We start from the raw sequence: 54,788 nt of genomic DNA on the forward strand, positions 1-54,788 counted from the left end.
GAGTTGGCGTGGGCAGTGGCGGAGGTACTTGATGTGGACTCCGCCGAGACCTTGATCGTCGTCGAGTGGATTCGTGGGGATGGGTTTCACAGGATGGTCTCCGGCTCGGCGGGTGGGCGAAGGCCCAGGACGGGGTCGTACTGGCCGTCGATGAGGTGGATGCCGAGGGCGCGGTCGAAGGTGGCGTTGTAGGTCTTCAGTTGGCCGTAGCGCAGGGGGATGAGCAGGCCGGCGGCGAGGAGGGGGTCGGCGTTCTTGCCGACGGCGAGGCGGCGGTATTCGTCTTTGTCATCGTGGTGGAGGACTTCGACGGTGTCGAAGCGTTCGCCGAGGGTCTTGGCGTGTTCGGTGCGGTCGTGGAAGGGGTCGGTGAAGGTGAGGAACTCGGTGGTGAAGCCGTCGCGGGCCTGCCGGGCCCTGGTCTCCCAGTCGTGGCCCCAGTCGGTGTCGTAGGCGAGCTGGAGGAGGCGGTCGATGTCGTGTTCGCTGAGGGTGGTGATGCCTTCGGCGGTCAGGGTGGTGAGGGCGGACCAGGCGGCGTCGACGGCTCCGGGGTCGTAGGGGCGGTGGCTGTCGGTGCGGTGGACGCGGAACTCGACGGCGCCGTCGGGGTGCAGGCCTCGGCGGTTGACGCGTCCGGCGCGCTGGGCGACGGCCTCGATGGGGGCGTTGTCGACCGCGCCGCGGTCGAAGTCGAGTTGCAGGGAGACTTCGACCGTCTGGGTGGCGACGACGAGGCCGCCGCGGTGGCGCGGTTCGCCGGGCCGGCGTTCGGGGTGGCGGGCCAGGAGGCGGGTCTCGATGGTGTCGCGGTCCCGGTTCTTGAAGCGGGAGTGGAGCAGCAGCGCCGCATCGGGGTCGTCGGGCCGTGTGTGGCGGGCGTGGTCGGCGAGTGCGGTGAACAGGTTCTGAGCGGTGGCGACGGTGTTGGTGACGACCAGGACGCTGTGGCCCTCGGCGAGCCATGTTTCGAGGCGGTCGAGGCTGTCGGGGTCGGTGAGGGGCAGGTCGTCGACGACGAGGTGGTGGCGGATGGGGGCGGTGCCGGGTGCGGCGCGGTGGCGGGTGACGGGCTGGTGGAGGCTGTCGTCGATGATGGCGAGCAGGGGCGGGGCGAGGGTGGCGGACAGGACGGCGATGCTGCTGCCGAGTTGTTCCCACAGGCGCATGGCGGCGCACAGGCGGCCGAAGGTCTCGGGGTCGTAGGCGTGGAGTTCGTCGAGGACGAAGAGGGAGTTGGCCTGTTCGAGGAGGACGGACGAGTGGGTGGGGCCGGCGATGGCGGCGCCGAGGAGTTGGTGGGGGGTGGCGACGCGCAGGCGTTGGGTGAACAGGCGCATGGCGTTGGCGCGGGCGTGGGCTTTGCGGGCGTCGTCCTTGGTGGGGCCGCAGCAGTCGTCTTCGAGGGCTTCGGTGAGGAGGGTGCGGGCGAGGGCTCCGTGAAGGAGTCCGATGTCGGGCCGCTCCTGGCCGGCGGCCGGTTGGAGGGTGCGTTCGAAGCGGTTGCGGGCGGCATTGAGGGAGGCCCGGTAGGGCAGGGTCCACACGAGGCGGGGCAGCCCGGGCATGGTCGCCAGCTGGCGGGCGGCCCAGGCGAGTCCGGCTTCGGTCTTGCCGCTGCCTGTGGGGGCGATGAGGACCAGGTGCCCGGTGGTGTCGGCAGCCTGCTGCTGGTGGCGGTGCGGGGTGTACGGGAGCCGGGTCAGGTAGTCGAGGGGCAGGGGTATGTGGGTCTGCAGGTCCACGTGGGCGGAGCCGGCGTGGTCGGCGAGGGTGAGCGCGCCCTGGGCGAGGACGGCGAGCAGGCCCGTGTGGGCTTTGACGGGTTCTCTCCAGGTGGTGAGGACTTCGTCGAGGAGGAGGCGGGCCCGGTCGGCGGTCGTCGGGTCGCCGGGCGCGGGCGGCACCGGTTCGGTCTGGAGGAAGCCGGCCAGCCAGGCGAGGAGTTCCTGGTGCAGGCCGCGCGGCACCTGCGGCCGGCTGTCGAGGCCGGGCGGGCGGCCGAACGCCTGGTCCCAGCGGGTGCCGGCGTTGTAGAGGCGCGCCAGGGCGGGCTTGCCGCCGCCGAGGGAGGACGCGGCGTGGAGCGGGCGGTGGTGGCCGGCGACGAGGGTGGCGATCAGCAGCCGTTCCTGGGCGCTCCACGCCGCGGCCGGGGCCAGGAGGTCGACGTAGGCGAGGGAGAGGACTTCGTGACGCTCTCCCCATGGTTCGCCGCCGGGTTCGAGCTGTCGTTGGAAGCTCTCGGCGATCTTTCCCGCGTCGTGCAGGAGGGCTGCGGCGCGCACCTGGGCCCAGAAGAGGGGCTCGGTGGCGATGATGCCGGCGGTGGCGATGCGGGCCTCGAGCTGGGCCACGGCGTCGTGGACGGTGCGCAGGTGCGTGGTGAGGCGTTCCGGGTCGTCGCGGGGCAGGGACTTGGCGCGCAGGTCGGTGAGGGCGCGCCGTCGTGGTGGGGTCAGGGGGTCAGGAGCCATACGGCTTGGGTGTCCTCGTGCAGGGCCGGGTCGGTGGGTGCTTCGCGGTAGGCGTGACGTACGGATGCCGCGGTGGTGGTGGGTTCGTCGCACCACAGGTAGTCGGACCAGGTGGTGGTGAGGCGGTCGGTGGAGACGGTGTCGGCGAGGCGGTGGGTGTGGGCGGAGGGCAGGTCGTGCCCGTCGAGCGGGGCGAGCGCGTGGCCGACGACCGCCCGGTCGGCGGGCTCGAGGAGCACACGGTCGGTCGCGGTCAGGTGGACGAGGTCCTGGGAGCGGCCCAGGCGCAGGCCGTGGCGCGGGCGGCGCAGCGCCCGGGCGAGGCGGGTGGCGTCCGGTTCGGGGATCCACAGGGTCAGGTGGACGCCGGCGAGGAAGGGGCGGTCCTTGGCGGTCGTTCCTCCTTTCCCGGACCGGACCCTGCCGCCGGTGGCGGGGTTGCTGCCGTCGGCGGCGATGGGGTGGTAGGTCTCGGTGTCGACGCCGTGGCCGTCCGCCCGCGCGGCCATTCCCAGGGCGAGGGGTTCGGCGGGTACGCCGGTGGCGGCGGCGAGCATTCCGCGGACGGTGGAGGGCGGCGGCACCGGCAGGATGCGGGTGATTCCGGGGAACAGCGGGTCCCTGAACGAGGCGATAGGGGCGTAGAACGTGGCCCGCAGGGCCTCGACCGGCCCTCTCGCGGACGGTGGGGCCGTGTTCTGCGTCGGCGTCATGCCTGCGCCGGGTCGTCGAACCAGCCGTCCAGCCGTCCCTCGCGCAGGTCGGCCGCCAGCTGGAGCAGGACCGTGCGGGGGTGGTCGATGACGATGGTCCCGTCCGCCAGCTCCCGCGCGCACTGCTTCTCGAAGTCCTCGCGCGCCTGGTCTCGGAATCCCGGACGCCATCCGATGCGCACAGGCTTCTCCCACTCCCCTGTCCACGCTTCGAGTTCCTTGACGAGCACGTCCCCGCGCACCCGCACCCCGGTGTCAGGGTCGGCGTCGATGACGTTGCCCAACGGGTTGATGCCGCCCTTGAACGGGGCCAGGACCATCAGCGAGGGAACCCGGTCGCCGTAGTGCAGGGCCTGCTTCGCTCCGCCGCTCAGATGCGCGAGCGCCTCCGGCAGCAGCGCCGTACGCCTGCGCCGCTCCTCCAGCGGCAGCCGCACGGCCGGCTGGTCACGGAACTGGACGGTGGAAGCACCGAGGGCCGCGGCCTCGGCCACCTGAAGAGCCTGTTCCGGGGTGAGGTAGTTGGGCCGGCCCACGCCGTCGGCCCCGGGCAGGGTGAAGGTGCCGATCCTCGGGACGTCCAGCAGGAATGGGGCCGCCAGGTCGGCGGTGTAGAACTCGTGCCCGTGCAGGACGGGCTCGGTCACCCCGCGGGACATCACGCCGAAGTCCTCGGTCGGGAAGACCGGTTCCACGGACATCAGCGTGCCGAGCATGAACGGACTGTCACGCAATGTCGTCGCCGCGTCGTCCTTCTTCGCGCCGGTCCGCATGTAGCCGAACAGGTCGTCGTCCGCGTAACGGACGGGATCCGCCTGGGTGTTGGCCTTCTGGGCCTTGCCCTGGGCCTTGCCGACCCGGGTGACCGGGGACGGCACCGAACCGCGCTCGACCATCGTCTCCCGGATCCAGCGGCGCGCCGCCTGCGCGGACACGTAAGGGTGCTTGCGGCCCCTGACCCGCGCGAACTTCACGCGGGACATGGTCTCCTCGCCCCGCCCGTTGTTCGGTGCGCCCGCGTTCACCGAGAGCACCATCATGCCTGCCAGGAAAGCCATTTACGCCTGTCCCATCTCGTAGTCGTGGTAGCCGTCGTACTCGTCCTCGCCGTCACCGGCGAACGCCGGCCGCTCCGCGAGTTCCTCGATCTCGCGTTCCTGCTGCGGATCCGCCTCCTTGGCACCGATCGGGACGCCGCGCTGCTGCAGCAGCACCGACACCTGCGCGAACAGCAGCATCCGCTGCTCCCACGCGCGCGGCTGGCGCCTAATCAGCGGCTTCCACAGCTCCGGTCCCGCCAACGGCGTCTTGCTGCCGTCAAGTTGAAGACGCGTGTAGGCGTGGACCAGGAGCGTGCCGAGCTTGTAGTCGTTGAGCGCGGCGTTGCGGTACTCCGCCAGCCGCCCGCGCGGGCTGGTGCCCTGCTCGATCCAGTCGGCGATCAGCGTCGCCACCGGTTCCAGATCCGTTTCCATTCCGAAGACCTCCTCGGCATAGGTGAAAGCGAGCCGGACCAGCGCCTCCCGGTCGCCGATGCTCCAGGCATCGTCGGTGTCCGCGAGGAGGCGGTGCAGCTGTCCCAGCAGCGGTCGGCTCCGGCCGTCCTCGGCCTCGAACAACAGCCGCGCCGCCTCGCCCGCCCCACCCGCGACGATCCGGCCCTGGGCGTCGTAGCGGGTCAGGGAACGACGGAGCAGATGCCAGCCGCGGCGCAGCGGCGCGTTGCCGTCCACGGTGGCCAGGAAGGCGGGTACGGCGCGGCGGGTGCGGGTGACCCGCAGCCAGGGGTCCTGGTTGTCGTTCTTGAAGGTCCACAGCGTGGTCGCGCACAGGCCCTCGGTAGCGTCCCGCAGGGCCGCAAGGACCACCGTCTCGGGCCGGGCCGTCGCCGGCATGCCGGTGAAGCCGGCGTGCATCACGCGGCGGGCGCGCCGCACGTTGCGCCGGGCGAAGTCCCGCTGCGCGGTTTCGTTCTCGCAGGACAGCACGGTCGCCGAGCCGGCAGTGACCCAGGCGCCGTAGGGCAGGGCCCACATCGTGGTCCTGCATCCCCGGCACACCGGCCAGCCGGGGACGCCGGGCGGCAGGGTGTTCAGGGCCTTGCTGGTGTCGAACAGCGGGAGATTCGACTTCGCCCAGACGGCCGTCGTGCCGGTGTTGCAGAACGTGCAGGGCAGCGTCCGGCCGGCCTCCGGGACATCCGGGGCGAAGAGCCTTTCGATGTCCGGCCGCAGCACGTTCGGGTCGGAGGGCCGCTTGCTGTGCGTCGCCTTCGAGTTCGGGTACAACGCGAAGAGCACCTTCCACCAGTCGTAGCGGCTGGTGTCCTTGGGCGCGGTGGCCGCCGCGACCACGTCTGCCACCACGGCGGCCGACACGGCCTCCAGGTCGGCCTCGCTCACCCGGCCCGGGTCGTCGCGGCCGGCGAGGACGGCCACCGCCCACGCCCCGGCCCGCTGCAGCGGATGGCCCGTCACGGCGAGCGCGCTCACCTCACCCATCCGAACCCCTGGATCGTGTCCAGACCCAGCCCCCACGAACGGACCGCGTTCGCGAACCGGCCGTCGGCCTCCATCGCGACCCGCACCCGCGCGCCGATCCGCGGCGCCCCTCGAACGGTGAACCGCCGCCGCGGCCCCGCCTCCAGCACCCGTACACCACGCGGCGCCGGCAGACCCAGCAGATCCGCCTTGTGCGCCAGGTTGTGCTGCAACCGGTCCAGGTAATGCTCGTCGCCCGGCAGCAGGTTCCGGCTCTCGTGCTTCAGCACCACCGGCGTCACCGTCTCCAGCTCCACCAGCCCCTCCCCCGCCGGCACCACGGTGTCCACGTCTAGCGCCAGCCCCCGCACCCTCAACCGTGTTTTTCCCCAGGAGAGTTCCTCGCACGAGGCCAGCGCGCGCACCAGCAGCGACGCGATCTCCGGGACCGGCGACCCGAACCACACCGACCCATCAGGCGAGGTGGTGTAGACGCCCTTGCGGTGCGGCGCACCCACGAACAGCGGCCCCGCCACCCCCACCGGCTTCAACGACTTCCCCTGCCACCCGCCGTCGTGCAACGCCTGAGCGAAAGCCTCGTCCTGGCCACTGAGCAGCTGATACACCACACCACGCGCGGCCCCGTGCAGGTCCTCCCACCGCACGCTCGACGTATCCGGTGTGACATCCACCCTGACCCGCACCGCACCCTCCAGGAGTCCAAAATGATCACCGTGTTCGCTCAACGGATCGATGGCGAAGCGTAGTTGGTCATGGAAAGAAATCCTCTGGTTTCCCACTAATTGCACCGATAATTGTCTGCATGTGCTACAAGTTCGAGATTGACTGCAGTCATCGCAGTCCGGTCAACACAGGCCACGGACTGCACCAACACCCCCCGCGACACCGGGCCGGCGCCACAACAGTCTGCAATCACGGACAAGATCTCCGTAAAACGCCCTGACCTGCGACGATGCACTACCGGCCAGTCGCTGCAGAACAGCCACCACCCAGCCACTCGGTACACCCGGCGACCTGGTGCTTTACCCTCGGGTGGTCATCAGCCCTGGAGGGCTTGCAACCGGACGAGCCGGTAGCCGGTGGTGGTGGGTCGGAGGTGGTCATCAGCCCTGGAGGGCTTGCAACGGTCACTGCTGGCCGCCGTTCTGGCCGAGCACCGCGCGTGGTCATCAGCCCTGGAGGGCTTGCAACGCACCGCCGTGGCGTGGGCCCCGGCCTGCTCCCGCGTGGTCATCAGCCCTGGAGGGCTTGCAACTCGTCACGGCGGCCGCGGGTGCGCCCGCCCCAACGGTGGTCATCAGCCCTGGAGGGCTTGCAACGCGGGCGTTCTCCGCACGCTGGCGCAACTTCTCCAGTGGTCATCAGCCCTGGAGGGCTTGCAACATCGAGGAGAACTCGGGGGCGAGGACTCCGCCCCGGTGGTCATCAGTTCTGGAGGGCTTGCAACATCTCCTCGCCGTCCAGCGGCCCGCCGTACAGGGTCGTGGTCATCAGCCCTGGAGGGCTTGCAACGCCTTCGTCTGGGCGGGCACCGGGGAGGCTCCGGCAGGTGGTCATCAGCCCTGGAGGGCTTGCAACGACTGGGCTGACGACGTGTCCCACGCGTACGCGGCGGGTGGTCATCAGCCCTGGAGGGCTTGCAACCGCTCCTCCCGGATCTTGTGGCCGGTGAGGATCACGTGGTCATCAGCCCTGGAGGGCTTGCAACGTGGCCTGCCAGGACGGCCGGCTGTCGCGGGTGAGGGTGGTCATCAGCCCTGGAGGGCTTGCAACTCTGGCCCGCCTGACCGGCACCGCCCTGGTCCGCTGGTGGTCATCAGCCCTGGAGGGCTTGCAACGTCAGCAGTACTTCCAGGACCCCGCCCAGGCTGGAGGTGGTCATCAGCCCTGGAGGGCTTGCAACGCGACCTGGAGCGGGTGGTCGGCCTGCTGCAGCCGCGGTGGTCATCAGCCCTGGAGGGCTTGCAACGTCGCCGACAGCGTGATGCCGAGCCCACCTCTTCTCCCGGAACACCGGCTCAGCAGCGCACGCCCCCAGGTGGCAACCGCGCCGGCCCCGCATCTGGCCGGAGCCGGCCGGGCGTGGTTGTTACTTGTGCGGGCAGCCGGCAGCGGCCGTCTGCGTATCGACGCTGTGCTTCAGGTCGGCCACCTGGGCGGAGGTCAGGTCGGTGTTGGGGATATCGAGGCGGACGGGGTGGTCGACGCCCTGGGACCTGACGGTCAGCAGGGGGGTGATCGTGTGGGGGACGGGGTCGGTCCCGGCGGGGTAGCTCACGGTGATGGAGTACTGGAGACCGTCGGCGTGGTACTGGGCCAGGCAGCGGGTGACCGCGATCTCGAAGTACCTGTACGCGTTCCTGTTGACCTTCGGGCCCTGCATGGGTACGAGGTTCTCCCTGATGCTGGGCCCGTTGAGGGAGTCTGCGATCAGGTGACCGCCGTCGTAGTTGGGCAGCGGGTCGGCGTAGTGGCCGACGCGGGCGGTGCAGGCGCTGTCCCGGCCGGCCGCCTCCTCGACCAGCGTGCCGAACGGGGCCAGTGCCGTCAGGGGACGGCCCGCGCCGTCGGCCTGGAACTGGTACCCGTTGTGCACGCTGTAGGCGTTGGCGGGCAGGTACTTGACGGGGCAGTCGCGAAGGGCGGCGGGTGCGGCCGACGCCGCCGGGACCGCGGCTGCGCCCAGCAGCAGCCCCACGGCCCCCAGCAGTGCACCGAACCGCCACGCCGACCGCGACCGACGCCCCGGCCTGCGAGTCGGACGGGGGCTTGTCAAGAAGCCAGCGGGAGGTGAGATGCGGTCCGTAACAAGCGGCGATGAGGGGATCACGGAGGTCTCCATTCGAGGCAGGGCAGGCGGTCACTGCATAGACGCACTTGGCTACCACATGTGACTATCCATCAAATCTGCTGATGAACCCCGCCGAGACAAACGGCGACCCTCTGAAGAAGGTTCAGTGGCTCTGTTCACGAGAACGACAGCACCTGGGCTTGCTGGAGAGTCCCCGTTGCCCCGGACGCGAGGCCGGTAAGAGCCCTCGGCCGGGCTGGGTTGCGCAGTGCTGGGCTACGGTCGCCCCTGCCACGAACGGTCCTCCTCAGCGCGAGCCAATTCGGCGTCGTACTGACTCGCGTCAAAGTGGAACTCCGGCAGAGGGCAGGGATCGGGGTCGAGCGGAGACTCCCGCGGCATCTCCCAGTCCGACCACTGCACGATCTCCCCGAACCGCTGCACGACCACGGTCAGGAAGCCACAGCAGCCACCGGTGCACTCCGGTTCCCCCAGTTCCAGCCGGCGAGCCTCGTCGGTCGCCCGAAGAGGGCTGGGGTGGCCGACTGGCAGCACATCAGCCGCGTAAGGTCCGCGGTCGCCTTCGCGAACCGCCTCTGCGACCACGTCCTCGCCGCCGACCCGGAACCGCATCTGGGCAGCGAACCGGGGTTCCGGCGGCCACACCCCGATCTCCAGATGATCGAACATCAGACCACCCTGTGGGGACCGCTGACGTCGGCGCTCCCCAATTCGACCGGTGCTGGCGAGCCGTCCGAGTGCCTGGCTTTGGCGCATGAAGTCGGCGCGGGCCGGTCGAGAAGGCCTTCGTCGTGGTCTTCGGAGAGGCCTATGCCGGGAAGCTCTCGATGAATGCTTCCCGGCCTCCGGCGAGGTCGAGGGGTTGGAGGTCGGCGTCGTAGTCGATCCACCACACGACGGGCGTCTGGGGGGCGAGGTCGTGCAGCACGGTGTAGATGACGGTCAGCGGCGCGGAGTGCGGTTCCCTGTCCTCGAAGGAGAACGCGCCGTGCCGCAGGTTGTACGACAGCTCTGTCCACTGGCCGGTCTCGGTCTCGGCGTGGATCTCCAGGAAGTTCTCGAAGGCGTCACTGACCGTGGCGTCCGGCCAGTGCCTGCGGACGCAGTCCTTGACCTGTTCGCCGGTGAAGGTCCACGGGCCGGCGTGTTCGTGGTCGGCGCTGACGTAGAAGGTGGATCCCACGGGGGTGTTCTCGTTTCTGTGCGCGGGGGCGGTCGGGGTGCCCGGTCAGGGTTCGACGCGGACGCGTCCGGTGACGCCCTGGGCGGTCATCAGCCCCTGGAAGTAGGCAGAGGCCTTGGCGTCGTTCGTGATCAGTTCAAGGTGGTTGACCTTGTTGCGTGGGTCTTTGAGGGCGGACGCGTACTTCTCCAGCTTCTTCGACTCGCCGTCCATCGTGTTCTCGTACACGAAGTCGAAGACGCCGTCGGCGTTGTCGAGCCGGAACGGCGACTTGCAGCTCTTCTGCTGGCCGATGTACTTCGCGTCGATCGCCGCCCCGTCCGCCGCACGGACACCGTCGGCGTCCATGCCCAGTTCCCGGCCCGTCTCCGGGTCGGTCACGGCCGTGTACAGGCGGTACTCCGTCGACCCGGCGACCCTCACCTGGTAGGAGCGGCGTGCGTCGATCTTCGGGTCGCCCTTGACGGAGGGCCCCAGGGCCTGGAACGTGCGGCCGTCCTGTTCCATCTGCGTCATCCAGGTCCGGATGTCGGCCTGCTGCTGCGCGGGCAGCAGCGGGAACGGGCTGGCCGGGTCGTGGGGCAGTGGCGGCATCCCGGGGGTGACCGTGAACGGCGGGGGCTTGGGCCCGGGGGCCGCCGCGGCGTCCGCCGTGCCGGCCAGGACGACGGCCGTGGCCGCGGTGGCGGTGACAGCTGCTGCGCCGACGGGGATGAGGTTGGCGGCCGCCGTGTCGACGACGGCCGCCGCTTCGGCCAGCACGGCGAGTTCCGCGCTGCCCTCGACCGCTGCGGCCATGGCCACCGCCGCGGTGCCGGCCTCGGCGGCGATCGCGGCCTCCCCGCCCACAGCGGCCACGTCGGAGCCGCCGAGGGTGACGACCGTCAGGAGGATCCCGGCGCCGGCGACGAGGCCGGCGGCGATCGCGAGGTCCTCCAGCGTGTCCCGCAGGTCTTCGACCGACTTCGCGTAGGCCTCGCAGGCCTGCCCGAGTTTGTAGGCCGCGTTCGTCATGCTGTTCAGCAGCGGGCCGCTCGTCGCGCAGCCGTCGTGGACCTTCGCCCAGTTCTGCGAGAAGGAGGTGACGGCGCCGGAGGTGCTGGAGGCGGTGACGCGCTGGACGCGCTTGTCGCCCTCGGTTCCCAGGCGGCTGACGAGTTCGGCGAAGTGCTTCCAGTCCTTCGCGGCCTGGCGGAGCCTGGCGGGGTCGCCCTGCGGCCAGAACCGTTTGATGATCTCGTGGACGGCTCCGCTGTCGTTGTGCCCGGCTGCGGAGTTGAGCTTGGCCTTGGCGACTTGCTCGTCGCAGTCCGGGCTGGCGGACTCGGGAAGGTTCTGCGGGGACATCAGCGCGGAGGCGACGTCGGCGTCGGTCTGGAGGTAGCTGATCGCCATCGTGTACAGGCCGTTGGCGGTCGCTCCGAGCTGGCCGATGACCTGGGCCGTCGCGTCGACGAGCTTTTGCGCGGCGGGGTCGTACTTGGCGGCGAACTTCTTGCCGGCGTCGTCGTCGCCCGCCATGCCGGCCGCGTCGTCCAGGGAGAAGACCAGGCTGCGGTACAGCTGGGTGGCGGAGTTCTGCAGGTCGGTGAAGCCGGCGGAGGACACGATCATGTCCGCCGGTTTGACATGGAAACTTGTCATCAGGCCCCCGTTTGTCCATGTGCGTCCACCGTAGCAAGTGCTCCTGTCGCCGCGGCATGAACCGGTGACTCGTCTTGGGACGTGTCACCGACCTTGGACTGATCTGTTGAAGCCCGATGGGCCTTGACGGGCACTTCGGCCGAGCATCTGGCCGCTACGCTGCCAACCGGATACCCCTGTGACCCGTCGCCTGCGGATCCCCTTGGGCGTGGGCCGCCCGAAGGTGGTGGCGTCTGGTCGTGTCATGCGCTCGGCGATCACGACGCGGTGGCGCCTTCGAACCGGGACCGGTTGAAACTCGGATACCGGTGTGCCGAGTGCGGCCCCCACAGAGTGTTCTCAGGCTCGGGTGGGACGTTCGCGGGCCCTTGGGGCGAGCCTTGACCGCGGGGGGTCATGGGCGCGGCGCAGGCCCGGGCTTCGGTCGCGATGGCTGCGCTGAGACCGATCCGGGGTCCATAAACGGGCCGGGATATCGGTTCTGAATCTTTCGAGCGGTGGCCGCCGGAATCAGGGCATCAATACATAGCAAAGAATGCCAAACCTACCATCCGATAAGGCCTCCATCCTTCACCCGATCGGCGGCGGGCGTGTTCGATTTCACGCGGCCTAGGATTCACGCATCCCACGCAATTGCGCGGTGGGATTGCATTAGGCTTTTGACCTGCTATTTCCCGTGCAGGCAGGGGCTCTGCGGACACCTTTTTCCACGACAGGAAGGACGGCGGGAAATGATTGCCAATGGGGTTCAGGCGGACACGATCCCGGGCGTGAAGTGGCTCAAGGCGGCGGCGAGCAACGGCGTCGGACAGTGCGTCGAGGTTGCCGTCCTGACAGGGGGCGGCATCGCGATGCGGAACAGTCGACACAAGGACGGGCCCGCGCTCGTCTTCACGCCTGACGAGTTCAGGACGTTCCTTGGCGGGTCAAAGGTCGGAGAATTCGACCACATGTGCGCCCAAGTGGCGCGCTAGCCCGGGTAATTCGCGACACGACACGCGGGGCCGCGCTGTGCCACAATCGAGCGTCGATGCTCGCTATTGGGGGAGGTCCCGCGTGTCGGCCAGTAATCAGGGTCCAAATTTCTCCGAAAATGTGTTCGGGTTTGCGCGTATGGCGGCTTCCGGGGTGGACAGTCCAACCGCGTCCCGCATTCTGCTGGGCGCCGGCCTTCGTCTTCTGCGGGACAAGGCCACGCTGAAGGAGGTCGCGTCCAGGACCGCCGGGTTCTCGGCCTCGAAGCTCAGCCGCTTCGAGACGGGCAATAACCAGGTCACGCTCAAGGACGTGCGGGCGCTGATGCGTACGTACAAGGTGCCTCAGGAGATCCTGCGCGAGTTCGAACAGCTGGCACGTCATGCCATGCAGCCTGAGTGGACGGCCCCCTATCGGGACCTGCTGCCGCGCTTCGTCGAGCGGCTGATCGCCCTGGAGTCGAGGGCCTGGAAGCTGTACGGCTACGAACGTGTCGTGTTCCCCGGTCTCCTCCAGACCGAGGCGTACGCCCGTGCGCTCATCGCCGGCGACCTCCCCGGGTCCATGGACTCCGAGATCGACCGGCGGGTGGCGCTGCGGCTGCAACGCCAGCACCGGGTACGCGATGCCGAGGTCCGTACCGTGCACTACATCGACGAGGGGGTCCTCACCCGGACCGTGGGCTCACCGGAGGTGATGGTCGAACAGCTGGAACGGCTGATCCGCCTCACGCAGACTCCCGGCTACGGCATCCGCATCATCCCCCGTACCTGCACCGCCGCCTCCAGCGTCACCAGCATCACCCACCTCGACTTCCGCACCACAGGCCTGCCCGAACTCATCTACAACGAGGGCTTGATGGCTGCGGACTACCTGGCTCCGACCGACGACGAGGACGCGCAGTCCAAGGGGCCGTCGCAGTTCACCTACGCCAAGGAAATGCTGTGGCGCCTGATGGGGCACTCCCTCGGCCGGCTCGAAAGCCGGGAGTTGCTGCTGAGGGAAGCGGGCGGGTACCTGGTGCAGCTCTGACGGCGGTGTTCACCGCACGACGGCCAGTCCCCCGTAGGTGATCCACTCGTCGCTGCGCTGGCGTGGGAGCACTTCGGTGTCGGGGCGCCAGTGGCTGACGTCCACAAGCCCGGGTTCCTTGACGTCCAGGCCGTCGAAGAAGTCGGCGACCTCGTCACGGCTTCGCACCCGCCCCCACTTGCCGCCAGTGCATTCTCGCATGAAGCCGGTCACCTGTCGGCGGAAGTCGGCGCGATCGCTGACTAGTTGGCATAGGACGACGACGCTGCCCGGCCGCAGGTCACGGATGCTCTCGCGGACTACCTCGGCCGCCTGAAGATCGTCGGCCAGGCAGTGAAGGACCGACACGAACAGGGCCGCGACCGGCTTGTCGAAGTCGATGAAGCCCTCGGTGCCCTTGCGGACCGCTGCCGGATCGGTGATGTCGGCGCCGAGGATCCGCACGTTCTCGTTCTCGTCGAGCAGTGCCTGGCTGTGAAGGACCACGGTCGGGTCGTTGTCGATGTAGACGACCTTGCAGTCCCGGTCGGCGGCCTGGGCCACCTGATGGACATTGCGCTCGGCCGGGAAGCCCGAACCATGGTCCAGGATCTGGGTGATCCCGTGATCGCGCACAATGCTCTCGACCGCCCGCATCAGGAACGCTCTGTTCTGTAACACCAGTTCGCGGCTGCTGGGGGCGATGACGAGAAGGTCCTCGGCGCTCCGGCGGTCGGCGGGGAAGTTGTTGGTCCCGCCGCCCAGGAAGTCGTACATCCTCGCTGCGGCCGGGATCTCCACGTTCACCCGGCTCGTCAGATCGGACTCGCCCACGGTACCCCTCGGTGTCCGGCAACCCCGGTCTGGTCCCGGCGGCTTGATCCGCCCATCGTAGATGGGCAGCGCGAAGCACACCACCGCTGGATCGGGTGAAGTGGTGCGTGCATGACGGACCTTCGCGCGACCCGGGCGATCTCGCCCCGGAGCGCGCGCCGGTCCGTTCGGTATGCGATTAGAGCTTCGAGCAGTCCACCTCCCCACGCGGGGCCGCGTTCGCCCCCAGCAACCGCCGGGCCGCCAGCAGGCCAACACGCACGTCAGGCTCGTCGACTCCCATCAGCCGGGCGGCCTTGTCGACCGGCATGCCAAGCTCGTGGTGCAGGAGCGCGGCATCCGCCGGCGCCGGCGGCAGCGCGGCCTGCAGCCTGTCCCCTCCTGCCACCGGCGGGCAGGATCCGAGGACCGCGGCGACAGTGGCCCGCAGAATGCACCAGGCGTACGCCCCCGGGCGCTTTTCCGACAGCGCCCGGCCCCAGTGGACCTCCACGCACTCCAGGGCCACCTCGACCGTGGCCTGGCTCAACGCCCGGTCTCCGAGCCGGGCCTGCACATAGCGCAGGTAGCCCTCCTCCTGAAGGGCCACGAAGGCGGCGAAGCCGATGCCAGAGCGGCACTGGCACTGGCACCGGCACCGGGAGGGTCGGTTTCGGTCAGCAGTCATCTCGGCCTCCCCACGTCAACTCGGTTGCAGACACGGACAGGTGGCCCGGGCGGCGACCTCAAGAGGAAGCGGTGCGCGCCCTGTGCTGCCAGCCCCTTCGCGGGCATGCAGCACTGGCAACCTGGTCAGCGCCTCGAGGCCGAGCCGCCGCTTCCGCTCCTCGGGGCTCCAACCTGCATCAACAGCGTGACCAGCAGCACCTGCTCGGCGTCGACGCGCAGGCCCCGCAGTGCCATCCACGCGACGACGAGCACCGGCGTCACGTTGCCGCACAACGCCCCGGACGCGGCCAGGACAGCCGCGCGCAATCCCACGGGCTTCCGCGAGCCGCTGCTAGATTGAGGGGCCCGCGAGGGCGGGTAAGCCCGCCTTCGGGCAGTTTGGTCATGCATAGGTGCCAACCTTCTCGTGATCAAACGACTCACGCCCCGGACAGTGGTGACACACCGTCCGGGGCAGCTCCACATAGGAGCCACCGAAAACGCTACCGCCCGCGAACAGCTCCGATGCACCGCTAAGCACTCTCAACTCATGCCGTGGGAAACCATGTTGATTGCCGTGTCTTGCAGTGGTGGCAGAGTCCGCGAACGAAAGCAGGGCGGCCACACTCGATCGGCACTCGGACAACTTCGATCTGAGGAGACGGCGCGTTCACCGGCGCCACGCGCCCCAGGAAGCTCTGGAGCGCCGATGCGCACTCCCCCATGCGCCTGCCAACGGAGCGAACATGCCGTCGGCCCACGCACTGTGCGCTGAAGAATCAGTGCGGAATCAGATCACCGTCTGCACGACTTCTGCGCCTTGCTGCGGATCGCAGCCCGGCACGGCTTCTCGACCACCGGAGCGAAGAGGTCGGACGCCCTCGCCGTCTCCTCGCGCCGGCTCACAGTCACCCAGAGCGTGTCCGCGATCTCTCATGTCTCACCACTGAGAACAGCCCGCCGTAGGAGCATTGCGAAGATTCGAGAGCCTTCGGCCGGCTGACGCCGTGGGTCCACACTGGTTATGCGTCCATCTGCAATCTGGAAGGAGGACGTCATGCGTGGCACTGGAACGATCTACAAGCGGTGCGGTTGCCGGGACCTCCGCACCGGCCGGCAGCTCGGAAGGCTCTGCCCGGACCTCCGCCGCCGCGGCCACGGTTCCTGGTATCTCGCGTTGCCAAGGGCAGCGGCCGTCGACGATCGCCGGTCCCGGCTGCGTCGGGGCGGCTATCGAACCCAGGCCGATGCCGAGCGCGCTCTCAAACGCCTGCGAGACCGCGACCTCGTCGGCCAGGGCGGGCTACTCACAACCGGCCAGTGGCTTCAGCGCTGGTACAACATGGTCGAGCCGCACCTCCGGCCCTCGACCGCCCGCGGCTACCGGCAGCACTTGGAGCAGTACCTCGTGCCACTGCTCGGCCGCGAGCTGCTCTGTGAGCTGACCAGCAACTCGGTCCAGCAGGCTTTCAGCACCATCGTCCGTCGACACCAGAACACGGGCCGGCCGGTCAGCGCCGGCACGTTGCGCCGCGTGCAGGCGACCCTGCGTGCCGCTCTGAACCACGCGGTGCGCAGCGGCCTGCTGGCCACCAACCCTGCTCGCCACCTGGATCTACCGCGAGCACCTCGACCGCACCCGGTGGTCTGGACGGACAACCGGGTCGCGGAGTGGAGGCGGACCGGCGAGCGCCCGCCTGTTGCCGTGTGGACACCCGTGCAAACCGCCGCGTTCCTCGCGTTCGCGAGTGATCATCGGCTGTACGCCCTGTACCACCTGTACGCCCTACGCGGTCTTCGCCGCGGGGAAGGCGCGGGGCTCCGCTGGTCGGACTTCGACGCCTCGGGCCGCACACTCACGGTCGCCCGGCAACTACAGCAGCGGGAGAACGGACGGCTCGAGGTCTGCCCGGTCAAGACGCGGGCTGGCGAGCGAACGATCGCTCTCGACAGAAGCACCATCCATGCACTGAACACACACCGTAGCCGACAGAAGGAGGAAAGACTCGCAGCGGGAATTGACTGGAATGAGTCCGATTACATATTCACCGACGCCTACGGACGTCCGCTGCGCCCGGACTACATCGGCCACGTGTTCCAGAACATGGTGCGCGGGAGTGGTCTGGCGCCTGTCCGGTTGCATGACCTGCGTCATGGCGCGGCAAGTCTCGCCTTGACCGGCGGATCCGATCTCAAGGTCATACAGGCCCAGTTGGGGCACTCCACGATCATGACGACCGCCGACACGTACACGTCGGTCCTGCCCGAGACGGCCCACCTCAGCGCCGAGGCGACGGCCCGCGTGGTCATCGATGCGGCCCGAAAGCTCTCCCGGGGCATCCGGTACCAGTCCACGCCACGCAGGCAGCGCGCGAAGGCCCTGCCGGGAGCCTTGCCGAACCGAGGGATACATAGCTCAGCGTGACACTTTGACGGTCCGTCGCCAGACCCGGGCGCCCCACGAGCGGCCCACTCGCGCCCCATCAAGGACGAGCCGACCGCACGGCCGCATCCTCGTAGGCGCAAGAAAGACCAGGTCACAACGGGTGGCGGACCGAAAAACGGGCTCCGAACGAAATCGGCAGGCCTACGGATTAAAAGGATCGCCTGGCGGCCGGAGGAGCAATGAGGGGCACCAGCAGGTGCGTCGAGGGATTCCGCACCATCACCCTTGGGCTGGAAGAGGGAGATCGGCCGTGATCAAGAAGGTTCTGCGCGCCCTCACCAGGGCTACGTCACAGCCAGGCACGGCGTCCAACGGGCCCGGCGGTCGGCCGCTCTATCGCTGGCGCTGCGAGTGCGGCGCCCAGTCTCGCGACTCCGACATTAAGTTTGACACGGAGCACAACGCCTCGCGGCACCAGTGGCGCCATGGCGTGGATCATCCGATGCCTGAGGTCTACGGCACCGGAGAGACAGAGATCTGGGTCAACCCCTGAGCGCGGCATCGGCAACGGTAAATCACACCGGCCTGGGCCAACTTCCTGGCCGGGCGAGCAAGGTGGACCGCATCGCGCCTGCTCCCCTCGCCCGCCGCGGCTGACACAGGGCTCATCCCGAGCGCTCGCCTGCTCCTTCTCGGCCGGCGCTCCGGCGTCATACCCGAGGGGCTGATCCGCGATGGCCCGGATCACGTCGTCGTGCCACCCGGGCGGCAGCTCGCGGAGATCGGTGCCGAGCAGACCGAGGTACGCCGCCGCGTAGCCGTAGGGCAGCACGCCCGGTTGGGTGCGGCGCGCGGGCCCGTAGAAGGCCTTCTACGGGCCCGCGCAGGGTGTCAGGAGTCGGTGGGGCCGGTCAGGACCGGGATGGCGGGTAGAACGAGCCCCTGAAGGCCTTGGTTCCACATCAGGGAGCGGTGGCCTTGGGCCTGGAAGACGCGGGACCGGTGGTCGGGGTGCGCCCACAGGTGGCGGACCGCTCGGACGACGTGGCCCTTGTTGAGCCGCCACCACGTCTGGGCGGTTGGCGCTGCCCAGTCGTGTTCGTTGGGAATCGCGTGCAGGGAGGCGCCGTCGGGGCCGACGATGTTCGCGACTTGGACGGTGACGGCGCGCGGACGTGCGTCGAGGCTGAGCAGTAGCGCGGTTGCCTGCGGAAAGGCTCGGCGGATCCGGGAGGCGAGGGCGGCGGCCACGTCCGGGGCTGGAAGGTTGAGTAGGCGCCGGTGGCCGGCCAGCTTGGTGACGGGAAGGTGCGCCCCGAGCAGCACGGTGGGCAGCAGTCGGTCCGCCTTCTTGAGCCAGGGCGGTTCACAGGAGAGCGCGGGGGCGCGGCGCCACAGCAAGGGTGGGGTCGGGTAGCGGTGGTCGCGGGGGTTGGCCCACAGGGCATGGATGCGGTCGGAGTCGAGGGTTTCCTCGAACTCGATGGCGGCGGTCTCGGGAACGTGGGTACGGGCTTGGGCGGCGAGGAGTTCGTAGGCGGTGACGGCGAGGGCTTGTTGGGCTTCGGCCTCGCGGTGGAGCGCTTCTTGGTAGGCGCGGATCGGGTCGGTGCGCCGGTAGGGGGCAGGGCAGGTGGGCGCAAGGAGCGGCCGAGGGGTCGGCATAGTCGTCCTTGTAGGGGTTGAGGCCGGGCCGGTGTGCGGCCCGGCCCGGCGTCAGTTGGCGTCGTGCAAAACGCGGTTGGCGAGGTCGCCGATTCGATCGGCGAGTACCACCATGGCGCGCGCCTGGGCAGGTGTGTGGGGGTTGTCGGGCGAGCAGTGCTGGCTGAACCGAAGTCCGAGCTGGGTGAGCTCGTACATCGCCATGGGGTCGTGAGCCGGGATCTTCAGATTCCAGCTGGAGGCGTCAATGCGGTAGAGGGTGCCGGCGCGGTAGGCGAGCAGCAGTCGGTCGGCGGGTTCGTCGCCGGTGTAGTCGTTCGGCAGCAGGTTGTTCTCGGTCAGCCATTCGCAGAACGGGCCGGGGAGGATGAGCGTCTTCCGGGTGGTGGCGGGGGCGTGCTGGGCGGCTTGCTCGGCATAGGCGTGGGCGTAGCCGAGGTGGCGGCTGCCCGTCGGGGTGCCGAGGGTTTGGAGTGCCCAGTCGTAGGCGCAGGCGGCGTGCTGGTGGTAGCGGCGGGCGGTGGGTCCGAGGTCGGTGTCGGCGGCGGCCTGGCGGTGCCGGTCGCGGGCGGCGGTGACGGTTTCGGGGGTGGCGGGGCCCGGGGTGAGGGGCGGTTGTGTGGTCATGCTGGCCTCCGGAGTGTGTGCGCCGCTGTGCGCGACCTGGCGTTGGCGGGGTGCCCCGGCCGGTGTGACCGGGCCTGACCAGCCTCCCCAACTCATTAACTCCGGGGCACACCAAGTGCCGCTGAAATAAAGGAAGTTGTCGGGTGCGAGCAGTCAGTCCAAGCTGAGCAGTGCGGTGCGCTGGGCGAGGTCGGCGGCGCTGCGGCGTAGCGCGTGGGGTCAGTCGGTCGCCTTGGCCGGCGGCGGCACCTCGACGATGCGGCCGAAGGCGGCGGCGATGCGCAGCGCAAAGATCGCGTTGCCGTGGGCGTTGGCGAAGCCCCGGCAGATCGCGCCCTTGGTGCCGGGTGGGGCGAGGGCGGGCAGAGTCGAGTGGCAGACGATGTGCCCGTTGGCGTCGAGGGCTTCGGCGGCGAGTTGCCGCACGCGGCCGGGCGCGAGGTTCATCAGGTTGCCCGGCCGGTAGATGCAGGTGTCGCACAGGCGGGCGAGGACCCGGACCTCCCCTGTGTCGGGGTCCGCGACGGCCGGCGCCGCCTCATCGTCCGGTTCGAACTGCGCTTCGCTGTACTTCACGGTGCCCACCTGGTTGCGGTCGGACTGGCGGTGCGGGTCGAGGCCCGGGGGCGGGTGACTGGCACCCGCCCCCGGGCGGTCGGTCAGTTGTCTCGGCCGCGCAGGCGGTCTTCGCGCTGCTCCCGGACCACGTCGGCGAGGTCCTTCACGGAGCCCGTCATCACGATCTGCTCCATCAGGAGCTCGGCCAGAAGGTAGCGGGGGTCGACCGTCCTTGCCCGTTCGGTGGCGATGAGCGCGGCCGGGATCTCCCCGGCGACGGCGGCGGCGAACCCGGCGAGCGTCAGAGGGGGGGCGACGAAGGTGGTGCTGTCGCTGGCGCAGCGGCGGGCGAGCATCGCCCACAGCTCGCGGGCGCGCGCGAGCTCGTTCGGTGCGATGTAGCCGAGCGCGACGTCGCGCAGGGGCCGGTGGCGCAGTCCGACGATCAGCTCGGCGGTCTGCTCGGGGGTGAGGTCCGTCAAGGGGGTTCCGTCGCCGCCGTTCAGCAGCAGACGGTCGAGGATCGCTGTGAGCCGTTGCGTCTCGGCGTCGAAGCTGCTGTCCTGGACTCGCTCGGCTCGCAGGCTGACGGCTTCGCGGATCGCGGCCCGGTGGGTGTCGGCGTCGGTCCCGGTGACGGGTTCGAACGCGGCGGCGATTTTCGCCCCGCTGGGCGGGGTGGGGATGCCGAAGGCGAGGGCGTTCGCGGTGACGGGTCCGGGGTTGTCCGGGCCGTCCACAGGCATTCCCTCGCTCCGGTAGTGGGGGTTGCGGTCGTGGTAGGCCCACCAGTGTGTGGGGGTCACGAACGTGACGCCGAGGACGTCCACGCCGTGGGTCTCGGCCGAGAGGATCAGCGCGTCCGCGAGGCCTCGGTGCTGGCGCATCGCGTTGTGGCCGTCGCGGGCGTCTTCCGCGTTCGCGCACAGGTACAGCAGGATGCTGGTCGGTCCGGTGCTGAACTCCTCCAGCCGGTGCATCGTGGTGTGCAGCAGGTCGTTGGCGGTCTCCGTCGGGTCCTCCACGTCGCGGGGCAGTGTCAGCTTCTGGCTGAACAGCGGGCGCTCGCGCAAGGTGTCGTAGGTGAGGACGAACACCATGCCTTCGGGGCGGTCGGGCTGGAAGCCCAGCAGGTAGGGCAGTGCCTCGACGGCCTGTGCCGGGTTCCTGACGTCGAAGGCGGGCACCGGGTGGATGGTCAAGACTTCTCTCCGTTCGCGGGATGGGCTTGGGGTGGGTGCGGGGGCCGCCCGGGGGCGGCCCCCACGGCGGCTGGTTCAGCCCGTGACGGGGTCCTGCCGGGTGGCGCGGGCCTCACGCAGGTGCTTGCGCAGATCGTGGAAGCTCGATCCGCTGTTGAAGACGTTGAGGAGGAAGTCCGTCAGGTCCTGGCCCGGGAGGCACACTTCGGCAGCCTGGAGGGCGAGTCGGGACGTGGCGTCGTTGCCGAGTGCCCATGCGGTGAACGCGTGGAGGGCGAGCGGTGCGGCGGCGTGGTCGGTGTAGGCGGCGGGGCAGCGGTGGGCCAGGGCGAGCCACAGCTCGTTCGCGGCCGTCAGCTCGTGGTCCTCGCAGTGCATGAGCCCGGTGTTGAGCACGTCGCGGTACTGGAGGACGAGCAGCAGTCGGGCCGTGAGGTCGTCAGGGGTGTCCTTGGCCTGCCGGGCGCCGGTGACCAGTTCGGCGATGGTGGCGGTCACGAGGTCGATCGCGTCGTCCACGACGCTCTGGTGCCCGCCGGAGCGGATGTCGGCGTGCATGGTGCGCACGGCGGTGTCGAGGGTCGCGGTCATGGCGGCGGCCCGGGCCCCGGTGGCGGGGGCGAGGGACTTCAGGACGTCGCTGCTGCGCGGCAGGCGGGTCGAGTCGAGTGCTGCGGGCGGTTCGGGGATGGGGTGCCCGTCGTTGGGGCCGGTCGTCAGCATCGACCAGTAGCGGGACCGGGTCACGTACACCGCTTCGCTCAGGACCAGTCCCCGGCGGTGGCAGGCTTCGCGCAGGTGGTCGGCGATGGGCTGGTGGGTGAGGCGGGACTGCGGCCCGTAGTCCGGGTCGGCCGGGTCGGGGCAGACGTAGGCGACGAGCCGGTGGATCGGGAACAGGAACGACGCGGAGTCGTCCTGCTGGTGGCCGACGAGTTCGTCGGCCAGGGACGGCCAGTGGGCGGGGTCGGCGGGCAGACCGGTGCGGAGGACTCCGAGCGGCGTACCGGTCGGGGTGATACCGGCGAGAACCACGCTGTTCTCGGGGTGGTAGTCGAACAGGTGCGGCAGCAGGTGAACCAGGCCTTCAGCGCCGTTGAGCACGAGCAGCTTGTCGTTCATGGGTCCCTATCAGGTTTAGTCCGGATTCGCGGTCCGGAGCGGCAACAGGAGAGGACTTCCGTCTTCTTTCTTGACTTAAGTCTATTTGAGGGCGTGCCTGTTGGGCACACCCCAACTCCTCCGAGATTCACGGCGGCCGGGGCGCCGCCCGGGTGGCATCCCGTCGGAACGGGCACCCGGGCGGCGCCGGCCAGCAGTGCGACTACCCCTCGCGCTGCTCGCGAAGGACGGCCCGCAGCGAGTCCGGGACACCGACCGGCGCGCCGATCACCTGGTCGACCTCGGCCAGGGCCACCAGACCCAGCAGTGCCTGCGCGTCCTCATCCCCGGGCTTGGCCTCCAACGCCTGAACCGCTGCCCCTTCGGCCGCCGCCAGGTCGCCGTCGAGCATCAGCGCGGTACCGAGCAGGGTGAGCGGCGCGGCGGCCAGGCGGCGGTGGCGGCCGGTGCACAGGCGTGCGATACGCGCCCACAGCCACCTCGCCCGCTTCACCTCGCCGGGCTCGCAGTACGTCGAGGCCAGGTGCAAGACCTCCCCGTTCTGGACCGCGAGGAGCAGCCGCGCCGCCTCCGGTTCCGTCAGCGTGTCGACACCGCGGCGGCCGGTCAGCACGGCGTCGAGCACCGGCTCGAGATCCCGTATGACCGCCTCGCCGCCGGCCTCCAGTTCCTCCGCGAAGAACCGCAGGGCGTCGGCCACCACGCCACCGCCGTCTTGGTCGTCGCCGCCTACGACGTGGGGGTCCACGGTCGGCCGGTCGGCATCATCGACGGTGCGGGGTGTTCCCGGGCCGGGGTTGCCGCAGGAGGTGTCCGCGGGCAGGGGCCACCAGTGGGTGGGGGTGATGAACTGGCTCTCGATCACGGCCAGGCCGTACCGGGCGCACGCGGCGGCGAGGTGGCGCCACAGCGCGGTGTACCACTCGATGGCCTCGGGGCCGTGGCCGGCGCGGGCGTAGACGAGCAGTGCGATGCCGCGCTGTCCCGTGCTGGTGGGGGGCAGCTCGGCAACGTCGCCGATGAACGCCCGGGCGAAGGACGGCCAGTGGTGCGGGTCCTGCGGGATGTCCGCGACGATCATGCGCAGGGGCTCGCCGAACTCGACGAAGACGATCTGCCTGGCCGGTTCCCGGCCGAACGCACCGGCGGCGAAGTCGGCCAGATCGGCCGCCTCGATGGTGAAAGGGGTGTTCTCGGACATGGCGGTTCCTCGTTCCAGGTGGGGCCGCGCCGCCGGGCGGCGCGGCCAGGGTGACGTGGAGCGGCTCGCGGCCGGCCGGGGGCCCGTGAGCCCCCGGCCGCCGGGTCACGCCGCGAGCAGCAGGGCCTTCGCCGCGTCCTTGAGCGGGCTCTTCTGGTCGTGCAGCAGGGTGGTCATCGCGAGGTTGGCGCGGTGCTCCTGCTCGGTCAGGGCCTCGGGGGTCTTGACGGTCCGGAAGTAGTCCTCGAACTCCACGACGGCCTGGAGGGCGGCCCAGCGGGTGCCCCGGATGTTCTCCTGGGTCGTCGCCTCGGCGAAGAGGTGGTGCAGCCGGTCGCGGCGCTCCTCGTAGGCGGCGACGATGTGCTTGCGCGCGTCCTTGCTCGGGGCCCCGAACAGCCGGGTGATCAGCTTGTCGAACTCCTGGTTGGTCATCGCCTGCTGGTAGAGGGCTGCGGCCTCGGCCTCCAGGGCTGCGGCGTAGCGCTCGGTGAAGCCGAGGGTGCGGCGGGCCTCTTCCAGGTCACTGAGGGCGCTCTTCGTGTGGCGGATCTTCCAGACGCGGTCGGCCTTGCTGACGGCGAGGTCGAGGGTGTTGGTGCACACCGCCCGCACCGGGGTCTCGACGGCGACGGCGGCCGAGCGGCCGTCGTGGCTGTTGGCGAACAGGGTGTAGAGGTCGATGCGGTCGGCCGCGCCCTCGGGGTCGATGGTGATGCTCGGCGACATGACCGACATGAAGACGACCCGGCCGCCGTCGAGCGCACCGGCGGTCTCGTAGGTGACGTGGCCGCCGCCGACCAGCTCGTCCAGGAAGGCGAACGCGTCGCGGTTCTGGATGGGGGTCCAGGTCTTGCCGACAAGGCCGCCGACCCAGTCGCCGGTGTCGTCGCGGAAGGTGCCGAAGCGGCCGGGGATCTTCTTGCCGAGCTTCCCCCTGTTCATCGGCAGGATCGGCAGCTTCTCGACCTGCCAGTCCAGCTTGGCGAGGTGCAGGACCTCGTCACTGGTCTTCGCCTCCTCGGTGACGATCCCGAGGCCGTGCCAGGCGGGCTGACGGTGGGAGTAGAAGGCCGCCTCGCCGGTGGTGTTGTCGATCGCGCCGAGGTCGGCCCGGCCGGTGATGACGTCGCTGTCGCGCATGGGTGTCTCCTGTGAGGTCTGCCCGGATTCGCGGTCCGGACGGGCAACGAAGCTGACTTCCGTCTGCTTTCTTGACCTAAGTCTATTCTCGGGCGGGCGCCCTTGGGCACACCCTTCGAGGGGCGAAGTTCGGGGACTTCCCACCGGCCGACGGACGCCCGACAGCCCTTCCCCGGCGGGCGCCGAGCCCGAGTTCGGAGGGGGCCTGAGCGGCCGAGGCCGCTGGACGCCAACGAATCAAAGTCGCAGGAAGCAGCAGTTCAGCGCACTCGCCTGGATCTCGCGGCAGTCCGACGTCGATCGACCTCGGGACACGAACGGAGTAGCGGGGCGGGTCGCTATAGAGGTTGGATCGGCACGCAACCGGCCGCCATCTGTGCCGAGTTGATCCATCACCTCGACAACGCCGCCGACCCGCGCAGCGCGCCCGCTACGTCCCTCAGGAGATTCGCATGAAGTTCCTGCCCTCGCCGGCCAACGTTCTCGCCCAGAGCCGCCTGTCCGGCCCCGAGGCCGCGTTCCTGGCCACCCTGGTGCTGGTGCTCGCCGTGCTAACGCTGACCGGCAAGCCCGTTCCGGAGCCGCTGATCGTGCTGGCGACCGCGTCGAGCGGCTTGATCACCCGCGGGCACCCTGGCGGCCGCCGGCTCGACGGACGGGCGCGCTGATCGTGGGGCGCCACACCAACCCCGTCCCGGCGGGCACCGGCCCGCGCCTGCGGGCGCTCGCCCTCGCCCTGCGCCGGTTGAAGGAGGCTGGCGGACTCACCTACGCCGAACTCGCAGAACACACCGAGGCCCTCGGGATGCCCAAGGGCGCCGCGACCCTGAGCCAGGCCGCCGGCGGCCACCGGCTTCCCCGGCTCGGCACCATCGTCGCGTTCGCCCGCGCGGCCGCGGACCCTGCGGACGCGAAGGCACAGCGCGAGGCGGCGGTGCAGGGCATCCGCGACTTGTGGAAGGCGGCGGCCATCGAGCGGGCCGCCCCTCTGGCCTCCGAGCAGGCCCCGACTGCTCAGCGATACCGCCGAGTGCGTGAGGTTGGCGGACCGGTGGTCGTGCGGATCAGGAACCCCCATCCCAGGCGGACCTTGGCGAATCTGGCGCTGGGGTTGAGGAAGATGCGGGCCCGGGCGGGTCAGCCGTCGCTCAAGGCCATCCAGGACCTATCGGATGCCGCCGGGAACCGGGTAGCGAAGAGCACCATCCAGCTGATCCTAGCCGGGCGCGTTCTTCCGACTCACAATCAGCTGGTAGCCGTCCTCGACGCCTTCGACCATGCTGCGGGGCCCGGCCGAGCTGCATCCCACAGTCGGCGTAGTCGATGGATCGCGGTGCGCGACTCCATCGAGCGGCGGAGGCGAAGGGCTACCGTCAGCCCTCAACTCGCCTTCGGGTGCCTCGACTCGTTCGTCCTGGAGGTCCGCGAACGCCGCGAGCGCGAGGAGGAGATCCTGCGCAAGGTCGGGAAGCTCAGCAAGGACGGCGAGGCCATCAGCGACGACGTGGACGACGAGTACCGCCTTGGCGTGCCCGATCAGTCCCCGACCTCATTGTGGCTGCTGAACGATGAGGAGGTGGCCGCTTGGGCGCATGAAGCCCTGGAGTCCGGCCGATACGAGGACGACCGGGACCTGCGCGCCGAGCTGCGCGCCCTGGCCGACGGTTAGCTGCTCGCGCGGCGGTTGCGCAGCTCCAGCCCTGCCTGCTTGGCGTACCGGGTCACCAGGGCGGGGGCCAGCCCGGAGGCGTCGGAGATCCGGTACACGGGCACGGACCGGTCGGGGTAGGCGGCGACGACACCTTCAAGGCGCATCTCGCGCATCCTGGTGGCGGTGTTGTCGATCACCTCGAGCGGGTCGCGCAGCTGGTCGAGCAGGTCCATCGGCTCCGGTTCGGCTTCCTCGACGGCCGCGAGCGCGGCTCGCAACTCCTCAACGGCGGCGGCGAGCCGCGCTCCGGGGCTCGCAGTGCGGCGCGGCTTGCTGCGCTTCGGCGTCGCGGCCGGCTCCTTGCCGCTCATCGGTGCTCTCCTTCGGGCTGTGGTCCGACCGGGGCCGGGGGTCGTCTATGTCTATCAGGGGGTGCGGGGGCTGGCGAACAGCGCGGCGTGCCCGCGTCCTGCCGGGCAGGGCGCGGGCACGCCGAACGGGTTCTACAGCAGGGGGCCGATCGCCTCGATGGTCAGCTCGATCATCAGGTGGGGGCTCTGGCCGGGTGGGCGGCGTACGCGTTGGGTGAGGTGGCCGAGCACGATGACCTGGTCGTCGGCGTGCAGTGTCTCGGCGATCTTGTGCGCGAGGTCCCGCCAGGCGATGCAGCGCAGGGTCAGGTCCCGGGCCTCCGGGTCGCGCGGGCGGCCGGGGACGGCCAGCAGTGGGCGCTGCTGGAGGGTGAAGGTCGTCTTGGCGAGCCCGCCGCCGGGGGGCTCGTACAGCTCGGGGTCGCGCAGGATCCTGCCGATCAGGGTGGTGTGGTTGGGGAGGTTCACCGGCCACCGGCCAAGCGTGCGGTGTCCAGGTCGAGGGGGTCGGTGGCGGCCGCCGCGTCGAGGCACCGGGCGATGTGCAGGAAGTGGCGGGCCATCGCCATCGGGTGCGCGCCGGTACGGGGCCACGGGGGCAGGTCCGTGATGGGCAGGGCAAGGCGGTGGGCCTCCTGGCGCAGGCTGCCGACCCAGTCCGGCACTCCCGGGGGCAGCGCCCCGGCGCGGTGGCACATCCGCGAGAGGACGGTGTAGTCGGTGTCCCCGCGCCACGACCACAGTTGGGGGCTCGGGGTGTCCTCGAGGAACCACCGGAGCTCGCAGGCCAGCCGGTCGCGGCCGCGCACGTGCGGGTCGCGGCGGTCGAGGCGGCCGTCTCGCAGGGGCAGGTGGGCGACGCCGGGCCCGATCGCCTGGGCGGGGTCGATGCGGGCGCGCCCCATGGATCCGTCGATGGCGTAGTACGAGGTGCCATCCTCGCGCAGGAGGGCGACGCTCACCGAGGTGATGGCATGGCCGTCGTCCAGGCAGGTAATGCTGGTGAAGACACGCATGGGGTACTCCAGTCAGTGGGTTAGCGCGAGGTGGCCGGCGCGCGGCGCGGCGGGCGTGCCGAGTTCGAGTTCCTGCATGCGCCGTTCCAGGAGGTCGGCGCAGCGCTCGTAGGCGTCGTGGACGGCGTGGTCGCGGTCGGCGGCGAGGTCGTCCAGGGCGACGCGGATGCGCCAGGCGAGTACGTTGTGTGGGGAGGTGTAGCGGGTGCGCTTGGCGGTGTGGTCGTCGCGGCTCACGCGCTCGGACAGGATCATCCAGCGGCCGCTGTAGGCGTAGTAGTGGATCCGCAGGGTCCAGGGGCTGGAGGTGGGTTCGGCGTAGGCGAAGCGGACTTCGCCGATGCCGGGCACCCACGTCCAGTCGCCGTCCTGGGCGTCGCGGTGGAGCGGGTCGCCGTCGGGGGCGAGGACGGTGAAGCTGCGCGGGTGGACGTGCTGGAGGCCGCTGCCGTCGGGGGCGCGGAGAACGATGCACTCGTCCAGCTCGCCGAAGGGCCCGCCGGGGTGGCCGGCGCAGTCCTCGTTGGCGGTGACAGTGAAGGTCCGGCCGTGCAGTTCGGTCTTGCTGCCGTGATAGACGGCCCTGATCGGCTCCACAGGGGGCGCTCCTGGTCTGGTGACGGGTCGGAACCGGATGCGGGGCCCGGCGGCAGGAAGGCCTGCCGCCGGACCACTCAGCTAGCCGTGCTCCGGGGCGAAGGGGTCGAGTAGCTGCCCGTTCTCGTCCGTCGCCGGGGTCCAGTCCATGAGGTCCTCGGGGTGCACGTGGCTGAGCACCAGCTCGTCGTCGCGCAGGAGGTTGTACAGGTGCTGCTGCTCGCCGTTCTCGTCCGCGTACGTGTCGCAGGGGAGCGTGCCGGGGCGGGCGGTGAGCATCTGGTGTCGCAGGGACTCCACTCGCCCGAGGTACTCCACGGTCGATCCGTCGTTCAGGGGCGGGTGGGTCCCGTTGCTGAAGGCCATCGGTTCTCCTAGGTCGGGCCGGGGGTTCGCGGCCCCCGGCTGGCGGTACCAGCCTCCCGCAGAAATAGACCTAGGTCAATAAAGAAAACTTCAGTACATCTAACTGGGCTTGGTGCGCTCCTCAGCGGCCGCCAGGTGCGACGCCAGGGCGCGCTCGACCAGTCCATGGACCGCGCGCAGCGCCTCGTTCCAGCCCCGCGCCCACTCGTCACCTCCTCGCTGCTGCCCGAGTTCGGCGATGGAGGTGAGCGCGTGGATCATGGCCGGCAGCGGCAGGAGGACGACGCTCGTCGCCCCGTCGTGGCCGTGGATCGGCTCGACGTCGACGGCGTGGTCCCAGACGACGGTGGAACCGCGCTCGCCTCGCCAGCGGGTGACGCCCCTGGACCCGGCGGCGGCCGAGAAAACGCAGCCCTCCGCCACCACGCCCACACCGGAGACGCCGGAGACGTCGATGTCGCGGCGCAGGACGTACGGGGTGGGGGGCTCGGGCTGGAACTCGGCGAACAGCGCCGCCAGCTGTGCCACGAGGCCGCTCACGCCGCACCCCCGGTCGAGGTGTGGGTGCCCTTGGGGTCCTTGCGGATCGCGCTGCCGTCCTGCGGCAGGTCGCGGCGGCCGTCGGCGAGGTCGCGGAACCGCGAGTGGGGGCGGAAGCGGGGGACTCGACGCGCGGGCACGACGATCCTGCCGCCGGTCTTGGGGTTGCGGGCGTTGCGGCTCGCGGTCTCGACGGCTTCGAAGGTTCCGAAGCCGGTGACGGCCACCGGCTCGCCCTCGACGACGGCACGCACGATTGCGTCGAGGACGGCCTCGATGGCGCGGGCGGCGGGCTGCCGGCCTCCGAGCACGGGGGCGATGCGGTCGATGAGGACGCGCTTGTTGATGGTCACGGGTCTGCTCCTGCGGTGGGCTAGGGGGTGGTTCCGGGCCGGGCGACGGTGTGTGGTCACGTCGCCCGGCCCGGGTTCGGGGACGCCTACGCCGCGCGCGGCGCGGGCGCCGGGGACGGGCCCGGGGAGGGATTCGGCGGGCCGACGGCGGGCTTGGCCGGGGCCGCCGGGACGGTGCAGCCCGGGTCGGCGGACTGGGAGGTGGTGACGGCGGGGGCCGGGGAGGGGCCGTCGGCGCTGCGGGCCATGGCGGCACCGCTGATACTTCCGAGCACCAGTCCGGCGAGGAGGGAGCCGACGAGCAGTGCGGTGCCACGCATGGCGGTGGGCGTCCTTTCAGAGGGGGCCTGACCGGCCCCGCCGGGGCGGGGCCGGTCAGGCGCGGGGTCAGCGGCTGGAGGTCGGGCGGCCGGGGGTGACCGGCACGCTGGTCGGGGTCGGGTCGGTGCTCGGGTTCGGGCTGGGGGCCGGGCTGGCCGCCCCCGTCGGGGACGGGGACGGGGCCGGGACGCAGGCGCTCGGGCCGCCGGTCGGGGACGGTGCTCCGACGGTCGGGGCCGTCTGCACGTGAGTGACGGTGACGGTCACGGCCGGGAGCGGGGCCGGGGCCGAGGCCGGGCCGTTCTGCTCACCGGTCTGCGCCGGGAGGGTCGGGGCCGGGCTCAGGGCGGGAACGGTCGGGATCGGACTCAGGGCGGGAACGGTCGGGGCCGGGGCGGTCGGGGTGCTTGTCAGGACCGGGGCCAGGGTCGGCAGGGCGGGGGCCGTCGGAGTCTCGGTGCCCAGGTGCACGGGGGTGGCCGTCAGGCTCGGCACGATCGGGGTCTGAGCGGGCTGGGCGCCGGGGGCCGGGGCGGCCGCCGGGTGGCTCATCACCAGGGAGCCGGTGATGAACCCGGTTCCGGCCAGGCCCAGTGCCACGAGGGTCCGCACGTCGAGGCGCAGGGTGAGGGTGCGGCGGGGGCGGGTGCCGTCCTCGGTGCGGGTCTCGTCGGCGGGGGTGGTTTCAGTCATCGGGCTATCTCCTTCGTCGGGCCGGGGGTTCGCGGTCCCCGGCTGGCAGGACCAGCCTCGCATAAAACAGACCCGAGTCAAATAAGATGACTCCAGTAACTTTCAGTGCGGGGCAGGCACTCAAAGCGCCTGCCCCGCAGCTGAGTTGACCCCTAGCGGGACCGCAGTCCGTGAGCGGTCTGGTAGGCGTACAGCCACGTCAACGGCCCGGTCAGCCCGTCCGCAGGCCCGAGGTCGCCGACGTAGTACTCCTGGAGCGCCTGCACCTTCCGAAGGTCCAGCGCCTCCATGTCCTCGCTCGGCCCCACCCGGTACGGCGGACCCCAGTCGCCCGCCTGGAGCCAGGTCTGCAACTGCTGGGCGTAGGAACTGTGCGCGCCCAGCACGAAGTGCTCGCGCCCCGGGAACGGCGGGGCCGGAACCTGGAGCTGCTGGCCGGCCTGGATCCGGTCCGGGTCGGCGATGCCGTTGAGCGCGACCAGCTGCGCCACCCCGGTCTCGAAGCGCCCGGCGATGGCGCTGAGGGTGTCGCCCGACTGCACGGTGTAGACGCCAGCGCTGTCGCCCGACGGCTGGGGGTCGGGCGTCCCGCCGTCGCCCCCACCACCGCCGGGCCGGGGCGCGCCGCGCTGCACCCAGGAGTACAGCTCGTCCCCCGGGCACGACGTCGGATAGCCGTCCTTGTGGCCACGGACCTCGCCGCCGGCGCCACCCTGCGCCCGGCAGTACTCGACGGCGTCCACCAGACCGTCGAGCATCGCGTCGGTCGGCGAGGTGATCCCCGCGGTGCCGACCATCGCGCAGACCGCGTAGTGGCCCGCGTTCAGTGCCGGGTTGCCGTTCGCGCCGTTCTTCCTGTTCAGGCCACGCCCCTCGAACACGTACCCGTGCGGGCAGACGACGAAGGAGTAGGCGATGTCGATCCAGTTCTCGCTCCGGTTGTCGAGGTGGGAGCGCTGGATGTCGCGCACGTGGCCGGCGCATCGGCCGTGGTCGCCCAGCAGGCCGCCGGGCACGGACGAGCCCTCATAGTGGATCTTGACGCCGCGCGTGGAGCTGATGCGGGTGTAGGCGCCGGTGGGCGCTGCCGCGCCCCACTCGGAGCGGGAGACGAGCTTCATCGGCTCGCCTCCCGCCCGCGGTCGGCCCGATTGCTGATCGGCACGATTTCCTCCCCTGGTCGGGTGGTTGGTGTGCCGGGACGCTAGGCCGGGCCAGCCGTTAAGGTCGCGCTGTCAGGCGGCGGCCGTCTCGGTCAACACGCCGTCCTGGTATCCGAATCGACGCTCGCACAGCCGCTCACGCACGACGAACAGCGGGACCAAGCCGCCGCCCTCGGCGGGCGTGGAGCCGACGAGGTAGCCGGACGCGACGACCATCACCCACTCCTCGGGCTTCTCCAGGGTGAACCCGACCGCCACGGCAGAGTCCTCCGCGACGCGGCGCTCGCCAGCGCGGCGGGCATTCGGCCGGGCAATGTGCGGACACAGCATGAGCGCCGCCTGCGCGCAGGCCTCGTGCATCGGCGGGTCCGAGTAGCAGCCCGTCTGCGCCGACATCGGGCCGCCAAGGAACGCGGCCGGCCCCTCAAGCGGTGTGCCGCACAGCGAGCACCAGTCCGCGAGGGCCAGCCGCAGGGCGGCCTCGCCGTTGATGACCACGAAGTCGACGCCATCATCGTGCACGTTGACGGCGGGGATCGGCAGGCCTCGCTTCTCGTCTCGCGGCCGGGCCGCCAGAGCGGGGGGCAGGTCGGTCAGGTCCTTGTTGGTCATCTGGTCCTCCGGGAGGGCCCGTTCGCGGCGGGGCTCGGCAACAGGGGGTCCGCCAATTGGCGGACCCCACCACCCTCCCCACCCCACGCAGAGGCGGACAACAGCCTTACCTCACAGGCCGGATGATGCCTTCGGGGGCCTGCCCGTCCTCGTCGAGCAGGTCCTCCGACACCCAGTACGGCTCTATCAACCGCGAGTCGGAGAGCGTCTTCCCCGGCCCGTACCAGACAGTCTTGAGGTGCCCGCCCCGTTGGTGGGTGTACTGCCTCCAGCCCCCCGCCGAGCCGTTGCCGCCGGTGCTCGGGGCGGCGCTGCGCCGCGCTTCCTGGACGCGCACCCGGGCGGCCCTCAGGCGTGGGCCGAGCCGCCAGCCCAGGCGCAGGAAGCTTTCCGGCTTGTTCCAGCGCCGCTGCTTGCCGGGTTTGGCGGCCTTGCCTCGCGGCGCGGGCGGAGCCGCGATGTCCGCCTTCGAGGAGCACAGGTAGACGGCGACCTGCAGCGCCCTCGTCACGATCGCGCGCTGGGCGTCGGTCGGCTTCTCCTGGCCGCTCTTGCGGGCGATCCTCAGCGCGAGTTCCTCGGCGGTGAACTTGTCCCCAGTCCGAGCGGGGATCGACAGGTGGCAGAACTCCAGTACCGGTGTCGTCCCGCCGGGCGGAGGGGGCAGCGGGGTGCCGTCCTCGGCTAGCGGCTCGCAGATCACGGCGACGGCGATCTCATCCATCCGGTGGTCGCTGGTCAGGCACAGCAGCTTGTCCGGGGTGCGACGCCCGCTGAAGAGGATCGCCAACAGCCGCCCCTTGCCACCGTCTCCCACACTGAGCTCCATCGCGGGCGGCTCAGCGAAGACCACCATCAGGTTGGGGTGGCGGGCCAGGTTGCGGAACAACTGCCCCGGCAGCGTGCCGAGCCGGTACGTCGCCAGCTCCGACGCCATGTCGGGGTGCATCGCGGCGACGTTCTTCCCCTTCGCCCACAGCCGCCACAGCGCGGCCAGGGTGACCATCTGCCGCACCTCGGACAGGCTCAGGATCTCCTGCGGCACAGTGCTGAGCAGCACGCCCCCGTTGATCGCGTAGTCCGGCACTTCACCGAGACCGACGCTGTGCAGCACGCGGTTGGCGGATGCCAGCTCGGCACCGACCTGCTCAGCCACCACCGCAGTCGCCCGGCCCAGTTCAACGTCTTTGCTCGCCATGTGTGTTACTCCCTGCCCCCTTGGGCCCGTCGGGCCCGACTAAGCCCACACTCACCAAGGGCACAGAACCGGACAACAGCCTTAGAGCGCACAAGAGTTGAGCATTCTGACCGAAGGGGACACTCCTGGACGACGCCGCCCAGCCACAGCCGGCCGCGACGACGGACCAGCCCCTACAGCTCCGAGCCCTCCACCAGCTCCGCATCGACCACCGCGGCTTCCTCCTCCAGCTCCGCGGCGAACTCCTCGCGAATCTGCGCCAGACGCACGGCCAGCCGCTCGACACCCCCTCCCCGCTCCCCCGGGGCCGCCGGAAGCTCGCCACCGGCCGCCGGCGCCACCTCGATACGGGTCTGCGCCGCCCGGCCGAAGCTGTCCGGGTCCAGGCACGCGAGGAGGAACTGCGCCGCCCGCCAGTCCGGCTGGGCGAAGTCCCGCTCGACCTGCACCACCCGCTCGCCCGTCTCCGGATCGCGCACCGTCCGCGTGCGCTCCCGCACCACGTGACCGCCGCTCGCCGCCTTCCGCACGAGCAGCACCAGCTGCGCCTTGCCCTCGCTGCGCGCGCGCATGAACCTGTCGCGGAACTCGCAGAACGACTGCTCACCAGCCCTGGCCCGCAGGCCGGCCTCCCGCCGCTGCTGCTCCTGCTCCGCCCGCTCCAGCCACCGGTACACGGTGCTGGGGTGAATGCCGGCCATCGGCGCCGCGTCGCTCACTGGAACGCCCGCCCGGACCGCGTCCAACAAGCGCTTCTCCACCTCCGGATCGAGGGCGGGACGGCGACCGCGGCGGCTACTCACGGAACCGAACGTACGACTACACACAGGTCAACGGCTTCTTGAGCCGTTGCGGGAGCAGGAGCCCACTACGGCGACCGGACCCGGGCTCGGCACCGAGGCGACTCCCCCGGCGGCCGCGCTCCCATAAGTGGGTTGCAATATCTGGTATCGACCCCCCATTAAGCAGTATTGAGACCCCTATTCTGCCCCGAGCGACAGGCACCTCCATAAGATCCGGTTGCTTAATTCTATGAATTTGACTCCGCAGAAGCCTTCGGGCACTGCCCGCAGCGCCGGAGATCCGAACCAACGGATCGCCCGAACGGAATCGAAAACGTGCAACCTTGCACGCCTGGCCTGGAGTTTGCGCATCCCGCAGGGGTACGCAGGACATGACCGCAGGCTGCTTCTGGCATCCCGGAAGGTCTGCTCGGCTCGATATCGAGACGGCGCATAGGGGCCGCACGCTGGGGTGATTCACGAACGCGGGAAGGTGATTTTGCCTGAGCCCTGCGGAGCACTAGTCTTCAGTGCACGCAGAACGGGCCACCCGGTGCAAGGGTGACCCGTTTATCCCGCTATTCAGCCAGAGATTGAGCAGAAAGGGAACGATGCCCATCATGGCACAGTTCAAAGGCTCTGCGCCGCCGTCTGCGGTGGACCGGCCGGTGACCTGGCGGGACCTCGCGGTCTGCGGCCACGGAGCACTGACCACGGCGAGCCTGCACAACCAGGTCGGGTGGCCGACGGCCACCTCGGCGGTCATCGGGCTCACCGGCCCGGTCCTGTGGTCGCTGCTCCGCCACCGGTAGCAGACCTGCGGCCGCACGCCGGCTGCGGCAGCCCGCCCGCGCGGCGGAGCAAACAGGCGACCTACTCGCGTGAGTAGGTCGACGTCGAGCCCGGGCGGGCACTCCGTAAATTTACGGAGTGCCCGCCCGGGCTGTTGTGCCTTCGGACTACTCCCAGCCGAGGCTGTTGACGATCTCGTCGTAGGCGAAGCCGGTGGCGTCGCTGAGCTCATACGGCAGGATCGCTGCGGGCATCGTCACTCCGGAGGACTCGCTCACGTAGACGCCCCGGAACGGGGCGCTGACGGTGCTTTGGCGAATGCCGTCGAAGTCCTCCCAGGCGGCCACCACAAGCGCGTCGTCCGGCATCTCGCCCAACCGGCTGCGTAGGAAGGCTACCCGGACGACCCTGGTGTCCGTGACCGGCACCTGCGGAAGGGCGACCACAGGAACCCGTCGGCCGGATTCGTCGCTCACCGCAGCCATCACGGGCCAGCCGAGCAGAGAGCCCGCCATCCCGTCGAGGCCGGCGAAATCTACGGCGACCAGGTGCTCGTCCGGCATGAGTGAAAGGTGCTTACGCAGGTCCCGGACACGCAGGACCTCATCAGGAATCTCAAGGGGAACGTTCGGCAACATCATGGCGGGTCTCCTCAACTATCGGCGACCGGGGTTCGCGGTCCCGGTCTGGCTCTGCCATCCTCCAGCCCCTTCGACAACGTTGGGCACAACTCGACTGCTAGATAAATGAGTTGTTGGCAGATGGGCGAGGGCATCGGCACGGCGCGCTGGGTCTGCGCCGAGCGCGCCAGTCAGGTGGGTGGCGGTCACCGCGGTGTGGTGCGTGCGGGAACCCCGGCCCTGCGCATTCGGATCGGCTGGCCGGCCACCCTGGTCCTCATCGGCTCACCGGCCCGCCCATGTCGCTGCGGCGGCCTACATGGAGACCACCGCCTCACGCGAGGCGGTGGTCTCCAACGGTCAGCACGCGGGGGTGCATCCTAGGAACGGTTCCTAGGATGCACCCCCGCGTGTTGGAGCCTCGGGCTACTCCCAGCCGAGGTTGTAGGCGATCTCGTCGTACGCGGTGCCGGTCGCGCCGCTGAGCACGGCCGGGAGGACAACCACCCGAACCGTCAGCCCGGAGGCCTCGTTGATGAGGTCGCCGACCTCAGGAGCGCCGACCGTCGTCTGAAGGGGGCCGTCCTCGGTCTCCCAGACCGCCACCACGGGCGCACCCTCGGGCAAGTCAGCGAGGAGCCCGCACAGGAGCGACACCGTCATCGCGTCCTCGTCGTCACCGTCCACCTCCGGGAGCGCGACCACGGGGACCCGTCGGCCGGACTCGTCGCGTACTGGGGCTTTCACCGGCCATCCCACCCGAGTGCGACCGGGACCGTCCTGCCCGGGGCAGTCGGCGACGACCAGTAGATCAGCGGGCAGCACCCCCAGGAGGGCACGGAGGTCTCCGATCCGGATCGCGGTCGCGGGGAGCTCCAGGGGAACGTTGAGCATCATCGTTGGTCTCCTTGTTCAGGCGGCCGGGATTCGCGGTCCCGGTCTGGCCCTGCCATCCTCCAGCAGCGTCGGCCGCCTTGAGAACAACTCCCGTGCTAGATAAGGGCGGTGATGAGATAGAGGCGAGTAGATCGGCGCGGCGCACTGGGTCGGCATGGAGAGCATCGGGGTGACCCTCACGGGGTCGTGCGCACTGACCACCGCGAGCCTGCACGCCCAGGCCGGGTGGCCGGCGGCCACCTCATCTCTCATCGGGCCCAGGGGCGTCAACGCCCAGCTGGGCACCAGTGACGTCACTGGCGCCCGGCTGGCCTGCTGGGCCTTCGGGTCAGTCCAAGCCGAAGCCGTAGACGATGGCTTCGTACGCCCGGCCGGTCGCGCCGGTGAGCACGCCGGGCAGGACCACCACCCTGGCCGTCGCCCCGGTGGTCACGTTGGTGATCAGGTCGCCGAATTCAGGCGTTCCGACGGTCGTCTGACGGGGACCCTCCGGCGTCCTCCAGGCCGTCACCACCGGCGCTTCCTCCGGCAGGTCGGCGACGAGCCGGAGGAGGCGCGACACGGTCATTCCGAACTTGTCGGCGGTGTGGACCTGCGCCAGCGCAATCACCGGCACATGGCGGCCGGACTCGTCCAGCACTGACACCTTCATCGGCCACCCCAGCCTGGTCAGGCACGTGCCCTTCGGTCCGGCGCAGTCGCCGACGACCATCAGGTCATCGGGCAGTACCCCGAGGAAGGCGCGGAGGTCGCCCAGCCGCAACGCGGTCGGGGGAAGGTCCAGCGGAACCCTGAGATTCATCGGTCGTCTCCTTGGTGGTGGGTGGCCAGGGTTCGCGGCCCCGGCCTGGCCCCGCCATCCTCCCGCGTGGACGGCCTCCTTGGGCACAACTCCCGCACCCGGTCAGGAGGGTGAGGGCATAAGTGCGAGAACTTCGGAACGACGGGCGGGGTCTGCGTGGAGCGCGCCGGTCAGGTGGGTGGTCACCATCGCCGCGCCGTGCGCGCGGGCACCGCGCAGCGTCATGCAGGCGTGCTGGGACCGAATCAGGCACGCCGCGCCCTGGATGTCGAGGTGCGCGCCGAGGGCGTCCACGACCTGCCGGCCCAGCCGTTCCTGAACCTGCGGCCGGGCGGCGAACTCCTGCACGAGACGGGCCAGCTTGGACAGGCCCACGATCCGGGCCCCCGGGGTCGGCAGGTAGGCGACGGTGGCGTGGCCGGGGAAGGGCAGCACGTGGTGTTCGCACATCGCCACGAAGGGCACGCCGACGGCGGCGATCAGCCCGGCCCGTTCCCCCTCCGACGGGAAGGTGACAGCAAGGTGCCGGGCCGGGTCCAGGCGCACGCCAGCTGTCAGCTCGGCAAGGGCCTTGGCCATCCGCCGGGGGGTGGCGGCCGTGGATTCGGTGTCGCATGGGATGCCAAGGGCGGCGAGCAGGCCGGCGGCGTGCTCGGTCGCACCGGTCAGGTCGATGGTGTTGGTGGGGTTGGTCATCGGTTGCGTTCTCCAGGCCACAGCAGCACGTGCTGCCGCATCGTCAGGTTCCAGTTGCGGCCGATCACGTCGTCGGCCAGGGACCGGGCGACATCGAGGGTGCGCTCGGCCGTCGTCCCTTCGGGCATCACCCAGGTCGCGTGCGGGGGGATGTGGAAGCGGTCGACCAGGTCGGCGATCTCCTCAAGGTCGTCCGGGCCGGAGGCGACGAACTTGAACCGGGCGCGGCCCCGGTGGGCGAGGTCGGCGAAGACCTCCAGGGCATCCGGCTTGATCCGCCGCTCCTCCGGCATGCCGGAGTTCGTCAGCTTGGGACTGACGTTGAAGGCCAGCCTCGGCACGCCGAGGCTGACGGGCTGCGGCGCGAAGGTGCCGTTGGTCTCGATCTCGACGCGGCGGGTGGTGTACCGCAGGACGGCTATCAGCGAGCGCCAGGCGTCGGTACGCTGGTGCAGCAGCGGTTCGCCGCCGGTAATGACGACGATCGCGTGCGGGTGCGCGGCGGCCCACTCCGCGAGTTCGACCACCGGGACGCGGCGGATCTCCTGGCGCAGGTCGTACCGCTTGGCGTCCCAGGTGTACGGGGTGTCGCACCAGTCGCAGGCCAAGTTGCAGCCGCCCAGGCGCAGGAACAGGGCCGACTGGCCCGCCGTCGGCCCTTCTCCCTGAATGGTGGGCCCGAAGGTCTCGGCGACGGGCAGGCCGGCGTCCGGCAGGACGAGGACGCTCACGGGGCCGCCGTCCAGGAGGCCGCGTTGACGGCGGTCTCGGACACCCCGACATGGGAGACGTACGCCCCGGCGGCGCGGGGCAGAGTGTGCAGGGCCTCGGTCGCGACGCGGCCCAGCAGTTCGGCGACGGCCTCCACGCTCGGCCAGCCGAGGCCGGCGGCGTGCTGCTCCTGCTCGGTCGGGTCGTCGGCGCCGAAGCGGAACAGCTTGCTGCCCTGCCCGGCGAGGACCGGGGCGAGCGGGTCGGTGGCCCCGAGCATGGTGCCGTGGTCGAGGAAGGTGTCGATCCACTCCCGCAGGACGCGCTTGAACGCGCCGAACTCCACGACGGTGCCGGCCGCCAGCACCGGCGCAGACACGGTGACTTCGACCAGCCAGGAATGCCCGTGCAAGTTCTCGCACTTCCCCGCAAGGTGCGGCAACCGGTGCGCCGTCTCGAAGTTGTGGCGGACGGTGACGGCGTGGCTCACAGCTGCTCCCCCGCGTCGGCCAGGTGCACGACCGCGCCGGCCTCGCCGTCCTCAGACACCGCGGTCATCGTCACCCGCAGGCCGACGCTGCTCAGGTGCTCGGCGAGGGTACGGGCCAGGGTCTCGCACGAGGCCGCCCCGCACTCGCGGGCGCCCGGGCCCCACCAGCCGCGGATCAGGTCACCGAGGTCGTGGAACTCGGTGTCGCGGTCGTCGTGGGCGACGGCGACGCTGACCGTGATGTGGAACAGGTGGCGGTGCCGGGCCCGCAGGTAGGAGCGGTGTTCGGGCGCGGCGGGCCAGTGGTGGAATCCGGGCAGCTGGACCTTGGCCCAGACGTTGACGGGCTGCTTCACGAGGATCGTGTCTCCGGTTCGGTGAGGGGCGGGTAGGACGGCTGGCCGAGCAGCTCGTCGCGGGCGGTGCGAGCGAGGCGCCACACGGTGGTGGTGGCGTCGACGGTCTGCGCGCACATCAGGCAGCAGGCGGTGCGGCCGCGGGTGGGGTGGGCCGGCTGGTCGAGGTCGTACGCGAAGCCGCGGTCGATCACGCCGACCTTGCGCAGCAGCGCGGAGTCGACCCGTACGTCGGGCCACCGCAGCGGGCCGAGCCAGGTGGAGGAGTCGCAGGAGTCCGGCGGGACAGCCAGGCACCACTCGTTGACCGTCAGGCCGAGGACGTGCACCCACAGACCGGGGTACTGTCGGTGCCGTTCCCACAGGGTGTGCAGCAGGCGCAGCCGTACCGGGGCAGGCGCCTGGACGACGTTGCCGAAGCAGATCCGGTCGTACTGCTGGGCGAGCTCGTCGAAGTAGTCCCAGCCGTCCACCAGCGGGTGGTAGACGGGGATCGGTGTGAGGCCTTCGCCCTCGAGGCGGGCGCGGGTGCGGATCTTGTTGTCCCGGCCGCCCTGGTCCAGCTCGATGTAGCCCCACAGCCGGTCGCCGTGGCGCTGCACCAGTTCGACGTAGCGGGCGTACAGGTCATCGAAGCCGTCGATCTCCTCCGGGGCCAGGCGCAGGGCCTCGTCCATGGAGACGCCGGGGTGGGCCCGCTTGTACTGGTTGGTCAGCCAGAAGATCCCCGAGTCGAGCAGGACGCGGTGCCCGGCGTCCAGCAGGGCGACCAGCCGCCGTTCGTGGCCGGCGGTGAGCAGGTCGTTGGTGGCGAGCAGCACGTGGTGCGGGTAGTGCTCGGAGTCGCCGGCGGCGAAGTACAGGTGCCGGTCGGCCGGGTCGAACGCGCCGCCGCCGGTGCGCTTCGCCGGGCTCATCGCTGCGCCCCTTCCAGCGCGGTGCCGCCGGGAGCGCCGGTCAGCTCCTGGACACGGTGGGCGGCGTGCCTCCAGCAGGTACCCAGCGCCGTCGCGGCGTCCGCGCACAGCCGGGCGGCGGCCTGGTAGGAGTCGCTGTCGCCCGGGGCGTAGCGGAAGCCGGCGGGCAGGTTGCCAACGCGGCGCAGCATCGCCGTCTCGATCCGCTGGTGGTTCCAGCGCAGCGGCGCCAGCCAGGACGAGGAGTCGCAGGAGTCCGGGGCCAGCGGCAGGCACCACTCGTTGGCGGTCAGGCCGAGCGCGTGAATCCACAGGTGCGGGTACCTCTGGCGGCGCTCCCAGATCGTGTGCAGCAGCCGCAGCCGCACCGGGGCCGACGCCTGGACGATGTTGCCCACGCAGATCCGGTCGTACCGCTCGGCCAGCTCATCGAAGTAGTCCCAGCCGTCCACCAGCGGGTGGTACACCGGGATCGGCGACAGGCCGAGGTCGTGAAGGGCCGCGCGCTGCGCCCGCTTGTGCAGCAGGCCGCCCTGGTCCAGCTCGATGTAGCCCCACAGCCAGTCGCCGTACGTGCGGGCCAGGTGGATGTACCGCTCGCGCAGTTCCTCGAATCCGTCGATCTGCTCCGGGGCGAGCGCCAGGGCCTCGTCCATGGAGACGCCGTGGGCCCGGCTGTGCCGGTTGGTGAGCCAGAAGATTCCGGAGTCGAGCAGCACCCGGCAGCCGGCGTCCAGCAGGTCGCGCAGCCGCCGTTCCTCGGCGTCGCCCATCAGCTCGTTGACGGCCGTCAGCACATGCGGGCCGGCGTTGAACTCCCCTCCGCCTGCGGTGAAGTAGATGGGCCGCTCCGACTGGTCGAAGGTGCCGCCTGCGGTCGGCAGGATGGCCGTCACGACTCGTCCCGGAGCGTGGGCGCCTCGCCGCTGATCCGCTCCCACTTGTCCAGGAGGTGACCGGCCAGGTACCGCTCGGGCTGCACCATCACCAGGCGCCGACCGGCGGCCCGGTCCGCGAACGGGGCGAGCGGGGTGGGGTAGGGCAGGAAGAGGCTGCCCTCGATGAGCAGCGGGGTCCACTGCGGCCAGCCGTCGAAGACCTCGGCGACGACGAGGCGGTGGTCGCCGAGCTCCCACACTTGCCCCGTCTCCACCTGGTGCTCGGGCTCCCCGACAGTGACGCCGGCCAGGGCCAGAAGGTCGCCGCGGGTGGGCTGCTCGGACTCGGCGGCGCCGTCGTCGTCCGCGTCGTCGTCCGGGCCGCCCGGGGTGACCTCGGCGAGCATGGCGTCGATCTGGGCGTGGTCGAAGCCGGTGGCGGCGAACAGGGCCGGGTCAACCTGCTCCAGGTCGGACAGCATCGCGGCCAGTCCCTCGCCGTCCCAGCCGCCTTGCGTGGTCAAGTGGTTGGAGGCAATCAGGTACGCCTCGGCATGGGCGTCGTCACGGGAGGCCCAGCCGCGCACGACCGGGACAGTCCATGTGCCGTCGTCGGTGACGACCACGCCCTCCGGGGCCGCCTTGCCCGCGTCGCGACGGCGCGCGAGGGTCTCGTAGCGGCCGTGGCCAGCCACCAGCCGGTCGGTGCGTTCGTCCAGCAGGCCGGGCTCGGTGAAGTCGAACTGCTCGACGGAACGGTCCAGCCCGTCGTCGTCGTGCCCCTTCGGGTTTCGGGCGGCGGGCCGGATCTCGTCCAGCGGCATGTAGTCGATGTAGCGGGGGGCTGCCATGAGCGGGGAACCTAGGCCGCCGCCCGGGGTTAGGTCGCGCCGAGCAACTTCCCGCGCTGAGGTGGGGGTTCAGTCCCTGGCCGTGCCAGCGAGAGGCCGGCGCGGGTACCGGGAGTGGATCGGGCCGATCAGGCTGAACGGGTCGCCGAACTCGGCGACCAACTGCTCGTAGATCGGTGTGCCTGCGTCCCCGGCGGGCCGCGCTGGTGCCAGGTGCACGGCAGGCTGGAGGGCGGGCGGCCGCTCGGTGAACCAGGGCGAGCGAGGCGCATCGGGCGCGGGGTCGTACGGGCTGGTCACGGTGTTCCTCTCAACATGCCTGCGATGGGCGGACGTTAGATCAGCCGACGGACAGTGGGGACGCTGTGCTGGCCTTCTCTCCCCGGCCAGGCGCGCGCGGGGGAGCGCCTGGCCGGGGAGATTGATGCGCGCAGCGTTTGGCGTTCTTACTGGCTTCCGCGTACCGGCGGGGCTCCGCGCTTGGCCGCGCGCACCCGGCGGACCTGGGTGTTGCCGGACGTGCGGGACCGCTTGGTCGGGTAGTCGAGTTCGTGGAGTGCCGGCCGCTCGCTGGGCGGGTTGTCCCAGAACGCTTCGAGCTGCCGGACGCGTCCCTGATGGTCCGGTTCGGGGTCCTTGAGGCGCCCCGCGGTGCGCACGTACTCCCACTCGCCGTAGGTGTCGGGCGGAACCCCGTCGAGCAGCGCCCGGGCGACGTTCTGCGCCTTCTCGGCGGTGGACTTCTCGGCGCGGTGCCGGTCGTACTCGCCGAGGGCCCATTCGATGTCGGCTCTGTCGGTGACGAGGGTGTACGACTCCGGGGAGCGGCCAGCGGCCTCGGCCTGCGGCATGTTCCAGCAGTCGATGCGGGCTGGGCAGAAGCGCTTGCAGATCACATCGGTGCTCGGCCCGGACCGGTCCCGGGGCAGCGCGGTGCCCAAGTCGAGAGCCGTGGCGATCGCGGTCAGCCGGCCGAGCGCCCGCCGGGCGGCCCGCTCGTCGAACGGGCGGGTGAACTCCTCGTCGTTGCCGCTCTTGCGCTCGAAGTAGATGATCCTCACCTCGGTCACCACCTCGCCAGCGAGGCGCAGGGCGAGGGCGTACAGCTGCGTCTGGTCCCACTCCGTCTCCGGCGGGCCGTCGCCGCCGACGAGTGCCCACTTCCAGTCCCCGGCGGTCTTGTAGTCGTACAGGACGCCGGTGACCGGGTCGTACTCGTCGTAGCGACTCGGCCGGTCCAGGCCCGGCAGGGTGACGGACTGCTCGTACAGCCGCCAGGGGTAAAGGGCGCGCCGGCGGCGGGACACCGAGTCGTGGATCAGGGTCCCGGCCCGGGCCGCGCGCCGGTCCACAGGGGCCGGGACGTAGCCGGGTGGCGGGTTCTCCCGGTACCAGATCGCGCGGCGGCAGGAACTGGTGTCGGAGGCGCCGATCGACCACTGACCCGGCTTCTTGGGACGGCGGGAACGTCGGCGGCGGCCGGTGTGCTCGGACGCCGCGAGGTCCTCGTCGAGCCGGGCGTGGGCCGCCGCCTGGGCCCGTTCGAGGAGCACGTCGGCGGGGTCGCGGCGGTAGCGGGCGCAGCTGGTGGAGGGGTGGCCGCCGGAGCGTTTCTGTCCCCGGTGCGCGTGACGGGGCGCGCCGCACTGGCAGGGAAGCGGGCTGGGCCCGATGAGACGGGCGGCGGCGAGCGTACGGGCTCGCTCGATGGGGAGCTTCATGAGGTGTCCGTGTGGGAAGGCCGCAGGGCCGCGCAGACAGGACGCGGCCCTGCGGGCGGGGTGGGCAAGGAGGAACGGGCTAGCCCTCTCGGGCGTCCTCTCTGCTCCACACGGTGGTGTCGGGGTCGAGCCTGACCAGCAGGCCGCCGGCCTCGACGTGCTCAGCCGCCTCGGGGTGGGACCCCAGCGCCGACACGACGTAGGGGCGCAGTTCGTCGAGCAGGACTGCGAGCTGCGGGGCCTCCGTCTTCTCAAGGTCGGTCCCGGTCGCCTGCCGCCACCGTGCGGTGATCTTGGCGACGGTGGTGCCCATCGCGGCGGCGTAGGCCTCCAGCTCGCGGCGCAGTTCGTCTGCGGTGGGCGGCTGGTCGATCGGTTCCGCCTGCGGTGGTCCCGCTTCCTTCTCCGGCGGGCCCTGCTCGGTGGCGCCCTCGACCGTGTCGGCGGTGGATGCGCTGACCACCGTGCCGGGGATGACCGCACCGGGTTGTCCCTGGGAACGAGCCTCGCGGCGGCGCGCTGCTCCGGCCTCGCGCTCCATTTCGCGCTGAGCGGCGTCGGCCTGCTCCATCTCGGCGTGCTCGTAGATGTTCACCAGCTCGCGGGGAAAGGCAATGCGCCAGGCCTGCGCCTCGGCGACCTTGCCGATCATGTGGGCGCCCATCGTCGGCCACTGCCCGGTCAGGACTCGCTTGCCGGTCTTGTATCCGTCGCCCGTGACCGGGTCGTTGCGCCACTCGTCCTTGCCGACGGCGAATTCGGAGAAAACGGCGACGGCTTGGGTGACTGTCTCGTCCCCGGCGATGCTGCGGTGCTCGATGCGGCACATCGCGGCGGCGGGCGGGTGATCGTGGAGCCACACGTCCACCCAGCGGCGACGGTTGATCCCGTCCTCGCCCACGACCCACCACTTCGGATCGTCCTCGGGTCCGGTCCAGAACGGGCCGACGCGCCGGATGAAACGGCCGGTGCGCTGCCCGGTGTGCCGGAAGCCGTCGATCCCGGTCTGCGCGGTGTAGTACAGCTCGTCCTGCTTGTTCACCTTGCGCTTGCGCTGGATGTAGTAGATCTCGCGGCGGAACGGGTCCAGGCCGGTGCTCTTGCAGATGTGGAAGAACGCGACGAGGTCGTGCGTCGGGGCGTGGGCGAGGCCGATCGTGGCCATGGCCGCCCGCTGGGCCTTCGTCCAGAAACGCTGCTCCTGGGTAATCTCCAGGACCTGGTCGGCCGTCTCTATGGCCATCTCCGCGCGGTTGTCCGTCAGCGGGGTGACCGGCTCGGCCTTGGGCGGTGGTTGCTGAGTTGGTGCTGTCACAGGTGCCTTCCTTGTCTCCGTGGCGGCACCGGGGTTCGCAGGCCCCGGTGTGGCTGCCTGCCTCCACCCTCCCGCTGGCCCGGCCTACGTGGGAACACTCACCACGTGGCCAAATGGGCTGCGGAGAAGGGAGATTAGGAAGTGTGGCCGCCGGGCCCGCGGGTTGCGAAGCCGCCCGGGTCCGCGTGCTCCCCTTGATAGGAGACAGCCCCGAAGGGCGTGTTGCCAGAGCACGCGGCCGGTTGGCCCGGCGGCCACATCATCACTCTAAGGCAGTGCCGGCCGCAGACACAGGGCCGGTGACCATGAGGATGTTCGCGGTCGTCTCCCGGTGCTGGCGGGTGCGGGGCCGAGTTGCGCTCAGAGCGGCCAGGTAGCGGCGAGCGCGACGCTGGCGGCGGCCAGGTAGCCGGTGGTGACCCGGTAGCGGGTCACCAGGCCGGCGCGCGCTGCTACTCGCGTGGCGGCGGCCGTTCGTCCCTTGACAGCGCGGCGGGCAGTCCCGCGAGGGTCAGCCCCGTGACGATCACGCTCGGGTCCATCGGCGGCGTCCACACCTCCCGCACGATCATCGCCGTTCCGAGCAGGAACAGGATCAGGTCCCTGATCGTCTTCCAGCCGGTGATCTCGGTCCATCTGGTCCTCCGTCGGTGTCGTCGTCCAGCGGGAGGCTGCTGGTCGTCCGGGTCCCGGTCCACAGCGGGGGACGGTAGGGCGCGGAGGGGGCTACCGTCGCGTCGAGGTGGCTTGCAGCTCGGCGACGGTGGATTCGAGCTCTGCGATCCGCCGGGCCAGTTCGACTTCCCGCGCGGTGCGCACGGCGATCTCCTCGCGGGCGAGGGCCAGTTCCGCCTGCGTTTGGCCCCAGGCCTCGGCCATCTGGGTGCGCAGCCGGGCGATGTACTGCTCGGCGTCCACGCTGACAGGCTCGGCGGTCTGCGTCATGGTGGCGGGTTCTCCGTTCACTTCGTCGCCTTGGCGGTGCCGTCGACGGGCGGCCGGGTGCATGCGCTGGCGGCCGTCTTCCGCAGGTGCTGAACGCCTGCCCTCAGCAGGGCGGCTTCGGCGAGGGTGAGCCGGCGGCGGTCGGCGGTGCCGAGCAGGTGGTCGAGCTGGTCGGGGGTGGGGCGGTTGGTCATGCTGTCTCGTCTCCGCTGTCGCGCTGGTGCGCGTCGTCGCGTCGGGGCACGGCAGCGTCCCACATCGGCGTGGTGAAGGTCTCCGGGTGGCGGGGAGCGGCATCGGCGGGAGGCGGGGGTTGCGGCAGGGCGAGCTGCTGGCGGGCCTGCTCCACGACTTCGACCTTGGCCGCCACGCCTTCGGGGGTGATGCCGTGGCTGCGGCGGATCACGTCGAGGGGGTCCGCTGCGGGCTGCGCTGCTGCCGCGCGGAGTTTGCCTGCGGCCGGGCCGGCCGTGACGGTGACGCGGGTCCGTTTGACGTGGGCGATCCGTTCGAGGTGGGCGGCGCGGGCGGTCGCCCGGTCGGGCGCGTTGTGCAGGGTGACGGGAGCGGTGTCCCCGACGGCCAGGCCGTGGATCGCCTGCGTGGCAGGGGCGGTGAGGCCCTTGGCGGCAGCCGGGTCGGCGTGCCGGTGCTCGATGGGATCGGGGACGAACGGCTCGTGCAGGAGCATGTCGATGATCTGGTCGAGGCCGTCCGGGGTGCCGGGGTCGATGTCGTACTCGGCTGCGCGCCACTCCAGTGCGGAGGTCGGGAAGATCGTGATGTGGTGTCCGTCGGATCGCTGCTGGCGGACCTGCCAGCACTTGGTCGGCCCGATGGTGATCTGGTCGACGGCGAGGACTCGGTACTGCTCGGGCATGGGAACTTCCCTTCCTGTCAGATGCGGAAGCACCAGAAGCCGACGGCCCCACTGTTGTTGGCGTTGACCCCAACGGTGAAGCCGGTGCGCGAGGAGTCGGTAACGTGCCAGCCGAGGATCGCCTGCGTCCACCGGAAGCTGGCGATCGGCACCATGTCGGAGATCATCGTCGGCCCGTAGCTGAGCGACGCCCTGTTCCAGTTGTCCATCTGAACGGTGCCGGTGAACAATCCGCGATCCGGGTCGGCGTACCAGTAGTTCGGGAAAGTGCCCCTGTACTGCAGGGCGGGGTTGTCGAGCCACAGTTCGCTGGTGGTGCCGTCGTCGTTGTACCGGCCGAGGTTGGCACCCCACTGCTGGGCGGTCACGTAGCCGTGGAGTTTGTCCTCTTCGAGGTAGACGAGGGCGGCACCTTCGCTGGCGGTCATCCTGACCGCGCCACCCCACGGCTTCTGGGTGTCGGTGCGGATGGTCTCCAGGGCGGAGACGTAGTCGGTCAGGTAGAGGCGGTAGGCAGCCTGCTGCCCGCGCGCGGGGAAGGTGCCGCTGTTGAGCCCGATGTACGCGGATCCGTTGTTCCCTCCGACCGCGTTGATGAAGGCGTAGTTGGAGCCGGTGGTGGGGAAGAACCTGATCTCGGGGAGGCCCCCGCCGGGGTTGATCTCGATGCGCTGGCCGGTGGTGCCGCTGGACAGGCCCCCGATGAGCTTCACCTCGCCGGTGGCCGCGGACACAGAGACGGTCCTCACGCCGGCGGCGTTCCAGGCTTCGATGCCGCCGGAGTTGATCTCGACCCTCGCGCCCGTGTCGGAGGTCTTGATGCGGGCGGACACCGTGACGTCCGCGTTGAGCTTGCCCACGGTCAGCTTGCTGGCGGAGACAGTGCCGATGTTGGCGTCCTGGATGGTGGCGAGCGCGATCTTCGCGCCGATGATTGTGGCGTCCGCGAGTTGGGCCGTGCCGATGATCTGGTCAGCGAGGTCGGACCTGATGACGACGGTCGGAGCGGCGGAGGCCTCGGCGGATGGCCGTGAGGCGTTGCCCGCCCGGTCGCGGGCGACGAACTTGACGTAGTAGGTGGTGCCGTAGGACAGGCCGGTGATCGGGGCAGCCGCCGCTCCGGCGAGCCGGTCGACGATCGTCGCCGCGCTGGGGGTGAACCCGGCCGCAGTGGAGGCGTGAACCTCCAACTCAGCGAAGTCCGCTGGCATCTCCTCACCCTGGGAGCCGCGCCCGTCCCACACCGCGCGGACAGCGCCGATCAGCGAGGTCACCACGGGCTTCGACGGCACCGGGGGCGGCGTGGTGTCGCTGGCGAGGATGATCTCCTCCGACAGCCGCCAGGTGGAGGAGTTCCCGGAGGCGTCCACCGTGCGCACCCGGGCCTGAACGCGTTGCCCGGCAGGAAGCTGGTCGTAGTGGGTGATAGTGCCGTTGACGGCCTGCTCCGGGGACCACTGCGGGTCCCGGCCTCCGGTCGCCAGGCCGGGCAACAGGTAAGAGACGTAGTAGTTGCCGGCATCGTCGTACACGGTGCCGTCCTGATTTTGCGTCACCTTGGGCCAGGACACCGCCAGGGCGGCGTGCTGCTGCCCGTCCCGGTCCAGGTAGGCCCAGGAGCCGAGCAGCACCGCATCCGGCTGCTTCGGAGCGACGGTGTCGTTGCGGTCGCCCAGCGGCGGCAGCGGGGTGCGGGAGGCGGAGGCACCGCCGTTGGTGAGGGCGTCCAGCTGCCGCTGCACCCGGATGCGCTGCTCCACGAACAGGTCGGCCAGTTCCAGGCTGCTGGTGGGCAGGCCGCTGTCGTCGTAGGTGGTGGCGATGGTGCGCACCCGCAGCGGCTCCAACGCGGCCGGGCTGGTGCGCCGCTGGTCGTAGCGGATGTAGTCCCCGACGCGGTAGTCGATGCCGGGCCGGTGCTGGGTGGCGGCCGGGTCCAGCTCGATGGTGAAGCCCTCGGCCGCCGCCGCCATGCCGCCGAGTGTGACGCGGGCCAGTTCGGCGAGGGTGGCGGCGTCGGTGATGCCTCCCCGGCCGTCGAAGGCCTCCCGGCGCCCGTAGCGGGCTTCGACGGCCGGGTTCACAACTTCGGCCAGGGTCCCGGAATCACCGGCGGCCAGCAGGTAGGAACGCACCGAGCGACGTGAACGCTGCCGGGGCCCCTTGAGGACGTCCCGGCCCAGGTACAGCACGATCCCGGGATGGTCCGCGGCGCACACCGTGTCGGGCACGTAGGCGCGCAGCCGGTAGCCCTCCATCCGCACGTCGGCCCACCCGGCCCCGGTGATCGAGGTGACGGTCTTGAGCAGGTCTCCGCCAGCGTCGTACTGGACGGTGTACGTGGCGGGCCAGGGGCGGCCAGCGCTGTCGACGGCCGAGGTGAAGTCCCACGTGATCTCGGGCAGGGCGCCGCGGGCCTGGGCGCGTTGCAGCAGGGTCGCCAGGATCGCGCCGGGGGTGGCGTTGACGAACGGGAAGTGCGGGTCCAATCCCTGGACTGGCTGTCCCGGGGTGTGGCCGACCGGGTAGATCACGGCGCGGTCCAGCAGGGCGAGAGCGCCCCGGCAGCCGACCTGCACCAGCCGGGCGTCTCCGCCTCCGTCTGCCGGGTCGTCGCCATCGTCCTCCAGCAGGTAGCGCTGCGGCTGCTCGACGCCGTCGATGACCAGGGAGATGCGCGGGTCGTCACCGGCCAACAGGGCGGCGCCGAGGGCGTTGCGCGGGTAGGTGAAGGTCAGCGCGCCGGCGCCGTTGTGTTCGGCCTGTGTCTTGAGGTCGGCGGGGTAGGGCAGCAGCCCGAGCAGGGTGCCGCTCGGGCTGAAGACGCGCAGGTGCACGGCCACGGTGTTCTCCGGTCAGGTCAGGTAGGCGCGGCGGCCGGTGACGGCGAGCTGGGTGTTGACGCCGGTGTTGGTGCCGGCCAGCCGCACGCTCGGGGGGCTGCCTGGTCGGCCGGGGGCCAGACGAAGGACCGCGGGCCCGGTGAGGGTCAGCCGCCCGGGGTCGGGGACGAGGCCGCCGCTGCCGGTCAACTGCCAGGTGGCGGCGTCCACGGTGAGGGCTTGCCCGGCCGGGATCTGCCCGGTGTAGGTGAAGGAATCGCCGTCGCGGCCGGTGCCGTCGGTGGTGTCGGTGACGGTCGGGGCGGTGATCGGCCCGGTGATCAGGTAGGCGAGCTGTTCCATGGGCGCGGTGGCGTCGGCAAACGCGGTCAGTGCCAGGTCCTGAGGCACGGCCGCGCCCGCGGTGCTGGTCTGAGTGCTGGTGTCGGCGGACACCCAGTACCCGGCGGGCACGGTGACCTCAAGGCTGATGCGCATGCCGCTCTGGCCCAGCGGCGTCGGGGTGAGCGCAGAAAGCACTTCACCCTCGCAGCGCCGGACCTGGCCGGCGGCGGTGCGCCGCTCGAAGGTGAGCAGCCGGTGCGGGCGGGCGACCATGCGCAGCAGGTCCTCCCACGCCGCTTCGACGTCCTGCCAGCCACCAGACTGCGGGGCCAGCCACAGGGCGAGGGTGAACTTGCCGGGGCCGAAGTGCTTGGGCCGCCACAGCTCCCCGATGCGGTTGGGCACGGTGGCGTTGGCGCCGACCACGACCGGGGTGGCGGTCAGCCCAGCGCGGTACTCGACGTCGCGCACCAGGCCGTCGGTGAGGTCGTAGCCGTCCACCAGCCAGCGTTCGCGGGCCATCAGGCGCTCTCCTTGTCGAACAGGCCGAAGCTCGCGAGGGCCCGCAGCCGGTTGTTGACGGTCTCGCCCGGCGTCTCGGGCAGCGGGTTGGTGATGTACTGCACGATCGCACCGGGCGAGATGACGGTGCCGATGCGCTCGCCCTGGCCGCCGTCGGCGATCTGGCCGCGGGCGGCGTTGATCGCGCTGACGGCCGATCCGCCGCCGAGGCCTCGTACGGCCTGCGGGGTGAGGACGCCTTCACCGGGGCTGAGCCGGGCCAGGGTGGAGTCCTGGCCGGGCGCGTAGCCGGGCACGACGCCGCCGGTGGCGTAGCCGCGCACGAAGTTGAGGACCCCGTCGACGGCCTTGTTGACCATGCCTCGCAGCACTCCGCCCCACGCGGTGTCGGGCATCCAGTTGAACCAGGCCCGCACCGGGTTGAGTGCCTTGCCGAGGGCGCCGACGGCCCAGCCGCGCAGTTGGTCGACCGCGCCGTCGACGAGGCCGCCGAGGGAGAAGCCCTGCACGGGCGCGCCGCCGTCGGCGAGACGGCCGGCGCGGGCGGCGTCGTTGAGGGCGGTGATACCGCCTTCTCCGCCGAGCTGGCGCACGGCCTGCGGCACGAGCACGCCTTCCCCGGGGGAGAGCATGGCCGGGACGGTGTCACGCCCGGGCGCGTAGCCGGGCACGACGCCGCCTCGGGCGAACCCGACGGTGAACGAGGGCAGCTTGCTCAGGCCGAAGGAGTCGGCGATCCAGTTCCAGGCCTTCCGGAGCCCGCCGTCGTACACGGTGTTGACCATGAAGCGGATCGGTGTCGCGAAAATCCCCGACAGTTTGCCCCAGGACCAGCTCACGAACGAGACCATGTTGTCGACCACGTAGCGGACACCGTCGGCGAGGCCGCTGAACGCCCCGTTGACGACGCTGCGGAACCACTCGGACTTCTGGTAGGCCGTGACCAGCCCCAGCACCAAGGCGGCGACGGCAGCGACGATCAACATGACCGGGTTGGCGGACAGCAACACCAGGGCTCCTCGTACAGCGCCGATCGCGTTGGCGACGAACATGATGCCGCCCGCGACGCCGGCTATCGTCAGCAGCGCCGACACGAAGGCGCCCATGCCGGGGATCGACAACAGCACCTGCACGGCCGAGGCGACGGCCTGGATGACGAACAGGAACCCACTCAAGGTGTTGCCGAGGCCGCCGAGCTGAGCGGCGATGCCGGCGATCGAGGTGAGCAGCCCAACGAGCTGGCCCCACAGCTGGCCGTTGCCCAGCGCTCCGGCCAACTCGACTACTGCTGGCAGGACTTCGGTGCGCAGCCGGGCGATGAGCGGCGCGAGTGTCGGGTTGTTGGTGAAGTTGAACCAGGCGACGCCGAGGGCTACGACCAGCCGACCGATCTCCTGGAGGACGGGGACGGTGTTGGCGAAGTACCCGGCGAGCTTGGCCTGCGTCTCCCCTTCGCCCGTGAGCGTGCGGAAGGACGTCGCAGCGGCCGACAGCGAGTTGAGGAGCTGCTGTCCGGCGGGGACGGCGGCGCGCCCGATGTTCAGGACACCGAGGCCGATGTCCCGCAGGATGCCCCACAGCTGCGCCCCGGTGTCCCCCGCGCGCTGGAAGAACCCTTCGAGCTGGCCGCCGTCGCGGCGGGCCTGGATGAACGCGGCCGCCAGAGCCATCCCGCGCTCGGTGCCACGAGCCAGCCGCTCCAGCAGCGGCGCGGCGGCGACCGTGATGTTGCGCAGGCCGTCAGCCGCGCTCAGACCGGCGTTCGCCAGCGAGCCGATGACCCTGGTGTTGGTCGAGGCGACCTGGGCCAGGTCCGCGCGCCACGGCCCGGACGTGGCCATCTCCGCGCCGCGCTCGGCGGCCTGGCCGAGTACCTGCCCGGTCTCGCCGATCGCCCCGTTGAAGATCGGCAGCAGGGTCAGGCCCCGGCTGATCGCCTTCTCCAGCGGCGGCAGCAGCGCCTCCTGCGCGGTGTTCCGCAGCCCGCGCAGGGCCGGCTGCACCGTGCCGGAGATGAACTGGGCGAAGCGCCGCCCCGCTGGGGAGAGCGCGTCGAGCGCCTGCTCGGCGGCACTGGCGGCCCCGGCGGCGGAGTTCAGCGCCTGGGACTGATCCCGCACCGCGCGGGCGACGTCCCGCTGCGCGTCCGCTACTTGCTCGGCGGAACGTTTCTGCTGGCGCTCCGCTTCACGAACGGACTTGTCGAGGTCGTTGTGCGCGTCCTGGACCTCGCGTACCGCCTGGACGCGGGCACGGGCGGCCTGCTGCTCCGCGTCCTGGACGCCCCGGACCGCGTCCTGCTCGGCTTCCTGGGCGCGGGCGAGCTGCTCCTTCGCGGAGGTGACCTGGTCACTGCCCTCGACGCCCTGCTGGTTGGCCTTCTTGACGTCCTCGGCGAGCCGCTTGTTGCGGGTCCGGACGTCCTCGAGCTGGTTGACCGCCTCCTGGTAGGAGATCTGCGCTTCGCGCCGGTCCGTCTCCGACGAGAACGGGGAGACGTCGACCTGGTTGAGCCGGGAACGGGCCTGCTCCAGGGAGAGCAGCGCTTTCTGCTCCTCCAGCGGCCCGCGGGCGGCGTCCCGGTTCAGGTCCTCCAGGGTCCGGGCAGCCTGCTGCCGGGCGTCGTTCAGCGCCTGCTGCGCCTGCGCGGCGGCCTGGTGCGCGCGGGTGACCGTGAGCTCCGCCGCCGCCAGCTGCCGGTCGGCGGTGGCGACCTGCGCCGCCGCCTGCTCCTGGACGTCGGCCAGCCGGCGCCGGGACTGCGCGACCTGCTCGGCGCCACGAAGCGCCTGCTCGTCGCTGTCGCGCTGCGCGGAGCCGAGGCGGCGCTGCGCGTCCGCCACCCGGTCTGCGGCAGCCTGCCGGGCCTGCGCGGAGGCGGACGACGCCCCGGCGGACTGCTTGTCCGCCTGGCCGAGCGCCTTGACGGCGGCGCCGATGCCGGAGAACGCGGCCAACAAGGTTCCCGCGCCCTGGACGGCGGCGCCCGCCGCCCCGGGAAGGGCGCCGAGCAGCCCGACCGCGGGCGCGGCGGCCGCGCCCATCGCGAACAGCCCGGCGGCGACCTGGGTGAGGGCCTGGCCGAGGGCGAGCGCCCCGGAGGCCATCGCGGGCAGGCGGGCCAGACCGGCGACGGTGGAGCCGAAGCCTTCAGCGGCTTGGAGCAGCCCCCCGCCCTCGCCCTCGCCGCCGGCGGAGGCACGAGCGTTGAGCGGGACGTCGACCGGCCGGGACGCCAGCGTGCGAAACTCCGCGAGGCGGGTGGTCGCGGCGGCGGTGTCGACGTCGACCCGGACGCGCACCGACAGGCCGGCCAGCGCCTCCTTGACCCGAGCGCGCAACCCGGCCGTCTCGACGTCGAGGTCGACCTTGACAGTGGCGGCGGCGGCCTCGACGGCGGCCCGGACACGCTGCCGCAGCCCGCCGGTGTCCAGGCCGACACCGACGCGCACGTACGCGGCACGGGCGGTCGCCGCCCGCACCTTCTCCGCCAGACCGGACGTGTCGGCATCGACCGCGACCTTGATGCGGGCACGGACGGCCCGCGTAGCCGCCTGGACGCGCTGGCGCAGCCCGGCGGTGTCGATGTCGAACGTGACCTTGATGCGGGCGCGGGTGGCCTGTGCAGCGGCTTCGACGCGCTCACGCAGACCGGAAGCGTCCGGATCGAGCCGGATCTTGGCCCGCAGGTTGCGCACCGCCGTGTCGACGCGGGCCTTCGCGTCCGCCGCGAACCCCGACGAGTCGGCGACAACCTCGACAACGAGACGGCCGGAGTCGATCTCCTCAGCCACGGCCGGCCGCCTTCCCGCTGCGGCGCAGCACGGCGACCGCACGGGCCATGCCCTGCTCGTCCCGCTCGC

Annotated in this window: 61 protein-coding genes and 1 CRISPR repeat array (2 of these 62 cut by a window edge); of the genes, 7 read left to right on the forward strand and 54 right to left on the reverse strand. The window is 70.9% G+C overall.

The genetic code is table 11. The features are described 5' to 3' along the window. From AB0P03_RS13705 to AB0P03_RS13750, 10 genes are all read right to left on the reverse strand, one after another. Positions 1–90: the beginning of a CRISPR-associated protein Cas4 gene (locus AB0P03_RS13705; RefSeq protein WP_363628921.1), read on the reverse strand. Its footprint begins 432 nt before the window's first position; only the first 90 of its 522 coding nucleotides appear in the window; the start codon lies at positions 88–90; its stop codon lies off the left edge, out of view. Next, positions 87–2,477, reverse strand: a complete 2,391-nt coding sequence (cas3, locus tag AB0P03_RS13710; protein WP_363628922.1) for a CRISPR-associated helicase Cas3' — start codon at positions 2,475–2,477, stop codon at positions 87–89. The genes AB0P03_RS13705 and cas3 overlap by 4 nt, the downstream gene beginning before the upstream one ends. Beyond that, entirely contained in the window at positions 2,459–3,190 is a 732-nt protein-coding gene (locus tag AB0P03_RS13715) for a CRISPR-associated protein Cas5 (RefSeq protein ID WP_363628924.1), read from the reverse strand. The genes cas3 and AB0P03_RS13715 overlap by 19 nt, the downstream gene beginning before the upstream one ends. Beyond that, the gene (gene cas7i, locus AB0P03_RS13720) at positions 3,187–4,248 is read right to left on the reverse strand and encodes a type I-B CRISPR-associated protein Cas7/Cst2/DevR (protein WP_363628925.1); all 1,062 of its coding nucleotides are present in this window, start codon (positions 4,246–4,248) and stop codon (positions 3,187–3,189) included. The genes AB0P03_RS13715 and cas7i overlap by 4 nt, the downstream gene beginning before the upstream one ends. Beyond that, entirely contained in the window at positions 4,249–5,691 is a 1,443-nt protein-coding gene (locus AB0P03_RS13725) for a hypothetical protein (protein WP_363628927.1), read from the reverse strand. Continuing rightward, positions 5,679–6,470: a CRISPR-associated endoribonuclease Cas6 gene (gene cas6 / locus AB0P03_RS13730; protein WP_363628928.1), complete on the reverse strand. Its 792-nt coding sequence runs from the start codon at positions 6,468–6,470 to the stop codon at positions 5,679–5,681. The genes AB0P03_RS13725 and cas6 overlap by 13 nt, the downstream gene beginning before the upstream one ends. A 253-nt stretch (positions 6,471–6,723) precedes the next feature. Continuing rightward, positions 6,724–7,660: direct repeats of the CRISPR family, unit length 29 nt; unit sequence GTGGTCATCAGCCCTGGAGGGCTTGCAAC. Positions 7,661–7,780: 120 nt separating this feature from the next. After that, positions 7,781–8,389, reverse strand: coding sequence for a DNA/RNA non-specific endonuclease (locus tag AB0P03_RS13735; RefSeq protein ID WP_363628929.1), 609 nt, complete (start codon positions 8,387–8,389; stop codon positions 7,781–7,783). Positions 8,390–8,758: 369 nt separating this feature from the next. After that, positions 8,759–9,172 (reverse strand): hypothetical protein, encoded by a 414-nt coding sequence (locus AB0P03_RS13740; RefSeq protein WP_363628931.1) that lies wholly within the window; start codon positions 9,170–9,172, stop codon positions 8,759–8,761. 139 nt (positions 9,173–9,311) lie between these two features. Continuing rightward, positions 9,312–9,686: a hypothetical protein gene (locus AB0P03_RS13745; protein WP_363628933.1), complete on the reverse strand. Its 375-nt coding sequence runs from the start codon at positions 9,684–9,686 to the stop codon at positions 9,312–9,314. A gap of 45 nt (positions 9,687–9,731) precedes the next feature. Continuing rightward, entirely contained in the window at positions 9,732–11,300 is a 1,569-nt protein-coding gene (locus AB0P03_RS13750; RefSeq protein WP_363628935.1) for a restriction endonuclease fold toxin-2 domain-containing protein, read from the reverse strand. 761 nt (positions 11,301–12,061) lie between these two features. On the opposite strand from AB0P03_RS13750, the gene AB0P03_RS13755 reads away from it, so the two are divergent. Both AB0P03_RS13755 and AB0P03_RS13760 read left to right on the forward strand, forming a co-directional pair. Beyond that, the gene (locus tag AB0P03_RS13755) at positions 12,062–12,304 is read left to right on the forward strand and encodes a DUF397 domain-containing protein (protein ID WP_363628937.1); all 243 of its coding nucleotides are present in this window, start codon (positions 12,062–12,064) and stop codon (positions 12,302–12,304) included. Between the two features lie 82 nt (positions 12,305–12,386). Further along, positions 12,387–13,337, forward strand: a complete 951-nt coding sequence (locus AB0P03_RS13760) for a helix-turn-helix transcriptional regulator (protein ID WP_363628939.1) — start codon at positions 12,387–12,389, stop codon at positions 13,335–13,337. 9 nt (positions 13,338–13,346) lie between these two features. On the opposite strand, the gene AB0P03_RS13765 is transcribed toward AB0P03_RS13760, so the two are convergent. The 3 genes from AB0P03_RS13765 to AB0P03_RS13775 form a co-directional block, all read right to left on the reverse strand. Then, the gene (locus AB0P03_RS13765) at positions 13,347–14,150 is read right to left on the reverse strand and encodes an SAM-dependent methyltransferase (RefSeq protein ID WP_363628940.1); all 804 of its coding nucleotides are present in this window, start codon (positions 14,148–14,150) and stop codon (positions 13,347–13,349) included. A 178-nt stretch (positions 14,151–14,328) separates the two neighbouring features. Then, positions 14,329–14,739, reverse strand: coding sequence for a hypothetical protein (locus AB0P03_RS13770; RefSeq protein ID WP_363628941.1), 411 nt, complete (start codon positions 14,737–14,739; stop codon positions 14,329–14,331). A gap of 203 nt (positions 14,740–14,942) precedes the next feature. Further along, positions 14,943–15,131, reverse strand: a complete 189-nt coding sequence (locus AB0P03_RS13775) for a hypothetical protein (RefSeq protein WP_363628943.1) — start codon at positions 15,129–15,131, stop codon at positions 14,943–14,945. Positions 15,132–15,855: 724 nt separating this feature from the next. On the opposite strand from AB0P03_RS13775, the gene AB0P03_RS13780 reads away from it, so the two are divergent. Together AB0P03_RS13780 and AB0P03_RS13785 are read left to right on the forward strand one after the other, a co-directional pair. Further along, positions 15,856–17,223, forward strand: coding sequence for a tyrosine-type recombinase/integrase (locus AB0P03_RS13780; protein ID WP_363628944.1), 1,368 nt, complete (start codon positions 15,856–15,858; stop codon positions 17,221–17,223). Between the two features lie 271 nt (positions 17,224–17,494). Further along, the gene (locus AB0P03_RS13785) at positions 17,495–17,737 is read left to right on the forward strand and encodes a hypothetical protein (RefSeq protein ID WP_363628946.1); all 243 of its coding nucleotides are present in this window, start codon (positions 17,495–17,497) and stop codon (positions 17,735–17,737) included. 338 nt (positions 17,738–18,075) lie between these two features. On the opposite strand, the gene AB0P03_RS13790 is transcribed toward AB0P03_RS13785, so the two are convergent. The 7 genes from AB0P03_RS13790 to AB0P03_RS13820 form a co-directional block, all read right to left on the reverse strand. After that, positions 18,076–18,849 carry a hypothetical protein gene (locus AB0P03_RS13790; protein WP_363628947.1) on the reverse strand — a complete coding sequence of 258 codons (774 nt, stop codon included), beginning with the start codon at positions 18,847–18,849 and terminating at the stop codon, positions 18,076–18,078. A gap of 51 nt (positions 18,850–18,900) precedes the next feature. Beyond that, the gene (locus AB0P03_RS13795; RefSeq protein ID WP_363628949.1) at positions 18,901–19,476 is read right to left on the reverse strand and encodes a hypothetical protein; all 576 of its coding nucleotides are present in this window, start codon (positions 19,474–19,476) and stop codon (positions 18,901–18,903) included. 219 nt (positions 19,477–19,695) lie between these two features. After that, positions 19,696–20,052, reverse strand: coding sequence for a hypothetical protein (locus AB0P03_RS13800; protein WP_363628951.1), 357 nt, complete (start codon positions 20,050–20,052; stop codon positions 19,696–19,698). A gap of 83 nt (positions 20,053–20,135) precedes the next feature. Continuing rightward, positions 20,136–21,236, reverse strand: a complete 1,101-nt coding sequence (locus tag AB0P03_RS13805) for a DUF4192 domain-containing protein (protein WP_363628952.1) — start codon at positions 21,234–21,236, stop codon at positions 20,136–20,138. A 75-nt stretch (positions 21,237–21,311) separates the two neighbouring features. After that, complete coding sequence (locus AB0P03_RS13810; RefSeq protein WP_363628953.1) at positions 21,312–22,358, reverse strand: DUF4192 domain-containing protein; 1,047 nt, start codon at positions 22,356–22,358, stop codon at positions 21,312–21,314. A gap of 202 nt (positions 22,359–22,560) precedes the next feature. Continuing rightward, complete coding sequence (locus tag AB0P03_RS13815) at positions 22,561–23,559, reverse strand: DUF4192 family protein (RefSeq protein WP_363628954.1); 999 nt, start codon at positions 23,557–23,559, stop codon at positions 22,561–22,563. Between the two features lie 105 nt (positions 23,560–23,664). Further along, the gene (locus tag AB0P03_RS13820; RefSeq protein WP_363628957.1) at positions 23,665–24,702 is read right to left on the reverse strand and encodes a DUF932 domain-containing protein; all 1,038 of its coding nucleotides are present in this window, start codon (positions 24,700–24,702) and stop codon (positions 23,665–23,667) included. A gap of 452 nt (positions 24,703–25,154) precedes the next feature. Here AB0P03_RS13820 and AB0P03_RS13825 point away from each other — a divergent pair, with 452 nt between their 5' ends. Both AB0P03_RS13825 and AB0P03_RS13830 read left to right on the forward strand, forming a co-directional pair. Next, on the forward strand, positions 25,155–25,370 hold the full coding sequence (locus tag AB0P03_RS13825) for a hypothetical protein (RefSeq protein WP_363628959.1): 216 nt from the start codon (positions 25,155–25,157) through the stop codon (positions 25,368–25,370). A gap of 2 nt (positions 25,371–25,372) precedes the next feature. Next, positions 25,373–26,371, forward strand: coding sequence for a hypothetical protein (locus AB0P03_RS13830; protein WP_363628960.1), 999 nt, complete (start codon positions 25,373–25,375; stop codon positions 26,369–26,371). Here AB0P03_RS13830 and AB0P03_RS13835 read toward each other — a convergent pair. The 13 genes from AB0P03_RS13835 to AB0P03_RS13895 form a co-directional block, all read right to left on the reverse strand. Next, on the reverse strand, positions 26,368–26,724 hold the full coding sequence (locus tag AB0P03_RS13835) for a hypothetical protein (protein ID WP_363628961.1): 357 nt from the start codon (positions 26,722–26,724) through the stop codon (positions 26,368–26,370). The genes AB0P03_RS13830 and AB0P03_RS13835 overlap by 4 nt on opposite strands. 132 nt (positions 26,725–26,856) lie before the next feature. Then, positions 26,857–27,192, reverse strand: coding sequence for a single-stranded DNA-binding protein (locus AB0P03_RS13840; RefSeq protein ID WP_363628962.1), 336 nt, complete (start codon positions 27,190–27,192; stop codon positions 26,857–26,859). Continuing rightward, positions 27,189–27,740, reverse strand: a complete 552-nt coding sequence (locus tag AB0P03_RS13845; RefSeq protein WP_363628964.1) for a hypothetical protein — start codon at positions 27,738–27,740, stop codon at positions 27,189–27,191. The genes AB0P03_RS13840 and AB0P03_RS13845 overlap by 4 nt, the downstream gene beginning before the upstream one ends. A 12-nt stretch (positions 27,741–27,752) precedes the next feature. After that, positions 27,753–28,337: a hypothetical protein gene (locus tag AB0P03_RS13850; protein WP_363628965.1), complete on the reverse strand. Its 585-nt coding sequence runs from the start codon at positions 28,335–28,337 to the stop codon at positions 27,753–27,755. 81 nt (positions 28,338–28,418) lie between these two features. Next, positions 28,419–28,703: a hypothetical protein gene (locus tag AB0P03_RS13855; protein ID WP_363628967.1), complete on the reverse strand. Its 285-nt coding sequence runs from the start codon at positions 28,701–28,703 to the stop codon at positions 28,419–28,421. A 99-nt stretch (positions 28,704–28,802) separates the two neighbouring features. Further along, positions 28,803–29,243: a hypothetical protein gene (locus AB0P03_RS13860; protein WP_363628968.1), complete on the reverse strand. Its 441-nt coding sequence runs from the start codon at positions 29,241–29,243 to the stop codon at positions 28,803–28,805. Beyond that, positions 29,240–29,596: an HU family DNA-binding protein gene (locus tag AB0P03_RS13865; RefSeq protein ID WP_363628970.1), complete on the reverse strand. Its 357-nt coding sequence runs from the start codon at positions 29,594–29,596 to the stop codon at positions 29,240–29,242. Before AB0P03_RS13865 ends, AB0P03_RS13860 begins: the two co-directional genes overlap by 4 nt. Positions 29,597–29,682: 86 nt before the next feature. Beyond that, positions 29,683–29,916, reverse strand: a complete 234-nt coding sequence (locus AB0P03_RS13870) for a hypothetical protein (RefSeq protein ID WP_363628971.1) — start codon at positions 29,914–29,916, stop codon at positions 29,683–29,685. A 67-nt stretch (positions 29,917–29,983) separates the two neighbouring features. Further along, positions 29,984–30,610 (reverse strand): hypothetical protein, encoded by a 627-nt coding sequence (locus tag AB0P03_RS13875; protein ID WP_363628972.1) that lies wholly within the window; start codon positions 30,608–30,610, stop codon positions 29,984–29,986. 152 nt (positions 30,611–30,762) lie between these two features. Further along, entirely contained in the window at positions 30,763–31,731 is a 969-nt protein-coding gene (locus AB0P03_RS13880; protein ID WP_363628974.1) for a LysM peptidoglycan-binding domain-containing protein, read from the reverse strand. A 114-nt stretch (positions 31,732–31,845) separates the two neighbouring features. Beyond that, positions 31,846–32,385 carry a hypothetical protein gene (locus AB0P03_RS13885; protein WP_363628975.1) on the reverse strand — a complete coding sequence of 180 codons (540 nt, stop codon included), beginning with the start codon at positions 32,383–32,385 and terminating at the stop codon, positions 31,846–31,848. A 106-nt stretch (positions 32,386–32,491) separates the two neighbouring features. Next, entirely contained in the window at positions 32,492–33,583 is a 1,092-nt protein-coding gene (locus tag AB0P03_RS13890) for a hypothetical protein (RefSeq protein ID WP_363628977.1), read from the reverse strand. A 173-nt stretch (positions 33,584–33,756) separates the two neighbouring features. Further along, positions 33,757–34,386, reverse strand: coding sequence for a helix-turn-helix domain-containing protein (locus tag AB0P03_RS13895; RefSeq protein WP_363628978.1), 630 nt, complete (start codon positions 34,384–34,386; stop codon positions 33,757–33,759). A 599-nt stretch (positions 34,387–34,985) separates the two neighbouring features. Here AB0P03_RS13895 and AB0P03_RS13900 point away from each other — a divergent pair. Beyond that, positions 34,986–35,177, forward strand: a complete 192-nt coding sequence (locus AB0P03_RS13900; RefSeq protein ID WP_363628980.1) for a hypothetical protein — start codon at positions 34,986–34,988, stop codon at positions 35,175–35,177. Positions 35,178–35,324: 147 nt separating this feature from the next. On the opposite strand, the gene AB0P03_RS13905 is transcribed toward AB0P03_RS13900, so the two are convergent. The 21 genes from AB0P03_RS13905 to AB0P03_RS14005 form a co-directional block, all read right to left on the reverse strand. Beyond that, positions 35,325–35,798, reverse strand: coding sequence for a hypothetical protein (locus AB0P03_RS13905; protein WP_363628982.1), 474 nt, complete (start codon positions 35,796–35,798; stop codon positions 35,325–35,327). 405 nt (positions 35,799–36,203) lie between these two features. Further along, complete coding sequence (locus AB0P03_RS13910) at positions 36,204–36,674, reverse strand: hypothetical protein (protein ID WP_363628984.1); 471 nt, start codon at positions 36,672–36,674, stop codon at positions 36,204–36,206. A 328-nt stretch (positions 36,675–37,002) separates the two neighbouring features. Beyond that, on the reverse strand, positions 37,003–37,476 hold the full coding sequence (locus AB0P03_RS13915) for a hypothetical protein (RefSeq protein WP_363628986.1): 474 nt from the start codon (positions 37,474–37,476) through the stop codon (positions 37,003–37,005). A gap of 102 nt (positions 37,477–37,578) precedes the next feature. Beyond that, a complete protein-coding gene (gene folE, locus AB0P03_RS13920) occupies positions 37,579–38,172 on the reverse strand; it encodes a GTP cyclohydrolase I (protein WP_363628987.1) in 594 nt (197 codons plus the stop codon). Further along, positions 38,169–38,903: a 7-carboxy-7-deazaguanine synthase QueE gene (locus tag AB0P03_RS13925; protein WP_363628989.1), complete on the reverse strand. Its 735-nt coding sequence runs from the start codon at positions 38,901–38,903 to the stop codon at positions 38,169–38,171. The genes folE and AB0P03_RS13925 overlap by 4 nt, the downstream gene beginning before the upstream one ends. Continuing rightward, on the reverse strand, positions 38,900–39,373 hold the full coding sequence (locus AB0P03_RS13930) for a 6-carboxytetrahydropterin synthase (protein WP_363628991.1): 474 nt from the start codon (positions 39,371–39,373) through the stop codon (positions 38,900–38,902). The genes AB0P03_RS13925 and AB0P03_RS13930 overlap by 4 nt, the downstream gene beginning before the upstream one ends. Continuing rightward, positions 39,370–39,729: a hypothetical protein gene (locus tag AB0P03_RS13935; RefSeq protein ID WP_363628992.1), complete on the reverse strand. Its 360-nt coding sequence runs from the start codon at positions 39,727–39,729 to the stop codon at positions 39,370–39,372. The genes AB0P03_RS13930 and AB0P03_RS13935 overlap by 4 nt, the downstream gene beginning before the upstream one ends. Continuing rightward, positions 39,726–40,646 carry a hypothetical protein gene (locus tag AB0P03_RS13940; RefSeq protein WP_363628994.1) on the reverse strand — a complete coding sequence of 307 codons (921 nt, stop codon included), beginning with the start codon at positions 40,644–40,646 and terminating at the stop codon, positions 39,726–39,728. The genes AB0P03_RS13935 and AB0P03_RS13940 overlap by 4 nt, the downstream gene beginning before the upstream one ends. Further along, a complete protein-coding gene (locus AB0P03_RS13945; protein WP_363628995.1) occupies positions 40,643–41,542 on the reverse strand; it encodes a hypothetical protein in 900 nt (299 codons plus the stop codon). Before AB0P03_RS13945 ends, AB0P03_RS13940 begins: the two co-directional genes overlap by 4 nt. Continuing rightward, entirely contained in the window at positions 41,539–42,375 is an 837-nt protein-coding gene (locus AB0P03_RS13950) for a hypothetical protein (protein WP_363628997.1), read from the reverse strand. The genes AB0P03_RS13945 and AB0P03_RS13950 overlap by 4 nt, the downstream gene beginning before the upstream one ends. A gap of 69 nt (positions 42,376–42,444) precedes the next feature. Beyond that, positions 42,445–42,675: a hypothetical protein gene (locus tag AB0P03_RS13955; protein ID WP_363628998.1), complete on the reverse strand. Its 231-nt coding sequence runs from the start codon at positions 42,673–42,675 to the stop codon at positions 42,445–42,447. A gap of 146 nt (positions 42,676–42,821) precedes the next feature. Then, entirely contained in the window at positions 42,822–44,096 is a 1,275-nt protein-coding gene (locus AB0P03_RS13960) for a hypothetical protein (protein ID WP_363629000.1), read from the reverse strand. A 79-nt stretch (positions 44,097–44,175) separates the two neighbouring features. Beyond that, positions 44,176–45,411 carry a recombinase RecT gene (locus tag AB0P03_RS13965; RefSeq protein WP_363629002.1) on the reverse strand — a complete coding sequence of 412 codons (1,236 nt, stop codon included), beginning with the start codon at positions 45,409–45,411 and terminating at the stop codon, positions 44,176–44,178. Between the two features lie 452 nt (positions 45,412–45,863). Further along, a complete protein-coding gene (locus tag AB0P03_RS13970; protein WP_363629003.1) occupies positions 45,864–46,109 on the reverse strand; it encodes a hypothetical protein in 246 nt (81 codons plus the stop codon). A gap of 28 nt (positions 46,110–46,137) precedes the next feature. Beyond that, positions 46,138–46,377: a hypothetical protein gene (locus AB0P03_RS13975; protein ID WP_363629004.1), complete on the reverse strand. Its 240-nt coding sequence runs from the start codon at positions 46,375–46,377 to the stop codon at positions 46,138–46,140. Further along, positions 46,374–46,550, reverse strand: coding sequence for a hypothetical protein (locus AB0P03_RS13980; protein WP_363629006.1), 177 nt, complete (start codon positions 46,548–46,550; stop codon positions 46,374–46,376). Before AB0P03_RS13980 ends, AB0P03_RS13975 begins: the two co-directional genes overlap by 4 nt. Then, positions 46,547–47,236, reverse strand: a complete 690-nt coding sequence (locus tag AB0P03_RS13985) for a hypothetical protein (RefSeq protein ID WP_363629008.1) — start codon at positions 47,234–47,236, stop codon at positions 46,547–46,549. Before AB0P03_RS13985 ends, AB0P03_RS13980 begins: the two co-directional genes overlap by 4 nt. A gap of 17 nt (positions 47,237–47,253) precedes the next feature. Beyond that, positions 47,254–50,079 carry a hypothetical protein gene (locus AB0P03_RS13990; protein ID WP_363629010.1) on the reverse strand — a complete coding sequence of 942 codons (2,826 nt, stop codon included), beginning with the start codon at positions 50,077–50,079 and terminating at the stop codon, positions 47,254–47,256. A gap of 12 nt (positions 50,080–50,091) precedes the next feature. Then, a complete protein-coding gene (locus AB0P03_RS13995) occupies positions 50,092–50,925 on the reverse strand; it encodes a hypothetical protein (protein ID WP_363629012.1) in 834 nt (277 codons plus the stop codon). Beyond that, positions 50,925–54,719, reverse strand: a complete 3,795-nt coding sequence (locus AB0P03_RS14000) for a hypothetical protein (protein ID WP_363629014.1) — start codon at positions 54,717–54,719, stop codon at positions 50,925–50,927. The genes AB0P03_RS13995 and AB0P03_RS14000 overlap by 1 nt, the downstream gene beginning before the upstream one ends. Further along, positions 54,712–54,788 carry the 3' portion of a hypothetical protein gene (locus AB0P03_RS14005; RefSeq protein ID WP_363629016.1) on the reverse strand. 187 nt of this gene lie beyond the right edge of the window, so the window shows 77 of its 264 coding nt (coding positions 188–264); the start codon falls outside the window, past its right edge; its stop codon occupies positions 54,712–54,714. The genes AB0P03_RS14000 and AB0P03_RS14005 overlap by 8 nt, the downstream gene beginning before the upstream one ends.

Origin of the sequence: Kitasatospora sp. NPDC088779 (genome assembly GCF_040685395.1) — a bacterium.
Lineage (GTDB): Bacteria > Actinomycetota > Actinomycetes > Streptomycetales > Streptomycetaceae > Kitasatospora.

What these genes read in the sequence shown, in the direction of transcription:
- cas3 (WP_363628922.1), bottom strand. Translation starts at nt 2,477, where the DNA reads ATGGCTCCTGACCCCCTGACCCCACCACGACGGCGCGCCCTCACCGAC.
- AB0P03_RS13715 (WP_363628924.1), bottom strand. Translation starts at nt 3,190, where the DNA reads ATGACGCCGACGCAGAACACGGCCCCACCGTCCGCGAGAGGGCCGGTC.
- cas7i (WP_363628925.1), bottom strand. Translation starts at nt 4,248, where the DNA reads ATGGCTTTCCTGGCAGGCATGATGGTGCTCTCGGTGAACGCGGGCGCA.
- AB0P03_RS13725 (WP_363628927.1), bottom strand. Translation starts at nt 5,691, where the DNA reads ATGGGTGAGGTGAGCGCGCTCGCCGTGACGGGCCATCCGCTGCAGCGG.
- AB0P03_RS13740 (WP_363628931.1), bottom strand. Translation starts at nt 9,172, where the DNA reads ATGTTCGATCATCTGGAGATCGGGGTGTGGCCGCCGGAACCCCGGTTC.
- AB0P03_RS13750 (WP_363628935.1), bottom strand. Translation starts at nt 11,300, where the DNA reads ATGATCGTGTCCTCCGCCGGCTTCACCGACCTGCAGAACTCCGCCACC.
- AB0P03_RS13755 (WP_363628937.1), top strand. Translation starts at nt 12,062, where the DNA reads ATGATTGCCAATGGGGTTCAGGCGGACACGATCCCGGGCGTGAAGTGG.
- AB0P03_RS13780 (WP_363628944.1), top strand. Translation starts at nt 15,856, where the DNA reads ATGCGTGGCACTGGAACGATCTACAAGCGGTGCGGTTGCCGGGACCTC.
- AB0P03_RS13790 (WP_363628947.1), bottom strand. Translation starts at nt 18,849, where the DNA reads ATGCCGACCCCTCGGCCGCTCCTTGCGCCCACCTGCCCTGCCCCCTAC.
- AB0P03_RS13795 (WP_363628949.1), bottom strand. Translation starts at nt 19,476, where the DNA reads ATGACCACACAACCGCCCCTCACCCCGGGCCCCGCCACCCCCGAAACC.
- AB0P03_RS13810 (WP_363628953.1), bottom strand. Translation starts at nt 22,358, where the DNA reads ATGAACGACAAGCTGCTCGTGCTCAACGGCGCTGAAGGCCTGGTTCAC.
- AB0P03_RS13815 (WP_363628954.1), bottom strand. Translation starts at nt 23,559, where the DNA reads ATGTCCGAGAACACCCCTTTCACCATCGAGGCGGCCGATCTGGCCGAC.
- AB0P03_RS13820 (WP_363628957.1), bottom strand. Translation starts at nt 24,702, where the DNA reads ATGCGCGACAGCGACGTCATCACCGGCCGGGCCGACCTCGGCGCGATC.
- AB0P03_RS13825 (WP_363628959.1), top strand. Translation starts at nt 25,155, where the DNA reads ATGAAGTTCCTGCCCTCGCCGGCCAACGTTCTCGCCCAGAGCCGCCTG.
- AB0P03_RS13835 (WP_363628961.1), bottom strand. Translation starts at nt 26,724, where the DNA reads ATGAGCGGCAAGGAGCCGGCCGCGACGCCGAAGCGCAGCAAGCCGCGC.
- AB0P03_RS13845 (WP_363628964.1), bottom strand. Translation starts at nt 27,740, where the DNA reads ATGCGTGTCTTCACCAGCATTACCTGCCTGGACGACGGCCATGCCATC.
- AB0P03_RS13855 (WP_363628967.1), bottom strand. Translation starts at nt 28,703, where the DNA reads ATGGCCTTCAGCAACGGGACCCACCCGCCCCTGAACGACGGATCGACC.
- AB0P03_RS13870 (WP_363628971.1), bottom strand. Translation starts at nt 29,916, where the DNA reads ATGCGTGGCACCGCACTGCTCGTCGGCTCCCTCCTCGCCGGACTGGTG.
- AB0P03_RS13875 (WP_363628972.1), bottom strand. Translation starts at nt 30,610, where the DNA reads ATGACTGAAACCACCCCCGCCGACGAGACCCGCACCGAGGACGGCACC.
- AB0P03_RS13880 (WP_363628974.1), bottom strand. Translation starts at nt 31,731, where the DNA reads ATGAAGCTCGTCTCCCGCTCCGAGTGGGGCGCGGCAGCGCCCACCGGC.
- AB0P03_RS13885 (WP_363628975.1), bottom strand. Translation starts at nt 32,385, where the DNA reads ATGACCAACAAGGACCTGACCGACCTGCCCCCCGCTCTGGCGGCCCGG.
- AB0P03_RS13890 (WP_363628977.1), bottom strand. Translation starts at nt 33,583, where the DNA reads ATGGCGAGCAAAGACGTTGAACTGGGCCGGGCGACTGCGGTGGTGGCT.
- AB0P03_RS13900 (WP_363628980.1), top strand. Translation starts at nt 34,986, where the DNA reads ATGGCACAGTTCAAAGGCTCTGCGCCGCCGTCTGCGGTGGACCGGCCG.
- AB0P03_RS13905 (WP_363628982.1), bottom strand. Translation starts at nt 35,798, where the DNA reads ATGATGTTGCCGAACGTTCCCCTTGAGATTCCTGATGAGGTCCTGCGT.
- AB0P03_RS13910 (WP_363628984.1), bottom strand. Translation starts at nt 36,674, where the DNA reads ATGATGCTCAACGTTCCCCTGGAGCTCCCCGCGACCGCGATCCGGATC.
- AB0P03_RS13915 (WP_363628986.1), bottom strand. Translation starts at nt 37,476, where the DNA reads ATGAATCTCAGGGTTCCGCTGGACCTTCCCCCGACCGCGTTGCGGCTG.
- folE (WP_363628987.1), bottom strand. Translation starts at nt 38,172, where the DNA reads ATGACCAACCCCACCAACACCATCGACCTGACCGGTGCGACCGAGCAC.
- AB0P03_RS13940 (WP_363628994.1), bottom strand. Translation starts at nt 40,646, where the DNA reads ATGAGCCCGGCGAAGCGCACCGGCGGCGGCGCGTTCGACCCGGCCGAC.
- AB0P03_RS13950 (WP_363628997.1), bottom strand. Translation starts at nt 42,375, where the DNA reads ATGGCAGCCCCCCGCTACATCGACTACATGCCGCTGGACGAGATCCGG.
- AB0P03_RS13960 (WP_363629000.1), bottom strand. Translation starts at nt 44,096, where the DNA reads ATGAAGCTCCCCATCGAGCGAGCCCGTACGCTCGCCGCCGCCCGTCTC.
- AB0P03_RS13980 (WP_363629006.1), bottom strand. Translation starts at nt 46,550, where the DNA reads ATGACCAACCGCCCCACCCCCGACCAGCTCGACCACCTGCTCGGCACC.
- AB0P03_RS13985 (WP_363629008.1), bottom strand. Translation starts at nt 47,236, where the DNA reads ATGCCCGAGCAGTACCGAGTCCTCGCCGTCGACCAGATCACCATCGGG.
- AB0P03_RS13995 (WP_363629012.1), bottom strand. Translation starts at nt 50,925, where the DNA reads ATGGCCCGCGAACGCTGGCTGGTGGACGGCTACGACCTCACCGACGGC.